The sequence below is a fragment of the Streptomyces sp. NPDC101194 genome, from assembly GCF_044767885.1.
GTDB lineage: Bacteria > Actinomycetota > Actinomycetes > Streptomycetales > Streptomycetaceae > Streptomyces.
This window is the reverse complement of the sequence record NZ_JBIWOS010000010.1, coordinates 252,470-308,660: the sequence shown is the minus strand read 5'-3', so window position 1 is coordinate 308,660 and position 56,191 is coordinate 252,470. Positions and strand designations below refer to the sequence as shown.

Annotated in this window: 50 protein-coding genes and 1 pseudogene (1 of these 51 only partly in view); 22 read left to right on the top strand and 29 right to left on the bottom strand. The window is 70.5% G+C overall.

Features of this window, described 5'->3' with window-relative positions:
• Positions 1-287, bottom strand: the start of a protein-coding gene (locus ACIRP2_RS31420) for a TMEM165/GDT1 family protein (RefSeq protein WP_404256211.1). The gene continues 298 nt to the left of window position 1, outside the view; only the first 287 of its 585 coding nucleotides appear in the window; the start codon lies at positions 285-287; its stop codon lies off the left edge, out of view.
• 335 nt (positions 288-622) lie between these two features.
• Between ACIRP2_RS31420 and ACIRP2_RS31415 the strand changes: the two genes are divergently transcribed.
• Positions 623-1,027 carry a (2Fe-2S) ferredoxin domain-containing protein gene (locus ACIRP2_RS31415; RefSeq protein WP_404256209.1) on the top strand — a complete coding sequence of 135 codons (405 nt, stop codon included), beginning with the start codon at positions 623-625 and terminating at the stop codon, positions 1,025-1,027.
• A 95-nt stretch (positions 1,028-1,122) separates the two neighbouring features.
• Here ACIRP2_RS31415 and ACIRP2_RS31410 read toward each other — a convergent pair whose 3' ends face one another.
• The 3 genes from ACIRP2_RS31410 to ACIRP2_RS31400 all read right to left on the bottom strand — a co-directional run bounded on the left by ACIRP2_RS31410 (position 1,123) and on the right by ACIRP2_RS31400 (position 3,843).
• Positions 1,123-1,887 carry an SIR2 family NAD-dependent protein deacylase gene (locus ACIRP2_RS31410; RefSeq protein ID WP_404256207.1) on the bottom strand — a complete coding sequence of 255 codons (765 nt, stop codon included), beginning with the start codon at positions 1,885-1,887 and terminating at the stop codon, positions 1,123-1,125.
• Between the two features lie 43 nt (positions 1,888-1,930).
• Positions 1,931-3,157, bottom strand: a complete 1,227-nt coding sequence (locus tag ACIRP2_RS31405) for a hypothetical protein (RefSeq protein ID WP_404256205.1) — start codon at positions 3,155-3,157, stop codon at positions 1,931-1,933.
• Between the two features lie 191 nt (positions 3,158-3,348).
• Positions 3,349-3,843: an NUDIX domain-containing protein gene (locus ACIRP2_RS31400; protein WP_404256203.1), complete on the bottom strand. Its 495-nt coding sequence runs from the start codon at positions 3,841-3,843 to the stop codon at positions 3,349-3,351.
• Between the two features lie 296 nt (positions 3,844-4,139).
• Between ACIRP2_RS31400 and ACIRP2_RS31395 the strand changes: the two genes are divergently transcribed.
• Positions 4,140-5,255 carry a glycerate kinase gene (locus ACIRP2_RS31395; protein ID WP_404256201.1) on the top strand — a complete coding sequence of 372 codons (1,116 nt, stop codon included), beginning with the start codon at positions 4,140-4,142 and terminating at the stop codon, positions 5,253-5,255.
• A 175-nt stretch (positions 5,256-5,430) separates the two neighbouring features.
• On the opposite strand, the gene ACIRP2_RS31390 is transcribed toward ACIRP2_RS31395, so the two are convergent.
• The 3 genes from ACIRP2_RS31390 to ACIRP2_RS31380 all read right to left on the bottom strand — a co-directional run bounded on the left by ACIRP2_RS31390 (position 5,431) and on the right by ACIRP2_RS31380 (position 8,058).
• On the bottom strand, positions 5,431-5,961 hold the full coding sequence (locus ACIRP2_RS31390; protein WP_404256199.1) for an SRPBCC family protein: 531 nt from the start codon (positions 5,959-5,961) through the stop codon (positions 5,431-5,433).
• A 129-nt stretch (positions 5,962-6,090) separates the two neighbouring features.
• Positions 6,091-7,044, bottom strand: a complete 954-nt coding sequence (locus ACIRP2_RS31385; RefSeq protein WP_404256197.1) for an MASE1 domain-containing protein — start codon at positions 7,042-7,044, stop codon at positions 6,091-6,093.
• A gap of 165 nt (positions 7,045-7,209) precedes the next feature.
• Positions 7,210-8,058 carry a PP2C family protein-serine/threonine phosphatase gene (locus ACIRP2_RS31380; protein ID WP_404256195.1) on the bottom strand — a complete coding sequence of 283 codons (849 nt, stop codon included), beginning with the start codon at positions 8,056-8,058 and terminating at the stop codon, positions 7,210-7,212.
• Between the two features lie 116 nt (positions 8,059-8,174).
• Here ACIRP2_RS31380 and ACIRP2_RS31375 point away from each other — a divergent pair, with 116 nt between their 5' ends.
• Positions 8,175-9,206, top strand: coding sequence for a zinc-binding alcohol dehydrogenase family protein (locus tag ACIRP2_RS31375; RefSeq protein WP_404256193.1), 1,032 nt, complete (start codon positions 8,175-8,177; stop codon positions 9,204-9,206).
• A gap of 232 nt (positions 9,207-9,438) precedes the next feature.
• Here ACIRP2_RS31375 and pssA read toward each other — a convergent pair whose 3' ends face one another.
• The 10 genes from pssA to ACIRP2_RS31325 form a co-directional block, all read right to left on the bottom strand.
• A complete protein-coding gene (gene pssA / locus ACIRP2_RS31370; RefSeq protein ID WP_351080570.1) occupies positions 9,439-10,296 on the bottom strand; it encodes a CDP-diacylglycerol--serine O-phosphatidyltransferase in 858 nt (285 codons plus the stop codon).
• Positions 10,283-10,930, bottom strand: a complete 648-nt coding sequence (locus ACIRP2_RS31365) for a phosphatidylserine decarboxylase (RefSeq protein ID WP_351080572.1) — start codon at positions 10,928-10,930, stop codon at positions 10,283-10,285. Before ACIRP2_RS31365 ends, pssA begins: the two co-directional genes overlap by 14 nt.
• 181 nt (positions 10,931-11,111) lie before the next feature.
• Complete coding sequence (locus ACIRP2_RS31360) at positions 11,112-12,317, bottom strand: acyl-CoA dehydrogenase family protein (protein WP_404256190.1); 1,206 nt, start codon at positions 12,315-12,317, stop codon at positions 11,112-11,114.
• Between the two features lie 2 nt (positions 12,318-12,319).
• Entirely contained in the window at positions 12,320-12,847 is a 528-nt protein-coding gene (locus tag ACIRP2_RS31355) for a MaoC family dehydratase (protein WP_404256188.1), read from the bottom strand.
• 2 nt (positions 12,848-12,849) lie between these two features.
• Positions 12,850-13,812: an HpcH/HpaI aldolase/citrate lyase family protein gene (locus ACIRP2_RS31350; protein ID WP_404256186.1), complete on the bottom strand. Its 963-nt coding sequence runs from the start codon at positions 13,810-13,812 to the stop codon at positions 12,850-12,852.
• Positions 13,809-15,821 carry a protein meaA gene (locus ACIRP2_RS31345; protein WP_404256184.1) on the bottom strand — a complete coding sequence of 671 codons (2,013 nt, stop codon included), beginning with the start codon at positions 15,819-15,821 and terminating at the stop codon, positions 13,809-13,811. Before ACIRP2_RS31345 ends, ACIRP2_RS31350 begins: the two co-directional genes overlap by 4 nt.
• 1 nt (position 15,822) lies before the next feature.
• Positions 15,823-17,196, bottom strand: coding sequence for a crotonyl-CoA carboxylase/reductase (gene ccrA, locus ACIRP2_RS31340; RefSeq protein ID WP_404256182.1), 1,374 nt, complete (start codon positions 17,194-17,196; stop codon positions 15,823-15,825).
• 370 nt (positions 17,197-17,566) lie between these two features.
• A complete protein-coding gene (locus ACIRP2_RS31335; RefSeq protein WP_404256180.1) occupies positions 17,567-18,364 on the bottom strand; it encodes a GNAT family N-acetyltransferase in 798 nt (265 codons plus the stop codon).
• A gap of 101 nt (positions 18,365-18,465) precedes the next feature.
• Complete coding sequence (locus tag ACIRP2_RS31330; RefSeq protein WP_404256178.1) at positions 18,466-19,281, bottom strand: TetR family transcriptional regulator; 816 nt, start codon at positions 19,279-19,281, stop codon at positions 18,466-18,468.
• A gap of 91 nt (positions 19,282-19,372) precedes the next feature.
• Entirely contained in the window at positions 19,373-21,154 is a 1,782-nt protein-coding gene (locus ACIRP2_RS31325) for a 3-hydroxyacyl-CoA dehydrogenase family protein (RefSeq protein ID WP_404256176.1), read from the bottom strand.
• Between the two features lie 359 nt (positions 21,155-21,513).
• Here ACIRP2_RS31325 and ACIRP2_RS31320 point away from each other — a divergent pair, with 359 nt between their 5' ends.
• The gene (locus ACIRP2_RS31320; protein ID WP_404256174.1) at positions 21,514-22,086 is read left to right on the top strand and encodes an adenylosuccinate lyase; all 573 of its coding nucleotides are present in this window, start codon (positions 21,514-21,516) and stop codon (positions 22,084-22,086) included.
• A 25-nt stretch (positions 22,087-22,111) separates the two neighbouring features.
• On the opposite strand, the gene ACIRP2_RS31315 is transcribed toward ACIRP2_RS31320, so the two are convergent.
• The 3 genes from ACIRP2_RS31315 to ACIRP2_RS31305 form a co-directional block, all read right to left on the bottom strand.
• Positions 22,112-22,246, bottom strand: coding sequence for a hypothetical protein (locus ACIRP2_RS31315; protein ID WP_404256172.1), 135 nt, complete (start codon positions 22,244-22,246; stop codon positions 22,112-22,114).
• Positions 22,247-22,291: 45 nt separating this feature from the next.
• Positions 22,292-23,896: an alpha/beta hydrolase gene (locus ACIRP2_RS31310; RefSeq protein WP_404256170.1), complete on the bottom strand. Its 1,605-nt coding sequence runs from the start codon at positions 23,894-23,896 to the stop codon at positions 22,292-22,294.
• A gap of 153 nt (positions 23,897-24,049) precedes the next feature.
• A complete protein-coding gene (locus ACIRP2_RS31305) occupies positions 24,050-25,090 on the bottom strand; it encodes an Rv2578c family radical SAM protein (RefSeq protein ID WP_404256167.1) in 1,041 nt (346 codons plus the stop codon).
• Positions 25,091-25,240: 150 nt separating this feature from the next.
• On the opposite strand from ACIRP2_RS31305, the gene ACIRP2_RS31300 reads away from it, so the two are divergent.
• From ACIRP2_RS31300 to ACIRP2_RS31290, 3 genes and pseudogenes are all read left to right on the top strand, one after another.
• The gene (locus tag ACIRP2_RS31300; protein WP_404256165.1) at positions 25,241-25,684 is read left to right on the top strand and encodes an SRPBCC family protein; all 444 of its coding nucleotides are present in this window, start codon (positions 25,241-25,243) and stop codon (positions 25,682-25,684) included.
• 187 nt (positions 25,685-25,871) lie between these two features.
• Positions 25,872-28,334, top strand: a complete 2,463-nt coding sequence (locus tag ACIRP2_RS31295) for an MFS transporter (RefSeq protein WP_404256163.1) — start codon at positions 25,872-25,874, stop codon at positions 28,332-28,334.
• A 234-nt stretch (positions 28,335-28,568) separates the two neighbouring features.
• Positions 28,569-28,856 (top strand): annotated as a pseudogene (locus ACIRP2_RS31290) (class I SAM-dependent methyltransferase); the annotation flags it as partial.
• Between the two features lie 114 nt (positions 28,857-28,970).
• Here ACIRP2_RS31290 and ACIRP2_RS31285 read toward each other — a convergent pair.
• The 3 genes from ACIRP2_RS31285 to ACIRP2_RS31275 are packed head-to-tail and all read right to left on the bottom strand — an operon-like array spanning position 28,971 to position 32,790.
• Positions 28,971-30,113, bottom strand: coding sequence for an acyltransferase (locus tag ACIRP2_RS31285; RefSeq protein WP_404256161.1), 1,143 nt, complete (start codon positions 30,111-30,113; stop codon positions 28,971-28,973).
• Positions 30,113-32,377 carry a bifunctional polysaccharide deacetylase/glycosyltransferase family 2 protein gene (locus tag ACIRP2_RS31280; protein ID WP_404256159.1) on the bottom strand — a complete coding sequence of 755 codons (2,265 nt, stop codon included), beginning with the start codon at positions 32,375-32,377 and terminating at the stop codon, positions 30,113-30,115. The genes ACIRP2_RS31285 and ACIRP2_RS31280 overlap by 1 nt, the downstream gene beginning before the upstream one ends.
• Positions 32,374-32,790, bottom strand: coding sequence for a hypothetical protein (locus ACIRP2_RS31275; RefSeq protein ID WP_404256157.1), 417 nt, complete (start codon positions 32,788-32,790; stop codon positions 32,374-32,376). Before ACIRP2_RS31275 ends, ACIRP2_RS31280 begins: the two co-directional genes overlap by 4 nt.
• Positions 32,791-33,098: 308 nt before the next feature.
• Between ACIRP2_RS31275 and ACIRP2_RS31270 the strand changes: the two genes are divergently transcribed.
• Positions 33,099-34,145 (top strand): chitinase, encoded by a 1,047-nt coding sequence (locus ACIRP2_RS31270; RefSeq protein WP_404256155.1) that lies wholly within the window; start codon positions 33,099-33,101, stop codon positions 34,143-34,145.
• 29 nt (positions 34,146-34,174) lie between these two features.
• Here ACIRP2_RS31270 and ACIRP2_RS31265 read toward each other — a convergent pair whose 3' ends face one another.
• Positions 34,175-35,065 (bottom strand): LysR family transcriptional regulator, encoded by an 891-nt coding sequence (locus tag ACIRP2_RS31265; RefSeq protein WP_404256153.1) that lies wholly within the window; start codon positions 35,063-35,065, stop codon positions 34,175-34,177.
• 109 nt (positions 35,066-35,174) lie between these two features.
• Between ACIRP2_RS31265 and ACIRP2_RS31260 the strand changes: the two genes are divergently transcribed.
• Entirely contained in the window at positions 35,175-36,176 is a 1,002-nt protein-coding gene (locus tag ACIRP2_RS31260; protein WP_404256151.1) for an aldo/keto reductase, read from the top strand.
• Here the strand turns inward: ACIRP2_RS31260 and ACIRP2_RS31255 are convergent.
• A complete protein-coding gene (locus ACIRP2_RS31255; protein WP_404256149.1) occupies positions 36,154-36,708 on the bottom strand; it encodes a hypothetical protein in 555 nt (184 codons plus the stop codon). The genes ACIRP2_RS31260 and ACIRP2_RS31255 overlap by 23 nt on opposite strands.
• A gap of 43 nt (positions 36,709-36,751) precedes the next feature.
• The gene (locus ACIRP2_RS31250) at positions 36,752-38,248 is read right to left on the bottom strand and encodes an amidase (protein ID WP_404256147.1); all 1,497 of its coding nucleotides are present in this window, start codon (positions 38,246-38,248) and stop codon (positions 36,752-36,754) included.
• Between the two features lie 47 nt (positions 38,249-38,295).
• On the opposite strand from ACIRP2_RS31250, the gene ACIRP2_RS31245 reads away from it, so the two are divergent.
• Genes ACIRP2_RS31245 through ACIRP2_RS31235 form a run of 3 tightly spaced genes read left to right on the top strand, consistent with a single transcriptional unit; the run spans position 38,296 to position 40,426 of the window.
• Positions 38,296-38,946: a TetR/AcrR family transcriptional regulator gene (locus ACIRP2_RS31245; protein ID WP_404256145.1), complete on the top strand. Its 651-nt coding sequence runs from the start codon at positions 38,296-38,298 to the stop codon at positions 38,944-38,946.
• Positions 38,943-39,836, top strand: coding sequence for an alpha/beta fold hydrolase (locus tag ACIRP2_RS31240; RefSeq protein ID WP_404256143.1), 894 nt, complete (start codon positions 38,943-38,945; stop codon positions 39,834-39,836). Before ACIRP2_RS31245 ends, ACIRP2_RS31240 begins: the two co-directional genes overlap by 4 nt.
• A 32-nt stretch (positions 39,837-39,868) precedes the next feature.
• Positions 39,869-40,426 carry a DinB family protein gene (locus ACIRP2_RS31235; protein ID WP_404256141.1) on the top strand — a complete coding sequence of 186 codons (558 nt, stop codon included), beginning with the start codon at positions 39,869-39,871 and terminating at the stop codon, positions 40,424-40,426.
• A 63-nt stretch (positions 40,427-40,489) separates the two neighbouring features.
• On the opposite strand, the gene ACIRP2_RS31230 is transcribed toward ACIRP2_RS31235, so the two are convergent.
• The 3 genes from ACIRP2_RS31230 to ACIRP2_RS31220 are packed head-to-tail and all read right to left on the bottom strand — an operon-like array spanning position 40,490 to position 42,858.
• Positions 40,490-40,897: a GntR family transcriptional regulator gene (locus ACIRP2_RS31230; RefSeq protein WP_404256139.1), complete on the bottom strand. Its 408-nt coding sequence runs from the start codon at positions 40,895-40,897 to the stop codon at positions 40,490-40,492.
• A 45-nt stretch (positions 40,898-40,942) separates the two neighbouring features.
• Positions 40,943-41,917 (bottom strand): ABC transporter permease subunit, encoded by a 975-nt coding sequence (locus ACIRP2_RS31225; protein WP_404256137.1) that lies wholly within the window; start codon positions 41,915-41,917, stop codon positions 40,943-40,945.
• On the bottom strand, positions 41,914-42,858 hold the full coding sequence (locus ACIRP2_RS31220; RefSeq protein WP_404256135.1) for an ABC transporter ATP-binding protein: 945 nt from the start codon (positions 42,856-42,858) through the stop codon (positions 41,914-41,916). The genes ACIRP2_RS31225 and ACIRP2_RS31220 overlap by 4 nt, the downstream gene beginning before the upstream one ends.
• Positions 42,859-43,075: 217 nt before the next feature.
• On the opposite strand from ACIRP2_RS31220, the gene ACIRP2_RS31215 reads away from it, so the two are divergent.
• From ACIRP2_RS31215 to asnB, 10 genes are all read left to right on the top strand, one after another.
• Positions 43,076-43,909, top strand: a complete 834-nt coding sequence (locus tag ACIRP2_RS31215) for a M55 family metallopeptidase (RefSeq protein ID WP_404256133.1) — start codon at positions 43,076-43,078, stop codon at positions 43,907-43,909.
• Positions 43,902-45,245 (top strand): M20/M25/M40 family metallo-hydrolase, encoded by a 1,344-nt coding sequence (locus ACIRP2_RS31210; protein WP_404256131.1) that lies wholly within the window; start codon positions 43,902-43,904, stop codon positions 45,243-45,245. The genes ACIRP2_RS31215 and ACIRP2_RS31210 overlap by 8 nt, the downstream gene beginning before the upstream one ends.
• 20 nt (positions 45,246-45,265) lie before the next feature.
• On the top strand, positions 45,266-47,245 hold the full coding sequence (locus tag ACIRP2_RS31205) for a prolyl oligopeptidase family serine peptidase (protein ID WP_404256129.1): 1,980 nt from the start codon (positions 45,266-45,268) through the stop codon (positions 47,243-47,245).
• Positions 47,242-48,186, top strand: coding sequence for an LD-carboxypeptidase (locus ACIRP2_RS31200; protein ID WP_404256126.1), 945 nt, complete (start codon positions 47,242-47,244; stop codon positions 48,184-48,186). The genes ACIRP2_RS31205 and ACIRP2_RS31200 overlap by 4 nt, the downstream gene beginning before the upstream one ends.
• Positions 48,187-48,313: 127 nt before the next feature.
• Positions 48,314-50,143, top strand: a complete 1,830-nt coding sequence (locus ACIRP2_RS31195; RefSeq protein WP_404256124.1) for a CocE/NonD family hydrolase — start codon at positions 48,314-48,316, stop codon at positions 50,141-50,143.
• A 287-nt stretch (positions 50,144-50,430) separates the two neighbouring features.
• The gene (locus ACIRP2_RS31190) at positions 50,431-51,015 is read left to right on the top strand and encodes a GNAT family N-acetyltransferase (protein ID WP_404256122.1); all 585 of its coding nucleotides are present in this window, start codon (positions 50,431-50,433) and stop codon (positions 51,013-51,015) included.
• A 129-nt stretch (positions 51,016-51,144) separates the two neighbouring features.
• Entirely contained in the window at positions 51,145-51,879 is a 735-nt protein-coding gene (locus tag ACIRP2_RS31185; RefSeq protein WP_404256120.1) for a hypothetical protein, read from the top strand.
• A gap of 23 nt (positions 51,880-51,902) precedes the next feature.
• Entirely contained in the window at positions 51,903-53,141 is a 1,239-nt protein-coding gene (locus ACIRP2_RS31180) for a sensor histidine kinase (RefSeq protein WP_404256118.1), read from the top strand.
• A complete protein-coding gene (locus ACIRP2_RS31175) occupies positions 53,138-53,824 on the top strand; it encodes a response regulator (RefSeq protein ID WP_404256116.1) in 687 nt (228 codons plus the stop codon). Before ACIRP2_RS31180 ends, ACIRP2_RS31175 begins: the two co-directional genes overlap by 4 nt.
• 399 nt (positions 53,825-54,223) lie before the next feature.
• Positions 54,224-56,071 carry an asparagine synthase (glutamine-hydrolyzing) gene (asnB, locus tag ACIRP2_RS31170; RefSeq protein WP_404256114.1) on the top strand — a complete coding sequence of 616 codons (1,848 nt, stop codon included), beginning with the start codon at positions 54,224-54,226 and terminating at the stop codon, positions 56,069-56,071.
• The last annotated feature ends 120 nt before the right edge of the window (positions 56,072-56,191 follow it).

Here is a 56,191-nt window from a genome sequence, read left to right as displayed (position 1 = left end):
TCCTCCTCGTCCTCGCCGCCGCCGTTGCGCAGCAGCATGAACGCCCCGAACGCGAAGAGGGAAGCCGAGACGAGCTTGACGATCCAGTCGGGCAGCAGCCCGATCAGGCTGCCCGCCCCGACGGCGATGGCGACGTGCACGATGAACGCGGACGACGTACCGAACCAGACGTACAGCGGACGCATGCGGGTGCCCATGGCAAGCGACGCGAACATCGTCTTGTCGGGGAGTTCCGCGAGGAAGATCAGCCCGAAGGCGGTGAGGATCGCCAGGGGGTCGAGGTGCATTCCGGGTGGCTTTCTGTGAGAGCCGGGCCCCGGGCCTTCGCGAAGCGCCACTCGGGCTTTCGGAGGACCACTCGGCCCGGCATGACGTCAGCGCCCACGGGGCGCGGGCGTGTCATACCTGACCGAAGGTCTCGCCCACCCGTACCGTTCTACGAGCCCGGCCACCGGGAACCCGAAGGTTCCAGTGTGTCGACGACCGGTTTGCGGGGCTACTCCCCTTCGCAGCCATCAACACTACCGCACCGGCCGACGGGGCAGTGCAGGTGTTCGATCCGGGGCGGGGATCGATACAGTCCCACTGTGATCATCCGCGCCGACACCGGAAGTGCCCCCGCATGAGCCGCCGCGCCCGAAAGGCCGTCCCCGCCCAGGGCACGCCCCGGCCCACCGTCAGTGTCTGCCGCGGCTGCTGCTGCGGGACACCGAAGATCCCGGAAGTGGACCACGCCGCTCAGCTGGCCGAGCTGCGCCGCGCGGTCGGCGAAACGGCCACGGTCCGAGTCGTGGAGTGCCTGGACGCCTGTGAGCAGGCCGACGTCGTCGTCGTGCAGCCCTCGGCGCAGGGGCGCAGAGCCGGCGGCCGCCCCGTCTGGCTGGGGCTGGTCAATGACCAGGACGCCGTACGGGACATCGCCGCCTGGGTCGAGGCGGGCGGCCCCGGGCTGGTGGACCCGCCCGAGATCCTCGACCTGTACACCTTCCGTCCCTCGCGCCGCGTACAGCAGGAACTCGATCACTGAGGGCTGTCCGACGGGCGACGAGACGGTGCCCACCACGTCGTCGGTGCTGCTGATGCTGTGACCGGACGGGCTTCGTCCCTCGGCCGTACCGAGCCTCAGCCGGGAGAGTCCGTTCCGCTGGGGCCCGTGTTCGTGTCCGCGGCGGCGGTCAGCCGCTTCAGCAGTGCCGGCAGCGCCGTGCCGATGGGCTCGCGGATCGTCTCGTCGGCCAGTTCGTCGTACGGCGTGGGTTCCGCGTTCACCACGATCAGCCGCGCACCGTTGTCCACCGCGATCCCGGCCAGCGAGGCGGCGGGCTGCACCTGCAGCGTCGTACCGACCGCGATGAACACCTCGCACGCCCTGGCGATCGACATCGCCTCGCCGAGCACCACCGGATCGAGCCGCTCACCGAACATGACCGTCGCCGACTTCAGGATGCCTCCGCAGGCCGCGCACGGCGGGTCGGCCTCGCCCGCCTCGACCCGGGCCAGTGCCTCGGCCATCGGGGAGCGGGCACGGCAGCGGGTGCAGACCGTCTCGCGCGCGGTTCCGTGCAGTTCGAGGACCTTGCGGGCGGGGAGACCGGCGAGCTGATGCAGACCGTCGACGTTCTGGGTGATGACCCGTACCGGGGCGCCGGACCGCTCCAGCTCCGCGACCGCACGGTGGGCCGCGTTCGGCTCCGCGCCCCAGGTCGCGCTGGTACGGCGCATCTGCCAGGAGCGGCGGCGGATCTCCGGATCGGCCATGTAGAAGTCGTACGTGACGAGCTTCTCCGCCTCCGGGTCCTTGCGCCAGAGCCCGTTGGGCCCACGGTAGTCGGGGATGCCGGAGTCCGTGGAGATGCCGGCGCCGCTCAGGATCGCGACGAGAGTCATGGAACGAGCCTATGCAGCACCGGCCATCGCCTGCGAGGTCATTTCACCCGGTGCCCGATCCCGTGGGCCCGGCAGGATCCGGGACCGGGCTGAACGGCGAAGGGGTCTGGCCGGTCCAGGTGTTCAGCACGGCGCGGGCGGTCTGCTTGGTGACGCCGCCGTCCTGGACCGTGCCGCTGCGCGCGACGTAGAACCGGCCGTCGTCGAGCGAGACGAGCCCGTACTGCCCGTACTGCCCCGGCGCCGGCCACCCGTAGGTGTCCGTCGCGGCGTCGTGCGCCCCCGCACGCAGCAGGGGGAGCAGCAGACCGCGTTCCGGCTTCTGCTGCCCGCGGACGGTGCCGCGCACCGGCTTCCTCGCACCGTCCAGCGCGAAGACGGAGTAGTTCGGGAAGCCGGGCTTGGTGCCCTTGTAGACGGCCATCAGCCAGTTGCCGCTGTACCCGTCGTACTCCAGGTTCTGCACGCCGTACGTGGTGTTCCCGGTGTAGGCGAAGAACTTGCCGTCGACGTGGGCGGGTCCGCTGGTGTGCGGGGCGGACTCGGTCAGCGGGCGTTCGTACTTCTTCCACCGTGTGACGTCGTACTGGAGCAGCACCTGATGGTCGTTGTCCGTACGGCCGGCGTTGGCGTACACGCCGTACGCGACCGTCAGCCTGCGCTCGCCGCGAGCTCCGCGCCGGTCGCCGAACGCCGGTCCGAACGCGACGCCGTCGATGCCGCTGCAGCCGTACCGGTGGTCGGGTGTGCTGCCCGTGTCGCCGTCGAAGACGCCGTCGCCGTTCATGTCGGCGGTGAAGTCCTTCACGACCTCCTCGAGGTAGACGGTGGAGACGACCCCCGTGGACTGGGCGTCCATGTCCATCCGGGTGATGCGGTCGACGTCGAGGATCGCGATGTAGAAGGACTTCGCCTCCTTGTACTCCAGCGAGCCGTAGACCCTGCCGTCCTTCTCGTTGAAGTCCAGATCGCCGAGGTGGCCGGTGAAGCCGGTGACCGAGCCGACCGGATTGCCCTTGAGGTCGGTCTTGACCAGCAGGTTGGTCATCGAGAAGTACATGAAGCCCTTGCGGCGGTCGACGGCCATGCCCTGGACATGGCCCGACTGCCAGGCGCCCCCGTCGACCGACGGTGGCATCTCGCGGTGTGCGGCCGGAGCAGGGGTCGGCTCCGCGGTGGCGGTCGACGCCGTGGCGACCAACGCCGTGCAGGCGAACGCTGCGACGATCGTGGCCGACAGTCCGCCGAGGTGTCCCGTGTGCGTGCGCATGATCCCTCCGCTGTCGTGGAGTTCGGATGATGCCGGTCGAGCGTGCACTGCGGACCAATGACACATGAACGAAGGTGTCCGGCAGCAGATGACCGGAATATCAGCAGACGGCCCGTCAGGACAACGGGACACAAAGGGAATACCGGCTGAAAACGTCGATCGGTGTGCCGGGGCTCGGGCGCGCAGGCAGCTCAGTCGGCGACCGGGCGGCCGTCCTCCAGTTCCACCGCGCCGCCGCCGGAGTCGAGCACGTCCAGTGCCGCCCTCAGACGCGTCGCGAGACCGTCGCGCAGATATCGGCCGAGGTCGTCGCGCCCGACCAGCTTCCAGGACAGGAGTTCCTCCTCCTGCAGCCGGATCGCCTTCAGGGCGGTCTCGTCCAGCACTCCGCCGTCGTACAGATAGGCGGCGATGGGGGGCCGTTCCGGGCCGCGCGCCCAGTCGATCGCCAGCAGCCGTCCCGGCTTCAGGTCGAGACCGATCTCCTCGACCGTCTCGCGGTGCGCGGCCTGCCGGGGGCTCTCGCCGGTGTCGGACTCGACGGTCCCGCCGGGCAGCGCCCAGCCCTCCCGGTAGTTCGGCTCGACGAGCAGCACGTGCCCCCGGGCGTCCCGGAACACGGTGGCGGCGGCGGCCAGCACCCGGGGGAGTCCCGCGATGTAGGTGGCGTAGTCAGTGGTGGTCACGCGGGCAGCGTAGTGCTGCGCCCGGAACGGGTTGCCGGGAGGCTCGCGGCATCCGGTGCGGTGCGTCGCGAGGCGGTGGATCGCCCCCGTGCCGGACGCACTCGGGTGATGCGACGACGCGGCGAGGCGCCGTGCCGGGCGTCGCGAGCCGTCGGGCCTCTCCGGTCACCGCAGCAGGTGGAGGGAGGCGCCGGGGTGAGACGGCTCTGGGCAGCGGGTATGCGCTGCGGATAGGGTCGGGGCGGCGCGACTGCCTGTTCGAAAGCAAGGGATTCAAGGTGGCGGACGGAGCAGTGATGGAGACCGCACGCGTGCTCGTCGCGGCGGACAAGTTCAAGGGCTCGCTCACGGCCGTGCAGGTCGCGGAGCGGGTGACGGCCGGGCTGCGGCGCGTCGTCCCCGATGTGGGGGTCGAGACCCTGCCCGTGGCGGACGGCGGTGACGGCACGGTGGCGGCGGCGGTGGCCGCGGGGTTCGAGCGCCGTGAGGCACGGGTCACCGGGCCGCTCGGAGATCCGGTGACCGCGGCGTACGCGCTGCGCGGCACCACCGCGGTGGTGGAGATGGCCGAGGCCTCCGGTCTCCAGCACCTCCCCGCAGGGACGTTCGCCCCGCTCACGGCCACGACGTACGGCTCCGGCGAACTGCTGGCCGCCGCGCTCGACGCGGGTGCACGGACGATCGTGTTCGGGGTCGGCGGCAGCGCGACCACGGACGGCGGTGCGGGCATGCTGGCCGCGCTCGGGGCCCGCTTCCTGGACGCGGACGGCAAGCCCGTCGGTCCCGGTGGCGGCGGGCTCGCCGACCTGGCCGAGGCGGATCTGTCCGGCCTCGATCCGCGCGTGGCCGACGTGGACCTCGTCCTCGCCAGCGACGTCGACAACCCGCTGACGGGCCCGAAGGGCGCCCCGGAGGTGTACGGCCGGCAGAAGGGCGCGACGGAGGAGGACATCGCGACCCTCGACGCCGCGCTCGCCCACTACGCGTCCGTCCTCGGCCCGGAGCAGGCCGCGCTGCCCGGCGCGGGTGCGGCGGGCGGCATCGGCTACGGGGCGTTGGTCGCTCTCGGTGCCCGGTTCCGCCCCGGTATCGAGGTCATGCTCGACGTCCTCGGCTTCGCCCCGGCACTGGCGCGGGCCACGCTGGTGATCACCGGGGAGGGATCGCTCGACGAGCAGACCCTCCACGGCAAGGCCCCGGCAGGCGTGGCCGCGGCCGCCCGCGCCGCGGGCATCGAGGTGGTGGCGGTCTGCGGCCGCCTCGCCCTGCCACCGGAAGCACTGACCGCCGCGGGAATCAGCCGTGCGTACGCGCTCACCGACCTGGAACCGGACCCCGCGGTCTCCATGGCCCAGGCGGGCCCCCTCCTGGAACGTGCGTCGGAGGCGCTCGCGCGCGACTTCCTGCTGTAGCTCCTCCGGATCACGGCGTCCGGCCCCGAACCCGTCCGGCGTTCGAGGCCGGAGGCGGCCGAGGACGACGCAGGAAAGGGCAGGACAAGGCGGGTCGGGGGAGCCTCGCGGCCCGCCCTCGGTCTCGGTGGGGGCGGGTGCGGCGGGCTCGGACAGCGGGACACCCCCCACCGCGTCAGCCCACGGAGGGCTCCGCACCGTGACCGTCGCCCAGCCCGGCGTCGGGGCCCGCCCCGCCTCCCCCGTCACGTCCTTCGCCGGTGAGGTCGCCCTCGGTGAGCAGCTCCGCCAGACACCCGAGCTCCGACGGCAGATCTCGGCGCCACGCCATCGTCACGAACGGGGCAAGGATGATCATGCCGCCGTCCAGATGGGGTTTGACCGACACGTCGACCATCGTTCCCCGGCGGCTCGGACTCAGCCGGAATTCCAGCTCCGGGGAGTGACGGCCCAGCGGGGTCCACATGCACGCTCCGCGGAAGGCCAGGTACTCGACGGGCGCGCTCGCGGTGCACGTGAGACGGTGCGCCCGGCGTCGGCCCGGAAACTTGCAGGTGTACTCGTCACCGAATTCCGTGCTGATCGGTCCCTCGATCACGTGATCTATGGTCGACGACCACACGGCCAGATTCCGCGGATCCCGGAGGAACGAGAAGATCTCGTCAGCGGGGCGGGACACGTGGACGTTCGCAGACACACGGGGCATGGCTCCACCTCTTACGGCGCCCGTCCGCCCGAGTGTCGGCGTCCGGTTGCCTTCGTCGCGGTGCCGTTCGACCATCAGCCTGCGTCGGATCGCGGGGGAGCGCACCCTTCGTACGGCCGATGGAGTGATTCACGTGTCCTGTCGTGCCACTTTCTCGGAGAGTTGCCTACAGAGTCGCTTGATTTCCTGGTATGTGCGGTTCCGCTCGGTGACGACCGCCGCGAGCAGCAGAGCCGTGAGGGAGACGGCTCCGTTGAAGGCCTGGAGCGTGATCATGTTCGTGAGAAGGCCGCGATGGGCGAAGGGGCCGGTCGACCGGCCGGCGGCGAGGATCGCGATGAGGGACACGCCCAGCGCGCAGCACGAGGCGCCGGCCCGCTCGAAGCGGAAGGCGGCCCAGATCAGGACGGGGAACACGAGGAAGAGCAGGGAGGCCTGGGTGTCGGTCGTCACGACGGCGACGGTCGCCGCGCACCCCACCAGAGCCGCCGCCTCGGCCCATCGGGGCAGGCCGGCGCCGCGCGGCCACCGGAACCTTCGCACGACAAGCAGGAACGGCGTGACGACCATGACGCCCATGGCGTCGCCCGTCCACCACACCGACCACGTCGGCCAGAAATCACCGGACCGGATCGCCCCGGACAGGACCAGGGTGGCGGTGCCCACGGTCGAGCTGATCAGCATGCCGCCCAGCGCACCGAGGAAGACCAGCGCAGTCGCGTCCCGCAGACGGTCGAGATCGTTGTGGAAGCCGACCCGGCGCAGCATCAGGTAGGAGCAGAGCGGGGCAAGGGTGTTTCCGACCGCGATGGCCAGTACGGGAAGTGCGGAAGGCCCGAGGAAGATGTTGACGGCGAGAGCGCCGATCGCGATTCCGGGCCAGACCCGCACACCGAACAGAAGCAGTGCCGCGACCGCGATCCCGGTCGGCGGCCACAGGGGCGTGACCTGCCCGCGCACCAGTTGCTGGAGCAGTCCCAGGCGGCCCGTCACGTAGTAGCAGACGGCCACCGCCGCGATCGTCAGGACCGTGGCCGTGTGCTGCCGGAGCCGTGCGTTGTCCACCACAGCAGCATCAGACACCAGGCCGAGGCGTCCTGAGCGGTCAGGCGCGCCGACGCCACGCCGATGGAGCGGACGAACACCCGACGTCCACGGGCACGCCCCTGGTCCGGCGTGCGCAGGGCGGCCGCCGAACCGACGAACGGGGCACCCGGGCGTGCTCGCCGCCGGGGCCCGTCCGGCGGATCACGGTCCGCCGGACAGGCCCGGGCCGGCGCCCCGTGTGCCGTCGCAGCGGATGACGAGGACGGCGGCGTCGTCCTCGTGACCGGTCAGGTCCGCCACCTGGATCACCCTCGAAGCCAGTTCCCCGGGATCGCTCCCGTCCGCCGAGGCGATCAGCCCGGACACGGCGGCCAGCCCCTCGTCCATCGGGTAGGCGGGTCCTTCCACGACACCGTCCGTGACCAGGACCAGATACCCGGGCTGGATCAGCCGCCGACGCGTCACGGGGTACTGCTGGCCGGGCAGTATCCCGAGGGGCACCCCGCCGGCGTCCAGGGAGACGCCCGAGTCACCCGAGTCGGTGCCCCAGATGATCGGCACGTGACCGGCACGGGCGATGGAGAGCTCGCCGCTCCCCGGGGTCAGGCTCAGCAGACAGCAGGTCGTGAACAGGTCACACCCCAGCGAGATCAGCAGGTCGTTGGCGCAGGCCAGCACCTCCCCGGGGTCGACCGTGACGCTGGCGAGGGCCCGGAGACTGGCGCGGGCCTCGCCCATGAAGGCGGCGGCCTCCACCCCGTGCCCCTGCACATCACCGATGGCGATCCCCGCCACCCCGTCCTTCATCGCGAACGCGTCGTAGAAGTCACCGCCGACGGCCAGACCGTCCTGCGAGGGCGAGTAGCGGGCCGCGATCCGGATGCCGGGGAACTCCGGCAGCTCGGCAGGGAGCATGTGCCGCTGCAGTGCCATGCCCAACTCCGCGCGGGCGCGCTGGATCCTGATGTTCTCCAGCGCCTGATCGACCAGACGCCCGAGGGTGACCAGGAGCTCCTGGGTGTTGTCCGGTGCGCTGCGGTGTCGGTGCATGACGTCCCCGGGCGTCTGGGTGTGCCCCTGATGAAACCTTAGCCCTCCTGACGTCGGGCGCAGGGGCCCGGCGGCAGGAGGTTGCCGCCTCGGCGCCGCCGCCGCAGGCTGGATGTGTGGCAGTCTCCGCGTCCGTCCCGGCCGAGCAGAGCGTCTGGGCCGTCCGTACACCCGGTCCGATCGGCACCGGGCCCCTGACGCACGTACGTCGCAGGGTGCCCGATCCCGGTCCGGGGGAGCTCCTGCTGAATGTCGAGGCGTGCGGTGTCTGCCGCACGGACCTGCATCTGGCGGAGGGCGACCTCCTCCCGCACCGCCCCTCCACGGTCCCCGGCCACGAGATCGTCGGCCGGGTGACGGCGGTCGGCAACGGGACCGGACTGTTCCGTGTCGGTGAGCGGGTGGGCGGAGCCTGGCTGCGCGGAACCTGCGGACGCTGCCGGTACTGCCGCGGCGGCCGGGAGAATCTCTGCCCGCGGTCCAGCTACACGGGGTGGGACGCGGACGGGGGCTTCGCCGAGACCACGCTGGTCCCGGAGGCGTTCGCCTACCGGCTTCCGGAGGATCAGGACGCCGCCCGGCTCGCACCGCTCCTCTGCGCGGGGATCATCGGGTATCGCTCGCTCCGGCGCAGCGCACTGCCGGAGGGCGGGCGGCTCGGCATCTACGGATTCGGTGCCTCGGCCCATCTGGCGGCCCAGGTGGCCCTTGCCGAGGGCGCCACCGTCCATGTGCTCACCCGCTCGCCCGCGGCGCGTGCGCTGGCTCTGGAACTCGGCGCCGCGTCGGCGGGCGGTGCCTACGACCGTCCGCCGGAACCGCTGGACTCGGCCATCCTGTTCGCACCCGTCGGCGACCTGGTGCCGGTGGCGATGGAGGCACTGGACAGGTCGGGCACCCTGGCCATCGCCGGGATCCATCTGTCGGACATTCCCGCGCTGAACTACCAGCGCCATCTGTTCCAGGAGCGCAACCTGCGCAGCGTCACCTCCAACACCCGCGAGGACGGCCGCGCATTCCTTGACCTGGCCCGACGCGTGGGCATCCGGTCCACGGTGAGCACCTACCCGCTGAACAGCGCGGACCGGGCACTGAGCGATCTGGCGGCCGACCGTGTGAACGGGGCGGCCGTGCTCGTACCCGGCTGATGACCGGGGTGGCGAACGACAGGGCCCTGTCCGCGGATCGCCGGCATCCGACCGCACACCGTCGCACACCGCCCCACCGGTGACGGCGGTGCGGTGGTGCCCGCCGACCGCCCGCAGCCCGGACCCGCGGCACGCGCCCCACGCCGTCTGCGGGACGGCCCCGGCAATGCGGAAGGGCCCCGGGTGCTGGGGAACACCCGGGGCCCTTCCGTATGCGTGTCTTTCCGTGCCGCTAGGGCAGCTGAGCCGTCCGCGCCTCACGCCGGTTGCCGCGGAAGGTGTTCACCCTCCGGGCCGTCGCGAAGAGCGGGATGACCGCTCCCAGGACCACCTGGAGCGCGCAGCCGGTCTGAAGGAGCAGCTGACCGCCGGGGGCGTCGAACGCCCAGGCGGCGAGGAGCCCCATCGCGGCCACGATCCAGCTGAGCATGGCCACCGCGAGGACGCCCCGCGGCTTCGGGTACTCGACCCGGCTGACCATCAGCCACGCCACTCCGACGATCGCGAGCAGTGTCGGCACGAAGGGCAGCTCCAGGAGCACGATCGAGACGACCGTGAGCGCTCCGAAGGGGCTCGGCATGCCCTGGAACATGCCGTCCTTCATGGTCACGCAGGAGAATCTGGCAAGCCTCAGCACCACCGCCAGTAGCACCACGATCGCCGCGAGCGCCGACACCCGCTGGTGTGCGTCGTCCGCGACCATGCCGTAGACGAGGACGAAGTACGCCGGGGCGAGCCCGAAGCTGATCAGGTCCGAGAGGTTGTCCAGTTCGGCGCCCATCGGCGAGGAGCGCAGCTTGCGTGCCACGAGCCCGTCGAAGAGGTCGAACACCGCGGCGAGGAGCATCAGTATCACCGCGGTGGCCGCGGAGTGCCGGGCCATGCCGCTCTCGTCGCTGCCCGTGAGGTGCGGGATGAGGATTCCGGTGGTGGTGAAGTACACCGCCATGAAACCGCAGGTGGCGTTGCCGAGGGTGAGGGTGTCCGCTATCGACAGCCGCAGAGAGAGCGGCATGTCCTCGCCGGCGTCCTCCTCGGACTCCGCCTCCGGCACCCAGCCGGCTTGTGTGTCGGGATCAATCACGGTCAATTCGAGTCACCCCCGCGGTAGTGGCCTGGCCGACCTCGACCGCGACATCGATACCTTCCGGAAGGTAGATGTCGACCCGGGAACCGAAACGGATCAGACCGATGCGCTCGCCCTGTTCCACCTTCGTGCCCTGCGGGACGTAGGGGACGATACGACGGGCGACCGCACCCGCGATCTGCACCATCTCGATGTCACCGAGTTCGGTGTCGAAGTGCCAGACAACGCGCTCGTTGTTCTCGCTCTCCTTGTTGAATGCCGGGACGAAACCACCGGGGACGTGCTCGACCGAGGTCACCGTGCCCGCCAGGGGCGCACGGTTGACGTGGACATTCAGCGGGCTCATGAAGATCGCGACGCGAGTGCGTCCGTCCTTCCAGGGCATGATGCTCTGCACCACGCCGTCGGCCGGCGAAATGACCCGGCCCTGGGTGATCTCACGCTCGGGGTCGCGGAAGAACCACAGCATGCCCGCCGCGAGCGCGGTGGTGGGCACGGCCACCGCGGCCCAGCGTCCGGACTTGCGGGCCCGGGTGAGGCTGAGTGCCGCGGTGGCGACAGTCGGGAGGAGCCACGGCGAAGCTCCGCGCGCAAGGCGGACTCCGCCGCGTGGTGCAGAGGTTTGGCTGTCGGGCATGGATGACCTTCGTAGCGGATGATGCCGCGCTGGCAACGGGGGACGGCGGCTTTTCCGGCGATGTTATCGGTTGCGAGCAGCAACTGGGCAAGCCAGCAGCCGAGTCGGACGGCTTGAAGGCACCGCCTGAGGGTGACAGGGTGTGATCTTCTTCGCTGCTAAATCGCCTCGAAAGGGACAATCAACCCTGGAACCGGTACTCCTCGAGGAGTCGGCGCCCGATGATCATTTTCTGGATCTCGGCGGTACCTTCACCGATCAGCAGCATCGGGGCCTCCCGGTAGAGGCGCTCGATCTCGTACTCCTTGGAGAAGCCGTAGCCGCCATGGATTCGGAAGGCGTCCTCGACGACTTCCTTGCAGTACTCGGAGGCGAGGTACTTCGCCATCCCTGCCTCCAGGTCGTTTCGCTCCCCGGAGTCCTTTTTGCGTGCTGCGTTGACCATCATCGCATGGGCGGCCTCGACCTTGGTGGCCATTTCGGCCAGCTTGAACTGGATCGCCTGGTGCTGGGCGATCGGCTTTCCAAAGGTCTGGCGTTGCTGGGCGTAGGAAACGCCCAGCTCGAACGCACGCTGAGCGACACCGCAGCCACGCGCGGCCACATTCACCCGGCCGACCTCGACACCGTCCATCATTTGGTAAAACCCTCGACCGGTGGTGCCGCCCAGTACTCGATTGGCCGGAATACGTAGCCCGTCCATGATGAGTTCGGTCGTGTCGACACCCTTGTAACCCATTTTGTCGATTTTGCCGGGAATGGTGAGGCCGGGGCGGACCTCGCCGAACCCGGGCTCCTTCTCCACCAGGAACGTCGTCATCGACTTGTGCGGGGCGGTGCCCTCGGGGTGGCCTTCGTCACTCCGGCACAGGACGGCGACGAGCGAGGACGTGCCACCGTTCGTCAGCCACATCTTCTGGCCGTTCAGGACGTACTCCTCGCCGTCCCTGACGCCCTTGGAGGTGATCGCCGAGACGTCCGAGCCCAGTGCCGGCTCGGACATCGAGAACGCGCCCCGGACCTCACCCAGCGCCATCCGCGGCAGGAACGTGTCCTTCTGTTCCTGGGTGCCGTGCTGCTTGAGCATGTACGCCACGATGAAGTGCGTGTTGATGATTCCCGACACGCTCATCCAGCCACGGGCGATTTCCTCCACGCACAGCGCGTAGGTGAGAAGCGACTCGCCCAGACCTCCGTACTCCTCGGGGATCATCAGCCCGAAGAGGCCGAGCTCCTTGAGTCCCTCGACGATCTCGGTCGGGTACTCGTCACGGTGTTCCAGCCGGGTCGCGACCGGAATGATCTCCTTGTCGACGAAATCCCGGACCGTGGAGAGGATTTCCTGCTGGACATCGTCGAGGCCGGCAGTCTGGGCGAGTCGTGTCATGGCTACTTCTCCACGTTCTTCTGCGAAGGCTGGGTCGGCTCGGGGCGGCCGGGCTGTTCTCCGCCACGCTCCTTGATGTACGTCTCGGTGGGGACCATCACCTTGCGGCGGAACACGCAGACGAGCGTGCCGTCCTGTTTGTATCCCCTCGTCTCCACATGGACGATTCCGCGGTCGCTCCTGGATTTCGACGGGGTCTTGTCCAGGACGGTGGTCTCGCCGTAGATCGTGTCGCCGTGAAAGGTCGGTGCGACATGCTTCAGCGATTCGACCTCAAGATTGGCGATCGCCTTTCCGGAGACATCCGGAACCGACATGCCGAGCAGCAGAGAATAAATGTAGTTGCCGACCACGACGTTCTTTCCGAAGTCGGTCGTCGTCTCCGCGTAGTTGCTGTCCATGTGCAGCGGGTGATGATTCATGGTCAGCAGACAGAAAAGGTGGTCGTCGTACTCGGTGACCGTCTTTCCGGGCCAGTGCTTGTAGAGGGCACCGACCTCGAACTCCTCAAAGGTGCGTCCGAACTGCATGATCAGGCCTCCGGCGCTTCGAACTTGGAGGTGCGCTGCATACCGGCCGCGCGGCCCTTGCCCGCGACGACGAGCGCCATCTTGCGGCTCGCCTCGTCGATCATCTCGTCGCCCAGCATCGCCGAGCCCTTCTTGCCGCCCTTCTCGGAAGTGCACCACTCGTACGCGTCGAGAATCAGCTCCGCGTGGTCGTAGTCGTCCTGCGAGGGCGAGAACACCTCGTTGGCCGCGTCGACCTGACCGGGGTGCAGCACCCACTTCCCGTCGAAGCCCAGCGCCGCCGCACGGCCCGCGACCTCGCGGTACGCGTCCACGTCGCGGATCTGCAGGAAGGGGCCGTCGATCGCCTGGAGGTCGTGCGTACGGGCCGCCATCAGAATGCGCATCAGGATGTAGTGGTACGCGTCCGCGCCGTAGCCGGGCGGCTGCTGGCCGACGACCAGGGTCTTCATGTTGATCGACGCCATGAAGTCGGCCGGGCCGAAGATCAGGGTCTCCAGGCGGGGCGAGGCTGCCGCGATGTCGTCGATGTTCACCAGACCCTTGGCGTTCTCGATCTGCGCCTCGATGCCGATCCTGCCGACCTCGAAGCCCATCGTCTTCTCGATCTGGGTGAGCAGCAGATCGAGGGCGACGACCTGCTGGGCGTCCTGGACCTTGGGCAGCATGATGCAGTCGAGGTTCTGTCCGGCGCCCTCGACGACCGTGATGACGTCCCGGTACGTCCAGTGGGTCGTCCAGTCGTTGACCCGCACGACCCGGGTCTTGCCCGTCCAGTCGCCGTCGTTCAGCGCGTCGACGATGGTGTGCCGGGCGCCCTCCTTGGCGAGCGGCGCGCAGGCGTCCTCCAGGTCGAGGAAGACCTGGTCGGCCGGGAGGCCCTGGGCCTTCTCCAGGAACCGCGGGTTCGAGCCGGGCACGGCCAGGCACGAGCGGCGCGGACGCAGGCGGTTGACGGCAGTCATGCGGGGACCTCCAGAGGGTCGAGCTTGTTCGCTTTCCGGATCTCGTCGACGATACGGCCGATGATCTCCGTGATACCGAAATCCTTCGGGGTGAATACGGCGGCGACACCGGCCCCGACCAGGGCGGCGGCATCGGCGGGCGGAATGATCCCGCCGGCGATCACCGGGATGTCGGCCGCGCCCGCCTCGCGCAGCCGGGAGAGCACGTCCGGCACGAGCTCGGCGTGCGAGCCGGACAGGATCGACAGACCGACGCAGTGCACGTCCTCGGCCAGGGCGGCCGAGACGATCTGCTCGGGGGTCAGCCTGATCCCCTGGTAGACGACCTCGAATCCGGCGTCACGGGCCCGTACGGCGATCTGCTCGGCGCCGTTGGAGTGTCCGTCCAGGCCCGGCTTGCCGACCAGCAGCCGCAGCCGTCCGGCACCCAGGTCGGCCGCCGTGCGGGCGACCTTCTCGCGGACCAGGGCGAGCGGTGTGCCGGGTTCCGCGGTCACCGCGACCGGGGCGGACGAGACGCCCGTCGGGGCCCGGAACTCGCCGAAGACGTCGCGCAGCGCCCAGGACCACTCGCCGGTGGTGACGCCCGCGCGGGCGCACTCCACGGTCGCTTCCATCATGTTCTCGGTGCCCGCGGCGGCCTTCTTCAGCGCGGCCAGCGCATCGGTGGCGCGGGCCTCGTCGCGGTTGTCGCGCCACTCGTGGAGGGCCGTGACGACCCTGGCCTCGTTGGCGGGGTCGACCGTCATGATGGCCCCGTCGAGGTCCGCGGTGAGCGGGTTCGGTTCCGTCGTCCCGTAGATGTTGACGCCGACGATCTTCTCCTCGCCACCCTCGATCCGGGCCCGGCGCGCGGCATGCGAGGAGACCAGCTCCGACTTCAGATAGCCGGACTCGACGGCCGCCATGGCGCCGCCCATCTCCTGGATCCGGTCGATCTCGGCGAGCGACTCCGTCACCAGCTCGTCGACCTTGGCCTCGATGACGTGCGATCCGGCGAAGATGTCCTCGTACTCCAGCAGATCGCTCTCGTGCGCGAGCACCTGCTGGATGCGGAGCGACCACTGCTGGTCCCAGGGCCGGGGGAGCCCCAGCGCCTCGTTCCAGGCCGGCAGCTGGACGGCGCGGGCGCGGGCGTCCTTGGACAGGGTGACGGCCAGCATCTCCAGGACGATGCGCTGGACGTTGTTCTCCGGCTGCGCCTCGGTCAGACCGAGGGAGTTGACCTGGACGCCGTAGCGGAAGCGACGCTGCTTGGCATCGGTGATGCCGTACCGCTCGCGGGTGATCCGGTCCCAGATGCGGCCGAAGGCGCGCATCTTGCACATCTCCTCGATGAAGCGGACGCCCGCGTTCACGAAGAAGGAGATCCGCGCGACCACGTCGCCGAACTTCTCCTCGGGCACCTGACCGGAGTCGCGCACGGCGTCCAGGACCGCGATGGCCGTCGACAGGGCGTACGCGATCTCCTGGACCGGAGTGGCTCCCGCCTCCTGCAGGTGGTAGCTGCAGATGTTGATCGGGTTCCACTTCGGGATGTGGTTGACCGTGTACGTGATCATGTCGGTGGTCAGCCGCAGCGAAGGACCGGGCGGGAAGACGTGCGTCCCGCGCGAGAGGTACTCCTTGACGATGTCGTTCTGCGTGGTGCCCTGGAGCGTGGTGATGTCGGCGCCCTGTTCCTCCGCGACCACCTGGTAGAGCGCCAGCAGCCACATCGCGGTGGCGTTGATCGTCATCGAGGTGTTCATCCGCTCCAGGGGGATGTCCCGGAACAGCAGGCGCATGTCACCGAGGTGCGACACCGGCACACCGACCCGGCCGACCTCGCCGCGGGCGAGGACGTGGTCGGGGTCGTAGCCGGTCTGCGTCGGCAGGTCGAAGGCGACCGACAGGCCCGTCTGGCCCTTGGCGAGGTTGCGCCGGTAGAGCTCGTTGGACGCCTCGGCGGTCGAATGGCCGGCGTACGTCCGCATGAGCCACGGGCGGTCCTTCTGGCGGCCCGTCATGTCAGGCGTTCCCGCTGTGCTCGTCGGTACGTCCCGCCGGCGCGTCACGGAACAGGTTGATGGCGTCGAGGTGCTTCTCGCGCAGCTCGTGGTCGCGCACGCCCAGGCCCTCGCGGGGGGCGAGCGCCAGCACGCCGACCTTGCCCTGGTGGAGGTTGCGGTGGACGTCGTACGCCGCCTGGCCGGTCTCCTCCAGGGAGTAGACCTTCGACAGCGTCGGGTGGATCTTTCCCTTGGCCACGAGCCGGTTGGCCTCCCACGCCTCGCGGTAGTTGGCGAAGTGCGAGCCCACGATCCTCTTCAGCGACATCCACAGGTAGCGGTTGTCGTACTCGTGGTTGTAGCCGGATGTCGAGGCGCAGGTGACGATCGTGCCGCCCTTGCGGGTCACGTACACCGAGGCGCCGAACGTCTCGCGGCCCGGGTGCTCGAAGACGATGTCGACGTCCTCGCCGCCGGTGAGCTCGCGGATGCGCTTGCCGAACCGCTTCCATTCGCGCGGGTCCTGGTTGTGCTCGTCCTTCCAGAACGCGTAGCCCTCGGCGTTGCGGTCGATGATCGCCTCGGCGCCCATCCTCCGGCAGATGTCCGCCTTCTGCTCGCTGGAGACGACACAGATCGGGTTGGCGCCACCCGCCAGGGCGAACTGCGTGGCGTATGAACCGAGTCCGCCGCTGGCGCCCCAGATCAGGACGTTGTCGCCCTGCTTCATGCCCGCACCGTTGTGCGAGACGAGCTGGCGGTACGCGGTGGAGTTGACCAGCCCCGGGGCCGCGGCCTCCTCCCAGCTGAGGTGCTGAGGCTTCGGCATCAGCTGGTTGGACTTGACGAGCGCGATCTCCGCGAGGCCGCCGAAGTTGGTCTCGAAGCCCCAGATCCGCTGTTCGGGGTCGAGCATCGTGTCGTTGTGGCCGTCCGAGGACTCCAGCTCGACCGAGAGGCAGTGTGCGACGACCTCGTCGCCGGGGTGCCACGCGTTGACGCCGGGGCCGGTGCGCAGGACGACGCCCGCGAGGTCCGAGCCGATGACGTGGTACGGCAGGTCGTGGCGCCGGGTGAGCTCGCTGAGCTTCCCGTAGCGCTCCAGGAAGCCGAAGGTGGCCATGGGCTCGAAGATCGAGGTCCACACGGAGTTGTAGTTGACCGAGCTCGCCATGACGGCGACGAGTGCCTCTCCGGGCCCGAGTTCGGGCACCGGGACCTGGTCGAGATGCAGTGACTTGCGGGGGTCCTTGTCGCGGGTCTCGAGCCCGGCGAACATCTCCGTCTCGTCCTTGTGCACGGTCACCGCGCGGTACGACTCGGGGATGGACAGGGCCGCGAAGTCCGCGGCCGTGCTGTCCTGCGATTGGATCGCGTCCAGGATTTCCTTCACGGTGTGCCTCCGGCGGATGGGGGGCGCTGAGGGAACGCTTGAGAGTCCCTGCAAGCAGACGGGGAGCTGTGTGGTGTGGAGGTGCTGCCGTCGGTTCGGCTGGTAAGGCTGCGGCTTGCTCTGTGGAGCAGAAGGGTTTGCCTGTGACGCAGGCGTCCGGGCGCGCAGGGATCCTGCTTGCGGGGACAGCCGGCGTACGTGAGGTCTCAGTACGCCGGCCGCCCGGACAACTTCAACGTATGGCACTCCGTGACACCTGGCAAGGCACTCGGTGCCAACAATTTCTCTCACTTGTCACCCGCCGGGCACGCATGAGCAAGATGAGAGCTGTTCTGGATGGTTACGTCCGGTTACGTCCCGCTGGGCAGGATCAGTGCGAGGGCCGGTACACGTACGGGGTCGTGGTGCCGAGGGCCTGGAATCCGAGTCGCCGGAGGATCGGGCTGCTCTGGTCGGAGGCGTCGACCTGAAGGTAGTCGTAGCCGCGCTCCGCCGCGATCCGGGCGCGGAAGGCGACCAGGGCGCGATAGATGCCCCTGCCGCGCCACGGCCGGACCGTTCCACCGCCCCAGAGCCCCGCGAAGCCCGTGCCCGGGTACAGCTCCATCCGGGCCGAGCTCACCGGCTCGTCGCCCGCCATCGCGAGGACGCCCACGAAACCGTCCGGATTCTCCGACAGCCTGGCCGACACCTGATGCCGCAGCTGCGGCCGGTCCGAGCCGAAGGCCCGCTCGTGGGCGCGCGCCATCAGCTCCACGTCCTCCGCGTCGCTCACGGTGCGCAGCCGGATGCCCTCGGGGAGCTCCACCGTCGTCGAGAGCTCCGCCACCGGGGCGACCAGCAGGGTCTCCGGCTCCTCCGCCTCGAAACCGGCGGCGAGCAGCCGCTCCGGCAGGTCGGCCGGCCGGTCGTGGGCGTACAGCTTCCACTCGAACTCGTCATGCCCGAGAGCCGTGTAGTACGCCACCTGCGCCGCGATCGCCGCGTCCGCGCGTGCGGGATCCAGGTCCGGGGCCGACCAGACCACACCGTTCCAGTCGTGGGCCGCGCCGACCTGCCGTACGACATCACCGGTGCGTTCGACCCGAACGCCGGGGTCGTCGGCGCGGGCGTGTTCGCGCATTTCGCGGTCGAAGAGGGCCAGAAGTGTGTCGCGATTTTGATTCATCCGCACACCACAGCACCGGGGGGTGGACGCGGCAACCGGGTTTCGGCACCCCCGGCCGTCGGGCGCGTCGGCCGGGTGGGACCGGCCGGCACGCCCTGGGCTCAGCGGTCCTCGAGCGCCTGCTGGATCGTCCGCATCACTTCGTCGAGCGGCGCGTCCGTGCGCGCCACCGCGACCAGTACCTCGCCCCGGGACGCCACCGAGGCCGCCGGCTGCCTCGCCGGCTCGGCGCCGGAGATCCGGCCCGCGCCGATACCGCTCCCGAACGTGTCGCGGACGATCGAGAAGGCGTGGTCGAGCTGGGCCTCCACATCGCCCTCGCCGCCCGCCCGCAGCCACCGGCGCAGCACATGGTTGTGCGCGGTGACGACAGCGGAAGCCGCGACCTCGGCCAGCAAGGGGTCGTCATTGCCGACATGGTGGTCGCGCTCGTCGAAATGGCCCAGCAGATACCGCGTGAACAGCCGCTCGTAGCGGGCCACCGAGGCGATTTCGGCCTCGCGCAGCGTGGGAACCTCACGCGTCAGCTTGTAACGCGCCACGGAGACCGCGGGCTTCGCCGCGTACATCTTCATGACTTCCTTGATGCCGCGGCAGACGGTGTCGAGCGGATGCTCGTGCGCGGGGGCCGCGTTGAGGACCGCCTCGGCCCTGACGAGGGTGTCGTCGTGGTCCGGGAAGATCGCCTCTTCCTTGGAGCGGAAATGCCGGAAGAAGGTTCGCCGGGCGACGCCCGCGGCGCCCGCGATCTCGTCGACCGTCGTCGCCTCGTACCCCTTCGTGGCGAACAGCTCCATTGCCGCGGCGGCCAGTTCGCGGCGCATTTTGAGCCGTTGGGCGGCGGCGCGGGTGCCTGCGGCACTCTCCGGGGTGTCGGGCGCGGCGGAGACACGGGGGGACCTGGCGGGCTGGGACATGGTGTGAACGTACTGCATCGGTGCGGGCGACCGCGCCTGCGGGGGCGGGCCGCCCGACGGGTCGAGCAGCCCTCCCCAGCCGGCCCCCGGCTCAGCGCCGGGCATATTCGCGGAAGCCGCGCCCCGTCTTTCGACCGAGGCAGCCGGCCGCCACCAGATGTTCGAGCAGCGGCGCCGGGGCCAGACCCGGGTCGCGGAATTCGTTGTGCAGCACTTTCTCGATGGCGAGCGAGACATCGAGCCCGACCACGTCGAGGAGCTCGAACGGGCCCATCGGGTAGCCGCCGCCCAGCTTCATCGCGGCGTCGATGTCGTCGAGGCTCGCGTAGTGCTCCTCGACCATCTTGATCGCGTTGTTGAGGTAGGGGAACAGCAGCGCGTTCACGATGAACCCGGCCCGGTCCCCGCAGTCCACCGGGTGCTTGCGGACCTCGACGCACACCTCGCGGGCGGTGGCGTGGACATCGTCCGCGGTGAGCACCGTACGGACGACCTCGACCAGCTTCATCGCGGGGGCCGGGTTGAAGAAGTGCATCCCGACGACGTCCTGCGGACGCGAGGTGGCCCGCGCGATCGCCACGACCGGCAGTGACGAGGTGGTGGTGGCGAGTACGGCACCGGGCTTGCAGACCTTGTCCAGCGTTCCGAACAGCTGCTGCTTGACCGACAGGTCCTCGGCGACCGCCTCGACCGCGAGATCGACATCGGCGAAGGCGTCGAGCGAACCGGCCGCGGTGATCCGGGCCAGTGTCTCGTCCCGGGCCTCGGCCGTCAGCCGCCCCTTGGAGACGGAACGCTCCAGCGACTTGCCGATCCGGGCCTTCGCCGTGTCCGCCTTCTCCTGACCGCGGGCGGCGAGCACCACGTCGTAGCCGGCCTTCGCGAAGACCTCGGCGATCCCCGAAGCCATGGTGCCGGAGCCCGCCACCCCCACCGAGCGCACCGTGCGCCCGGTGGTCGTCGCCGCGCTCTCCCGCGGGGTCAGCGCGTCCGGCACCACGGTCTGGCTGCCGGGTCCGGTGTACGTGTAGAAGCCGCGGCCCGACTTGCGGCCGGTCAGCCCCGCCTCGCTGAGCTGTCCGAGCACGGGGGCAGGGGCGTGCAGCCGGTCGTGCGACGCGGAGTACATCGCCTCCAGGACCGTGCGGGCGGTGTCGATCCCGATCAGGTCGAGAAGGGCGAGCGGGCCCATGGGCAGGCCGCAGCCCAGCTTCATCGCCGCGTCGATGTCCTCACGGGAGGCGTAGTTCGCCTCGTACATCGCGGCGGCCTGGTTGAGGTATCCGAACAGCAGCCCGTCGGCCACGAAGCCGGGCCGGTCGCCGACCGCGACCGGCTCCTTGCCCAGGCTGCGGGCCAGCTCGGTCACGGCCTCGACGGCCGGCGGCGCGGTCAGCACCGAGGAGACCACCTCGACCAGCTTCATCGCGGGCGCCGGATTGAAGAAATGCAGGCCGAGCACGCGCTCGGGGCGCAGCGACTCGGCGGCCAGCCGGGTCACCGACAGGGCGTTGGTGCCGGTCGCCAGGATCGCGGTGGGGGAGACGACCGCGTCGAGCTCCCGGAAGACCTGCTGCTTGATCTCGTACGACTCGGGCACGACCTCGATGACGAGCTCCGCCCCCGCGGCGGCCCGGAGGTCACCGGAGGTACGGAACCGGGCGAGGACGTCGCTCCGCTCCTGCTCCGTGATCCGCTCGCGCCGCACGGCGCGGGCGGTCGCGGCTTCCAGGGAGGCGACGGCCTGACGGGCGGCCGCCTCGCTGATGTCGATACCGATGACCTCGTGGCCGGCGCGGGCGAGGACCTCGGCGATGCCGGTGCCCATGGTGCCGAGGCCGACGACGGCGATGGTGCTGAGCGGGGTGTCCATCACGGGACTCCAGAGAATGAGTGACGACTGTGAGGAAACACGGCGCGCGTCGGAGGACGAAAGGGCGCCAGGTGTGCGGGAATTGCGTGTCGTGGTGTTCAGTGCCGGAGCGTGCTGGGCACGCCTGGACCGGGAAGGGGCGACGGACTCTGTCCCGGAGTCACGTCTCGCGAAGCTGCCGAACCGACAAGCACTCCGAGTGGCTGCGTCACCAGGCCACCGGAGCAAGCGGGGAGTGTGTCCCGCTCACATGAGCTTAACCGGTCGGTAACGAGCGCACCAGTCCTGAGGTGTTGTGCACCATGTCACATTCGCCCCGGCTCTCGATACGGAGAGTTCCCGTCGATACGCTGAGCGTCATGGATGAGGAGTTCCGCTCGCTGACGGACCGACTGGCCGACGAGGCGGGTGAGTCCGCGGCGTTCCGCAGGCTGCTCGCCACCGACGACGGCGAGGAACTGGCCGGCGTCCTCGTGGAGGCCGAACGCCCGCTCTGGGCAAGGGAGATCGCCGCGTTCCGGCTCGGCTGTGCCGGTGACCGACGGGCCTTCGAGGCGCTGGTCCTGCTGCTCAACCACCGTGACCCGGAGCGCTGCGTCTGTGCCGCACACGCCCTGGAGCGCCTCGGCGACCCCCGCACCCCCCGGGCCGCCGCCGCCCTCGCGACCAACACCCTGCGCACCGCGTACGCCCTGCACCCGGTGCGGCTGCTCACCGCGCTCGGGGCCCCGGAGTCCGTACCGGCATTGATGGCCACCCTGGAGCGGCTCCTGGCCCCGGAGGAGCCGCACTGGCGGGTGGCGCTGGCCTGCGTGGAGGGGCTCGGACAACTGGGGGACGAGCGGGCCCGTCCCCTCCTGGAGGCGGCGCTGCCGCACCCGCGACTGGGGGGCGCGGCAAGCGACGCGCTCGACCGGCTGCGGAGGGCCTGACGGGGGCGGATGTCCCGTCCCCGGTTCAGGCGGTGCGGGGGAGCCCGAGGGCGCGTACGTACCGCAACTCGGGCACGAGCACGCCGTCCACCTCGAAGGACTCCTCGGCGCGAGCACATCGGGCCCGGTCCGTATCCTCATGCGGGTCATCCTGACGCATGCGCCAGGATGACCCGTACCGGATATCGGCCCGTTCCCCGGACCGTCAGCCGCGGAAGCCGAGCAGACCGTGCAGGGTGTTGCCCCTGCTGCCGGAACCCGTTCCCGGGGCGCCCTCCTCCGCGGCCCTGCCGGTCAGTGGCTGCGGGTCGGGGGACTTGGCGCAGAACGCGTCCGCCTCGTCCCGGCCGCCCTTGCCGCGCGGGACGGTGCCCTTGGCGAGATAGTCGGCCAGATAGGTGTCCAGACAGTCGTTGCCGCTGAGCGTGATGCCGTGATTTCCGCCGCCCTGCTCGACGACCAGGCTGGAACCGCGCAGCCTGCGGTGCAGGGTGACCCCGCCCTCGTACGGCGTGGCCGCGTCCTCGGTGGCCTGGAAGAGCAGCACCGGCGGCAGGTCGCTGTTGGAGACCCGTACCGGGTTCAGCGGTGCCACCGGCCAGTCGGCGCACGGCGCGTTGTACCAGGTGTTGTTCCAGGTGAAGAAGGGTGCCTTCGCGTGCACCCTCCAGCTGTCGTTGCGCCAGGTGTTCCACTCGCGGGGCCACGGGGTGTCGCGGCACTGCACGGCCGAGTACACGGAGTACCCGTTGTCGCCCTTCGCGTCGACCGCGCCGAACCGCTCGTACGCCTCCGTGAGCGCTTCGTCGTCGTGGTCGTGCACATACGCGGCGAACGCGTCGGCCAGGTAGGGCCAGTAGCCGTTGTAGTAGCCGCCCGGCAGGAAGGTGTCCTCCAGTTCGCTCGTTCCGACCCTCCCGCCCGCGGGGTGGGCCCGGACGGCTTCGCGCATCGCGTACCAGGCGGCCTCGACCTTCGCCGGATCGCTGCCGAGCCCGTACGCGGTGTCGTGCTTCGCCACCCAGGCGGTGAACGCCTTCTGGCGGGCGTCGAAGGCGTAGTTCTGGCCGATGTTGTCCTCGTACCAGACGCCCTCGGGGTCCACGTTCGAGTCGAGCGCCAGGCGCCGCACCCGCTCCGGGAACAGCTTGGCGTACACCGCGCCGAGATAGGTCCCGTACGAGTAGCCGAAGTAGTTGAGCTGCCGGGAGCCGGTCGCCTGCCGGATCACATCGAGGTCCTTGGCGGCGCTGACCGTGTCCATGTGGGGCAGCAGATCCGGGTACTTCTCCCCGCACGCCTTCGCGAACGAGGCGGTCCGGTTCCGGTTGGCCTGCTCGACCTCGGGCGAGTCCGGGGTCGAGTCGGGGCGCAGCGGATCGAAGTACTTCGGCACGCAGTCCAGCGCGGGCCGGCTCTTCCCGACGCCGCGCGGGTCGAATCCGATCACGTCGTACTGTGCGGCGACCGACTTCGGCAGCGAGGAGGCGATGAAGCCGGCCATCGACAGGCCGCTTCCCCCCGGGCCGCCCGGGTTGACCAGCAAAGGCCCCTGGAAGGTCTTCGCGGTGTGCGGGATCCGGGACAGGGCGAGGGTGATCCGCCGGCCCGACGGATCGTCATGGTCGAGCGGTGTGCTGACCGATGAGCACTGCAGCCGTGGATACGACGCGGTGCCGCAGTCGGTCCACCGGAGCTGGGCGGCGGCGTGCCGCGCGCCGGTGTCGGCGGTTGCAGGGGACGGGGCGGCGGTCACCAGACCGGCGACCGTCGCCCCGACGGCGAACAGAATTCCTGGACGTTTCGTCATATGGCCTCCCGTGGTGGGGAAAAGACGGCCGCGCGTGGCGCAGCCCCCGCCGCATGCTCCCCGTATTCGCGCCCGGGAGGACATGTTCCGTTGAGAGTTGACCCATTTGCCTGTCTCCGATGTTCCGGGGCCACCCGTGTCGGAGGCGCCGGCTCACAGGAGGGTCAGCTGAGTGGACTCGGGGCCGTCGAGGGGCGGCAGCTGGTCCCGGCGTACGGGGAGCCGGCGGGCCGAGCCCCGATGAGAGGGGCCGATGCCGAACTCGGTCGCCAGTTCGTGGACGTACCGCGTGATGCGCCGCTGGTACCACTTGGGCGCGTAGGCGCCCTCGGCGTACAGCCGCTCGTACCGCCGCACCAGCCCGGGGTGGTGCTGCCCGAGCCACCGCATGTACCACTCCCGGGCTCCGGGCCGCAGGTGGAGCACGAGCGGGGTCACCGAGGTCGCACCCGCCGCGGCGATCGCCCGGACCGTGGCGCGCAACTGGTCCGGATGGTCGCCGAGGAACGGGACGACGGGCGCCATCAGCACGCCGCAGTCGATGCCGTTCTCGCTCAGGGTGCGGACGGCGTCGAGGCGGCGCCCGGGGGAGGGGGTGCCGGGCTCCACGGTGCGCCACAACCCCTCGTCGACGAAGCCCACGGAGACGGAGATACCGACTTCGGTGACCTCGGCAGCCTGCCGCAGCAGCTCCAGGTCGCGCAGGATCAGCGTTCCCTTGGTCAGGATGGAGAACGGGTTCGCGTGATCGCGCAGCGCCGAGATGATGCCGGGCATCAATCGGTAACGGCCCTCCGCGCGCTGATAACAGTCGACATTGGTCCCCATCGCGATGTGCGCGCCGTGCCAGCGGCCGGACGTGAGCCGGTCGCGCAGCAGTTCCGGGGCGTTGATCTTGACGACGATCTGGGAGTCGAAGCCGATCCCGGTGTCGAGGTCCAGATAGCTGTGGGTCTTGCGGGCGAAGCAGTAGACGCAGGCGTGCGTGCAGCCCCGGTAGGGATTGACCGTCCATTCGAACGGCATCCGCGATGCGCCGGGAACCCGGTTCACGATCGAGCGTGCCCGGATCTCGTGGAAGGTGATTCCTCTGAACTCAGGGGTGTCGAAGGTGCGCGTGGTCACCGCGTTCGCGGCGAAGAGCGCGCCGGTCCCGGCCTCCCCGGTGTTCTCGATCAGATTGTCCCAGCGCATGGACGCCTCCTCGGTAGCACTGGTGAGAGAATAGAACACTTGTTCCCTTGATCGTTTTCTCCCCTTCGTCCCGGCCCGGATTTTGAAGGAGGTTCCCCGAGGTGGTTGGCTCAGCACACCCCCGAACAACCGAGTGCTGGAGGAACAGCCATGGCGCAGGTCGAGGCAACGACGGAGCGAGTCATCGCGGCGGACGCGGAGACGGTGTTCGACGCGCTGGCCGACTACCAGGAGGCCCGGCGCACGGTGCTGCCCGGACAGTTCAGCGAGTACGAGGTGCGCGAGGGCGGCGACGGCGAGGGCACGCTCGTCCACTGGAAGCTCCAGGCCACCAGCAAGCGGGTGCGCGACTGCCTGCTGGAGGTCACCGAGCCCACCGACGGGCAGCTCGTGGAGAAGGACCGCAACTCCTCGATGGTCACCACTTGGACCGTCACCCCGGCCGGTGAGGGCAAGTCGAAGGCGGTCGTGTCGACCGTCTGGAACGGCGCCGGAGGCATCGGCGGATTCTTCGAGAAGACCTTTGCGCCCAAGGGACTTGGGCGGATCTACGACGAGCTGCTGCGCAACCTCGCCGCCGAGGTCGAGAAGTAGCTCCATGCGCGCTTGACCGGCCTCACCGGTTCGGGTGGTCTTCCCGGCCCGCCTGTTGTGCGCCGTAGTGGCTCCGACCGGGGGCGAAGCCCCCTGAGTGCGCCGCCGGCGCCCCCCGTCGCGTTTGCCCTCCCTTGTCGTGCGATGCGAGAAATGGGCGGCGCAGACGCGACGAGGGGAGCGGCACGTGGTGGGTGGGATCACTCTGTTGGAGGACGAGCCGAACGGTGATGGGGCCACCGAGGCGGCGACCACGCTGCCGATTCCGCCGCCCTCGTCGCCGCCCGCGGGGGAGGAGGGCGTCCCCGCCCCGTCCGCCGAGCCGGAGACCAGCCCCCGCCACATCCGGCTGGTCTTCCTCGGACTGATGCTGACGCTGCTGCTCGCGGCGCTCGACCAGATGATCGTCGCCACGGCACTGCCGAAGATCGTCGGTGAGCTGCACGGCCTGGAGAAGATGTCCTGGGCCGTCACCGCCTACCTCCTCGCCTCCACCATCGGCCTGCCGATCTACGGAAAGCTCGGCGACCTCTTCGGGCGCAAGGGCGTCTTCCAGTTCGCCATCGTCGTCTTCGTCGTCGGTTCCGCGCTGGCCGGCTGGTCCCGCACCATGGACGAGCTGATCGCCTTCCGGGCGGTCCAGGGCATCGGCGGCGGCGGACTCATGATCGGTGTCCAGGCGATCATCGCGGATGTCGTACCGCCGCGGGAACGCGGCCGGTTCATGGGGCTCATCGGCGCCGCCTTCGGCCTCGCCTCGGTCGCGGGTCCGCTGCTGGGCGGGTTCTTCACCGACCACGCCTCCTGGCGCTGGTGCTTCTACATCAATGTCCCGTTCGGCCTGATCACCCTCGCCGTCATCACCGTCGTCCTCAAACTCCCCCGGCCCACCGTCCGGCCGCGCCTCGACATCCTGGGCGCCCTGTTGCTCGCGGCAGCCTCCACCTGCCTGGTGCTGCTGACCAGTTGGGGCGGGACGGAGTACGCCTGGGGGTCACGCACCATCCTGGGGCTCGCCGCCGGAGCCGCCGGAACGGTACTGCTGTTCCTCGTCGTCGAGCACCGGGCGGCCGAACCGATCATTCCGCTGCGGCTGTTCCGTGACTCCATCTTCAATGTCACCGCCCTCGTCGGTGCGGTGGTCGGAGTCGCGCTGTTCGGCGCGGCGAGCTATCTGCCGACCTTCCTGCAGATGGTCGACGGGGCCTCGGCCACCGAATCCGGCCTCCTGATGCTCCCGATGATGGGCGGGATCGTCGTGGCGTCCATCGTCTCCGGCCAGCTGATCTCGCGGACCGGCCGATACCGCGTCCACCCGATTCTCGGCGGTGCGTTCTCGGTCCTCGGGATGTGGCTGCTCTCCCGGCTCGAAACGGACACCCCGCGCCTCGAATACAGCTTCGCGCAGGCGGTGCTCGGCATCGGGATCGGCCTGATCATGCCGGTACTGGTGCTCGCGGTCCAGAACTCCGTTCAGCCCGCCGATCTCGGCGCCGCCACCAGTGCCAACAACTACTTCCGGCAGATCGGCGGCAGCGTCGGCGCCGCCGTCTTCGGGACGCTCTTCGCGGGCCGCCTCGCCGACGCGCTCGCCGCCCGCCTGCCGTCCGGCGCCGACCTGCCCGACCCCGAGTCGATCACCCCGCAGCTGGTCCATGCCATGGAGCCCGCGCTGCGGGACAGTTATATCCAGGCGTACGCCGACGCGATGCCGCGGATCTTCCTCTACCTCGTGCCGGTGCTCGTGCTCGGCCTGTTCCTCGCCTTCTTCCTCAAGGAGAAACCGCTGGTGTCCCACCACAGCCCCGAATCCGCCGCCGAGTCCACCACCGAGTCGGCACCGATCCCCGCAGCCCGCGTCACCGCCGCCCCGCCGCCGGCCGTGTACCTGTCGGGTGTGCCGGTGAGCGGCAGCGTCCAGCACCCCGACGGCACCAAGGTCCCGAGTGCCGCCCTCACCCTCATCGACGTCCAGGGGCAGCAGGTGGGGCGGGGCGCGAGCGGTGAGGACGGGAGATACGCGCTGAGCGTGCCCGGCGCCGGCGCGTACGTCCTCATCGCCGCGGCGGGCGGGCACCAGCCGCAGGCCGTCAGCGTCACCGTGGGCGAACGGCCCGTCGAGCTGGATGTGGTGCTCGGTGGTGCCGGGCGCCTCGCCGGGATCGTCGTCACCGCCGACGGGATTCCGGTGCGCGACGCAGCCGTCACCCTCACCGACGTGCGCGGCGAAGTGGTCGCGTCCACCCGCAGCGGTCGCGAGGGGGGATATGTGATCTCGGAGCTGGTGGCCGGCGAGTACACCCTCGCCGCCAGCGCCCCCGCCTTCCGCCCCGCCGCGCTGCCGGTGAGCGTGCAGGCCGCCAGGGAGACCCGGCAGGACATCGAACTCGCCGGGGGCGCGGTGCTGCGCGGCATCGTGCGGGCAAGCGGTGGCCGGCCCGTCGAGGACGCCCGGGTCACGCTGCTGGACGCGGCGGGCAACGTGGTCGACACGCTCACCACCGGGCCCGACGGGGCGTTCCGGTTCGTGGACCTCTCCACCGGTGAGTACACGGTGATCGCGGCCGGGTATCCGCCCGTGGCCACCGTCCTCCAGGTGGCCGGCGGCGGACGCACCGAACGCGACCTCCAACTGGGGCACGAGGACTGACCGCGTATCAGCCGGCCGGCCGGGCACCGAACCGGCCGGACCGGCACCCAGGGCGGACGGCAAGACCGTCTGTTCGAAAGGACACTCGGCCGGGTTCCGAGCCCCGGGCCGCACACCCGGTGAAGGATGTCGTCACCGGTGTGGACGGTGTGCGTGGTCTTGCTGCCACGGCCCCTGGGAGGGTAGGCCGGACCTGAGCAACGCCCCTCAAGAACAACGGACTCGGGAGTGCCCATGGGCGTGTCGGAGCGGTACCGCGATGCGTGGGAGGGCTTCTGGTCCGCGACCTCGGACACGCCGGGCGACGCGATCTGGGACACCGACCCGGTCCTCAGCTCGGTCCCCCACAGCGAACTGCTCCTGTCGTACGCCGACACCGCGCTGCCCGTCGTCGACCTCGGCTGCGGAAACGGCACCCAGACCCGCTATCTGGCCACCCGCTTCGCGCGCGCGATAGGTGTGGACCTCTCGCACACGGCGATCGCGCACGCGCGCCGCGCGGGCAGCGGCGAAGTGGCCGAGTCGCCCAGCTCGGAACCCGTCTCGAACTGCCCGCGCGCTGGTTCGTGCCGGCCGCGACGACCGCCGTCGGCTGACGTCGTCGGCCGACGGCACAGGGAGCGGTGGGCGGGGAGGTCACGGCAGCAGCCGTGGCCCCCGTCTCGCCGCGAGGTCCTCGACCCAGCCGAACAGCACCACCGTCGCGGCGATCAGCACCCAGGCGACGGCGAACTGGAACCACATGCTGTCCAGCGGGAGATCCCGTTCGAGGGCCGGCACATTCCACATCAGGTCGATCAGCGGCACGCTCGCCATCAGCGCGACCTCGTGCCACAGATAGACGGTCACGGCACGGGCGTTGAGGATCTTCACGATCCGGTCCGCCACGGCATGGCGGGCCAGCCATCCGAAGTCCGGCCGGAAGCGCAGGAGGAGCAGGACGAATCCCGCGGACCACAGCGCCTGGGCTAGCGGGATGTCGTCGAGGTCGTAGGAGCCGTCGATCCGGTGGTGGAAGGCCCACCAGCCGCCCGCCGCCATGAGAGCCGGCGCCGAGGCCAGGACGACGGCGGGGCGCAGCCGGTCGAGGACACCCTCCCGGTGTGCGAAGCCCAGCAGCCAGCAGAACAGGAAGACCGACAGATCGCTGAGCGCACTGCCCAGACGTCCGTCCGGCACGCTCCACACCGTCGTCACCAGCAGGACGGGGACGAGCGACAGGGCGAGGACGGGGAGCGGGGCGATCCGGAAGCCACGCAGCAGGAGGGGCGACAGCAGGACGAACCACAGGTAGGTGCGCAGGTACCAGAGGACCGCCCACGCCTGTTCTCCCCATGCGTTGCCGGGTGGGTCGCCCACCGGCAGGACCCAGTACAGGACGTCGGCGCCGGGCAGCCAGCCGTGCAGCAGCATCGCCACGCCGAGCACCAGGGCGAAGGCCCACAGCGGGATGAGCAGCCTGCGCAGCCGGCTGCGGATCACCTGCCCGGCGGGGCGCTCCAGGGAACGCGCCATGAGCGATCCGGCGAGCGCGAACATCACACCCATCGAGGGGAAGACCAGTCCCAGCCACGGCCATTCGAAGGTGTGATATGTGACCACGCGCACCAGGGCGAAGGCCCGCAGCGCGTCGAAAGAGCGGTCACGGCCGCCACCTCGGGCAGCGGGGCCCGCGCGCCCGGACGGTGCGGGTTCCGGCGTGCCGATGACGACGGGCGTTCCCCGTTCGTCGGTACGCGGCGACGCCTGCGGTGCCCTCCTGCGGTGCGCGCCCGCCATCAGCGCAGCTCCGTGCCGGGCGTGGGCATACCGACCTCGCCGGTGCGCTTCAGCTTCTGCCAGCGCAGCCGGCCACCGGTCGCGGCGGTGACACACGAGTGGATCAGCACCAGATACATCAGCTGCCGGTAGGCCAGTTGCTGCAGCGGGAGCATCAGCAGGTAGCGGTACTTCTCCCCGTCCAGGCGGAACGCGTAGGCCGCACAGACGAGTTGGACCACCAGTACGGCCAGCCAGGCCAGCAGGGACGCCCTCAGGTCCACAAAGATCATCGCGTAGACCGTGAACACGTCGATCAGCGGTGCGAAGACGGGTGTGACGATCTGGAAGAGGACGACCAGTGGCATGCCGATCCGGCCGAAGCGTCCCGATGGCCCCCGGTCCGTGACCGACCGGCGGTGTTTCCAGAGCGCCTGCATCGTGCCGTAGCTCCAGCGATAGCGCTGCCGCCACAGCTGGCCCAGCGACGCGGGCGCCTCGGTCCAGGCACGTGCGTGCTCGGCGTACACGACCCGCCATCCCGCCCGGTGCAGGGCGATCGTGATGTCGGTGTCCTCGGCCAGCGTGTCCTCGCTCATCCCGCCGACGGCCAGTACGGCCTCGCGGCGGAAGGCACCGATCGCGCCCGGGATGGTGGGCATGCAGCGCAGCAGGTCGTACATCCGACGGTCGAGGTTGAAGCCCATCACGTACTCGATGTGCTGCCAGGCGCCGATCACGGTGTCGCGGTTGCCGACCTTGGCGTTTCCGGCCACCGCGCCGACCTCCGGGTCGGCGAACGGCTGCACGAGCCGGTGTACGGTGTCGGGTTCGAACACGGTGTCGCCGTCCATCATGACGACGATGTCGCAGCGCGCCTGACGCACACCGTTGTTGAGCGCCGCCGACTTGCCCGCGTTCTCCTGGCGGACGACCCGGACATGGGGCAGCCCCAGCGACTCGGCGATCTCGGCGGTCTCGTCGGTCGAACCGTCGTCGACGACGATGATCTCGATCGGATGGGTGCTCGCCGCCAGCGAGTTGAGGGTGTTGGCGATGCACTCCTTCTCGTTGTACGCGGGGACGATCACACTCACCGGTGCGGTGACGGCGGGCCCCCAGGTGAACCGGCCCCTGTTGCGCTGCCTGTGATGACGCCGGGCGAGGAGGAGCATCATGCCGAACCTGCCCATCACGGCGATTCCGACCACCACCAGCGCGGCGGCCAGGCCGGGTACGGTCCACTCCGCGACGGCCACCGCGGCGAGGAGGGCGCGGCCCTCCCAGCGGGTGGTGGTGTCGGCGGTCCGGTGAGCGGCCTGGTCGGGGTTGCTCTGCGGGGCGTCGCCGGGGGTGGCGTGTGCGCCGGGTGTGCCTTGCGCGCTCGGTGTGCTCCGCTCGGTCTGTGCGGCCTGTGCGCCGCTGACCGTGGTGAAGGTGTAACCCTTCGCCTTCATCTTCTCGATGTACCGTGGCAGCGCCTTGAGTGTCTGCGCCCGGTTGCCGCCCGCGTCGTGGAAGAGCACCGAAGCGCCCTTTCCGGTCCTCGGGGTGGCCCACTTGATGATCTTGCTGACGCCGGGCTTCTGCCAGTCCTCGCTGTCGGTGTCGATGAAGACGCTGGTGTAGCCCATGGCGCCGAGCTTCTTGTAGACGGGCCAGCTGTAGTTGTCGATGGCGTCGTTGGTCGAGGAGTACGGGGCGCGGAACAGCGTCGTCGTGATGCCCGCAGCGCCCGCGAGGGCCAGCTGCGTCTGGGCGATCTCGCGGGTGATGCGGGAGGAGCTCTGGTACGAGAGGTCGACGTGCGTGAACGTGTGGACGCCCACCTCGTTGCCGTCGTCGACCATCCGGCGCACGACCTCCGGGTAGCGCGAGATCATCGAGCCGACCAGGAAGAATGTGCCCGGTACGTCGTTGTCGTCCAGGATGTCGAGCACCTGCTGGGTCCACTCGGGGTCGGGGCCGTCGTCGAAGGTGAGCACGATCGTCTTGTCCGGCACCGATCGAGTCTGCGCGACGCCGCCCTCGAAGCTGAGGAAGGGGCCGCCGTCGAGGACGCTCTGCGGAACCTCGCTCGCGCTCGCGTCGGACCGGACGCGCTGGTCATTGCCGACTTCGGCCCGCAGATAGCCGTCGAGCAGCAGCACGGAGACGAGGCCGAGCAGCAGCAGAAGCGCGATGGCCACCCGTGGCCCGGGGACCGCCTGACGGCCGACACGCCCGATCCTGCCCGGTGTGGCGTGCCTTCGCCTGGACGGGGAGCGGCCGCGGGTCCGGCTCATCGGGCCGCGCCCGTGGTGGCGGAGACAGAGGGGGAGGCGGCGGATGAGAACTGCCCGCCGGCCCCGGCGCCGGGCCGGTCGCCCGGTGGTGCCCCTTCGGTGCCCGGAGGGGTGTTCCCGGCCGGCCCACCCTGCGCCGCGGGTGCGCTGCCGAAGGGCAGCAGTCGCGAGGGCGACATGGAGATACCTCCCGCGAAGGCGAGTCCGAGCACGGCCACGTAACCGACACAGGCGATGCCCAGTGCGATGCCCGCGCGGCGCAGCAGCCTGGCCCGGCGCCCGGAGCTGTCCACGAATACGGGCCCTTCCTGGGATCCGGCCCCTGCCCCGGCACGGGACCCGGGCATGCCGGCGTGCCTGCGGCGGCGGCCGGGAGGGGTCGGATCGTTCTCGATGGCGATGTCGGATTGCATTTGCGCATGCTGACGGACGGCGATGTGCGAAGTCTGGGGCTTTGCTGGCCGAATGCTGTGGATGCAGGGTCAACCTGTTGACGAGCTGAGAGGGCGAGTGCCCCCACGGTCTGTCTCATCGCGCTCATCCCAACCTCAAATCGCCCCGTCTGATTGCTGTTTGGGGGTCTTGGGCGCTTCTCTCCGGCCCCGGGCCATGAGTTTCCTGTGTGGGGAGGAGGGGCAGGCGTGTGAGAGGTTCTCGGTGTGTTCCGGTCCCTCTTCGCTGTCGTTCCGGGACAACCCTCACGAGAGCAGATGCAAACACCATGCGCATTTCACCGAAGCGTTCCCCCGATGGCACGGCCGGCCGCGCGAAGCGCATCACTCCTGTCGTCGCCGGACTGCTCGCACTCGGGCTCGCCTGCTCCGCCTGCGCGACCGGCACGGCGGCGAACCAGGACCGGGACGCAGGCCCGGGGGCCCGCTCCGGTTCCACCGCGGCCTCGACGGCGTACACCCCGTACGTCAGCGCCACGACCGCCGCCGACACGGACTCGGCCGGTTCTCCCGGCACGTACAACCTCGCCTTCGTCGTCGCCGACGGCGACCGCTGCACCCCGCTGTGGGGCGGCACCGCCAAGGCCGGTGACACGTCGGTGACCTCGCGCATCGCCGCGCTCACCGCGACCGGCGCGGACGTCCGGGTCTCCTTCGGCGGGGCCGCGGGGAACGAGCTGGCACTCGCCTGCGGCAGCGCCCGGGAACTGGCCGACGCCTATGCGCAGGTGCTCGACGCGGTCGGCGCGGACAAGGCCGACTTCGACATCGAGGGCGACGCACTCACCGACCGGGTGTCGATCACCCGCCGCGACCAGGCGCTGCGCCTGCTCCAGAAGGAGCGGGACCTCGATGTGACGTTCACCCTGCCCGTGATGCCGGACGGTCTGGAGGCGACCGGGACCGAGTTGCTGAGCGACACCGCACGGCGGAACGTCGACGTCTCCGCGGTGAACATCATGGCGATGAACTACAGCTCCTCCCTCGACGGAGACATGGGCGACTACGCGCAGCAGGCCGCCGAGGCAACCCACGACCAGCTCACCGACGTACTGGGTCTGTCGGACACCGCGGCCTGGCGGGCGCTGCACATCACCGTGATGATCGGCGTCAACGACGTGAGTGGGGAGACGTTCACCCTCGCCGACGCGGCGTCCCTGCGCGCCTTCGCCGGGCGCAGGGGAATCGGCGCGCTCTCCCAGTGGGCCACCTTTCGCGATCGGGAGTGCACCGACGAGGACACCTCGAAGGCGGTCGACACCTGCAGCGGAGTCGCGCAGGAGGCGGGAGCGTTCGCGAGAGCGCTGGGCGGCTGACCGTTCGCGCCCCTCTCGCCCCCACTGCCCTACAGCCCGCCGTCGATCCGGAGCAGCGCCATCAGTTCCCGTGCGCCCGGGCTCATGGCGCGGGCCGTCGGCAGCACCACGACGCTCTCGTAGTAAGGCTGTCGGGGCCCTTCGAGCTCCACCGCCACCAGTCCCCGGGCCTCGGGCTTCCGGGAGAAGTGATGGGGCACCAGAGCGATCCCCAGTCCCTCGTGCACCAGCTCCAGCAAGCTGTGCACGTCATTGACCTCCAGGCCCACCGTGCGCCGCACCCGCGCCCCGGCGAACGCCCCGTCCGCCGCTCGCCGCGGCCCCCAGTCCGGATGGAAGTCGATGAAGGACTCACCGGTCAGTTCGTCCCACGCGACGCGGTCCGCCGCCGTGAACCGGTGGCCGGGGGCGCAGAGCACGACCATGGGCTCACGTGCCAGCGGGTGGAGTTCACCGCGCCACTCGGCGGAGTTGACGGTCGCGGCGAAGGCGGCGTCGAGTCGTCCGCCGGCCACCCCGTCCACCAGACTCGTGGTGCCCTCCTGACGGAGCCGGATCTCCATCAGTGGGTGCCTGCGGTGGAACGCCGCCAGCAGGCGCGGAAGATGCACCCCCGGCACACACTGCTCGACGCCCACCGACAGGGTGCCGCGCAGCAGTCCGCGCACCGCGTCGACGGCGTCCTTGGCCGCCCGTGCGCCCGACAGTGTGCGCTCGGCCTCCACCAGCAGCGCGCGTCCCGCCTCGGTCAGCCGCACGCTGCGCGTGGTGCGGTTGAAGAGCGGTGTCCTCAGCTCCTGCTCCAGGGCCCGGACGGAGGCGGAGAGGCCGGACTGCGACACGGCGAGGCGTTCGGCGGCACGGGTGAAGTGCTGCTCCTCGGCGACGGCGACGAAGTGTTCCAGCTGGCGCAATTCCATGATTGAGAAATGTAGTCGCTGAATCCCAGCAGAATCTCCTGTTGGACTGCTGGATCGGCATCGGTGAACCTGGACCCCTGTCCACCGCCGCCCCTTTTCTGGAGCCTGCATGTACCTGCCGTCCGCCGACCGCTACGACTCCATGCCCTACCGTCGCACCGGACGCAGCGGGCTGCTGCTTCCCGCGGTCTCCCTCGGCCTGTGGCACAACTTCGGCGGCGACAGGACGCCGGAGAGCCAGGGCCGAATCCTGCGCCGGGCCTTCGATCTCGGCATCACCCACTTCGATCTCGCCAACAACTACGGACCGCCGCCCGGCGCCGCCGAGACCGCGATGGGACGCGCGCTGGGAACGGACTTCGCCCGGCTCCGGGACGAGCTCGTCATCTCGACGAAGGCGGGCCATCGGATGTGGGACGGCCCGTACGGGGAGTGGGGGTCCAGGAAGAGCCTGCTCTCCTCGCTGGATCAGAGCCTCACCCGGCTCGGGCTCGACCACGTCGACATCTTCTACTCCCACCGCTTCGACCCGGACACCCCGCTCGAAGAGACGATGGGCGCACTCGACTCGGCGGTGCGGCAGGGCAAGGCGCTCTACGTCGGCGTCTCCAACTACTCCCCGGAGCAGACCCGGCAGGCCGTCCGGATCCTCCAGGGGCTGGGCACCCCGCTCCTGATCCACCAGCCGCGTTATTCGATGCTGGACCGCTGGGTCGAGGACGGTCTGCTCACGACGCTGGACGAACTGGGCACCGGCTCGATCGCCTACTCGCCGCTGGAGCAGGGCATCCTCTCGGACCGCTATCTGCGCGGCATCCCGGAAGGCTCCCGCGCGGCGGGCAACAGCCCCTTCCTGACGCCTGATTCGGTCACCCCGGAGCTGGTGGACCGGCTGCGGGCGCTGGACGAGGTGGCTTCCGCACGTGGGCAGTCCCTCGCGCAGATGGCCCTGGCGTGGGTGCTGCGGGGCGGCCGGATCACCTCCGCCGTGATCGGGGCGAGCAGCGTCTCCCAGCTGGAGAACAGTGTCGAGGCGGTACGCGATCTGGAGTTCGGTGACGAGGAACTGACCCGGATCGACGAGATCCTCAAGGGCATGGACAGCCGCTGAGCGTCTGGCCCACCCACTCCCGCAACAGCCCCTCCCGCTCGGCACTCCGGGGCGACCCGCCCTCCCACGCGCGGCCCCACTGCGACATCGCAGCCAGTGTCGTCGCCATCGTCGCGGCGCCCTCCGTGAGGCGGGCCAGGAGGGCGTGGGAGAGGTCGACCTCGGTCCGGGAGTAGCCGGCAGCGGCGGCGACGTAGGCCGCCATCTCGTGGTCGCCGTCGGACGATTCCACGCGCACCGCCATCATCGCCGGGGCCTTGCCCATCAGGCCGTGGCCCAGGGGCAGGGTCATCTCCCGCACTGTTCCCAGGGCCACGTCCTTGACCACGCCGACCTGCCGCATCAGGGACTTGACGGGGACGTCCGCCACCGTCAGGGCGTTCACGTCCTCCCACAGGTGGAGGCCGGACTGTCCGTCGCCGAGGGTCACCACGCCCTCGGGGGCCAGACGCACCCCGGGAGCCAGACCGGACGGCTTCGCGCCCACGTACACGTCGCCCTCGGCGATCCAGAACAGGCCCACCATGGCCATGGGTTGCTCACTTCTCCCGACGACGGCGCCGCCGTCGTGTCAATCATCGAACGATCAGGTCGTCGTCCGCAACGCGCGAAGGGTCCGGGAAGTTCCCGCTTTCCCGCCCCTGTTCTCGAGCGGCTGCCCGTGCCTCCGCCCGGCCGGCGTAGCGGTGGGCCCACGGCATGGCCTCCTCCAGGGCCGCCGATACTCCGAACAACAGGTCCTCGCGACCCCAGCCGGCCGTGAGGGAGACCCCGAGCGGCAGGCCCTCGCAACTCCAGCCCAGCGGAAGGCTGATGACGGGGAACCCGGTGGCGTTCCCGAGGACGGTGTTGCCGGTGAAGGCGGTCATCGCGGCCAGTTCGGCCGCCGGATCCGCGTCGTCGCGCAGCCGGCCGATGAGCGTCGGCGGGGTCGTCACGGTCGGGGTGATCACGATGTCGGCGTCCGTGTGGTGGAGTGCCCAGGCCCGCGCCCTGGCCTGGACGACACCGATCGAGGCGGCCAGCTCGCCCGAGGTCAACGCCTGTGAGCGGAGAAGGAGATGGCGGACGATCGGGCGCAACGCCGTCCTGTCGAACGCCATGGCCCTGGCCCCGACCAGCGCGGTGAACATCGTCCGGAAGCTCTCGGTGAACTCGGGGTCCGCCGCCTGATCCCGTGCGAAGACGTCATGGCCGAGACCGGCCAGCGTACGCGCGGTGAGTTCGGCTGCGGCGGCGACCTCGGCGTCCACGGGTCCTCCCGAGACCGAGCCCTGGGCGAGTGCCACCCGGAGCCGGGGCAGCGGCATCTCGCAGGCACGCTCGTAGCTGACGGCGCGGGGCGGATGCACCGTACCGGCCCCGGTACGGGTGGTCAGCGCGTCCAGGAACGCGGCGGTGTCGCGGACGGTGCGGGCCAGCGGGCCCCGCACGGAGAGCCCCATCCCGTCATGGCCGGCCGGGCCCGCGGTGACGAGCCCGCGGCTGGGTTTGAGCCCGACCACCCCGCAGGCGCTCGCGGGGGAGCGCACCGAGCCGGCGGTGTCGCTGCCCTGCGCGATCGGCACCAGCAGTGCGCCGACCGCCGCGGCCGCGCCACCACTGCTGCCGGCCGCGCTGCGGTTCAGGTCGAAGGGACTGCGCGCCGGGGCGGAGACCTCGGGCTCGGTGTAACAGGCCGCCCCGAACTCGGGAACGGTGGTCTTGCCGAGGCTGATCAGCCCGGCATCGGCCATGACGTCGACGATCTCGTCGTTGTGTCCGGGAATCCAGTCGCGGAACAGCGCGGAGCCCAGCGTGGTGCGCACCCCCGCGGTGGCCTCCAGGTCCTTGATCGCGGTGGGTACGCCGAACAGGCGCGGCAGTTCGGTGCGGTCCGCCGAGCGCAGGACACGTTCGGCTTCGGCCGCCGCGGTGCGGGCCAGGTCGGCCGACACGGTGGTGAACGCCCCCACCCGGTCGCCGTGCCCGATCCGGGCCAGCAGGTGGTCCATCACCTCGATCGGGCTCGTTTCACCGCGCCGGTAGGCGGCGGCCAGTTGAAGAGCGGTGAGTTCGTGCAACTCCGTCATAAGCGCTCCCATTGATGTTTCGTTACGCGTATCGATATGGTGTGGGCATGGTGGTCGAGAAGGCAAGCACTCCGAAGAACGGCCGTCCCCGGGCGGTGACGCTCGACGCGGTCCTGGACGCGGCGACCGAACTGGCCGACGACCAGGGGCTCGATGCGGTGAGCTTGCGAGCGCTGGCCGACCGGCTGGGCGTGTCACCGATGGCGATCCACCGCACGACGGGCGGCATCGACGCGCTCCAGCACGCGTTGGTGTCCCGGATCGTCGGCGGGGTGACCCGATCCGTGGACTGGCCGGACGAGTGGCGCGATGTCGTCCGGCTGTTCGCGGACACGCTGCACGACCTGCTCATGCGGCACCCGGTCATCCTGGAGGCGCACCGCCGCGCCTCACTCGTCGGACCCGGCGCGGACGATGTCGCATACCGGGTCGTGGCGGCGCTGCGCAGCGCGGGCCTCGACGAGGAGGCCGCCGCATACGCGTACGGCACCCTGCACGACTTCGTCACCGGCCATGTGGCGATCCGCCTCGGCCGTGGCGATCTGGAACTGCACCATCTCCCGCCGGAACGCCGGGTCGCGTCGGTGTTCGCGGACCACCACGACTACGACCGCCGGTTCTCGTTCGGCCTCGACTTCGTCATCGGCGGGATCGCCGCCGCTGCCGCCACCCCCGTATCGCACGAGGAGCAGAGATGACCCCCTCCCCCCGCGACCTGCCGAACGCGCCGGAGACGGAACTGCCGAAGACGCACCGCCTGACGGCCCCGAGCGGACGTCGCATCGCGTACTGCTCGTACGGCGACCCCGCCGCCCCGCCCGTGATCGTGCTCCACGGCACCCCCGGCAGCCGCTACGAGGGCCTCGCGCTGCGGCAGGCGGCGACGGACGCGGGCCTGCATCTGGTCTTCCCGGACCGCCCGGGCTACGGCGAGACCGATCCCGTACCCGGTCGCGGATTCCATCGCTGGAACGACGACTTCGTGGCCCTGCTCGATCACCTCGGCCACGAGCGGGCCACCGTCGTGGCGATCTCGGGCGGCGGCGGGTACGCGCTCTCGGCGGCCCAGAAGCACCCAGGGCGGGTCACGCGACTGATCCTCGCGTGCGCCGCCGTCCCCGGAGCCCCCCGCGAGGCGTACGCACGCCGGATTCCGCTGGTCAAGTGGATGAACCGGATCGTCGTCTGGGCCCCGGCGATCGCCCGGCCGATGCTCGCCGGGAAGGGGATCTTCAAGAAGACGAGGCGCGAGCCGAACCTCGACGCCTGGCCCCGCTCCGATCGGCTGATCATGAGCACTCCCGCCTTTCGGGCGCTGTCCGACGTGGACACCACCGAGGGCGGGCGCCAGGGAGCGGACGCGGTTGTCACCGACCTCGCCGGCTACGCCCGCCCGCTGCCGGACCCGCTGGGCTCGGTCTCCGTGCCGACCCTGTTCCTCCACGGCGAGGCGGACGGCAACGTCCCGGTCGAGGTGGCGCGCTGGGCGCATGCGCAGATCCCGGGCGCCGAGCTGCGCACCGTCCCCGACGGCGGTCACCTCTTCCTGCTCGCGGACCCGGAGCCGCTCCTGCGGGAACTGGTCTGAGCGGTGAGCCCGGTGGTGTGAGGATGACCGGCATGACATGGACGGCACCTCACATCGAACGTACGACGGTCGACGGGGACCAGCTGAACGTCGCGAGCACCGCGGACGAGCGGGTCATGCTGGAAGGCTGGCTCCGGTGGCACCGCGAGACGCTGCTCACCAAGTGCGCCGGGCTGACTCCGGCACAGCTCGCCCGTACCGCCGCCGAGCCCTCCGGCCTCACCCTCCTCGGCCTGGTGCGGCACATGGCGGAGATCGAACGCTGGTGGTTCCGCCGGAGCTTCGCGGGCGAGCCGATCGGCGATGTCTTCACCGGTCCGGGCGACGGCGACGAGGGCATCGAAGGCGTCGACGCCGCTCACGCCGAGCGCGACTTCGCCGCCTTCCGCGCCGAGATCGAGGCGTGCGAGGCCGCCGTGGCGGGGCGCGGCCTCGACGAGGCATTCCTCTCGACGACCCGTGGTCGGGACGTCAGCCTGCGCTGGGTGTACCTGGTGATGATCCAGGAGTACGCCCGCCACAACGGTCACGCGGACCTGTTGCGCGAGCGGACCGACGGTGCCACGGGTGACTACCCCGCACCGGCATGACGGTGACCGGCACCCACCGGGGGACCGGCCACTCCTCGTCGACGAGGCGTACGGCGCCGTGCCTCAGCCGACGTCCGCCTCGGGCGGATAGACGGCCGCGTGGACCGACCGGAACAGGGCGTCGGCCTCCGGGCCGCTGAGCCCCTGCGCCCGTGCCTGGTCCAGCCACTCGGCGAGCGATGTGCGCAAGGGGGAGTCGGCGCCCGCCTGGGGCGGGACGAGGGAGCGGGTGATGAAGGTGCCCGCTCCCTGCCGGACCTCGGCGAGGCCCGCGCGCTCCAGCTCGCGGTACGCCTTGAGGGTGGTGTTCGGGTTGACCTTGGTCTCGGCCGCGACCTGAGCGGCTGTGGGCAACCGGTCACCCTCCTCCAGGGCGCCCATGCGCAGCGCCTGTTCGACCTGCCGCACGATCTGGAGGTACGTCGCCACTCCGCTGCGCCGGTCGATACGGAACACGACCACTGCCTTCACCTCCCGTTCGACTGCCGAAACCCTACGTACCTGCGGCGGCAGGTCCTAGAGGGGGCGACGGGACACCCGCCACAGGACGAACGCGGTGAGTACGGCGGTACCCGCGAGCAGGATGGCCGCCCCGGTCCACTGCATGGCCGGCATCTGGTCGAAGCCGAGGTACTCGTAGACATTGTTGACGATGCCGTGCTCCTTGACGCACGCGTCCGAGGCCGCTTCGGTCGGCTTGGCGCACAGGCCCCAGCCGTAGAGACGCCCGTCGGCGGAACCGATCCAGCGGTCCACCTCGAACGACCCGTTGACCCGCGAGGGCATGTCCGCGTCGAGCGGGTAGACGATCGTGCGGGTCGGGGCGAGGTGGGCGAGCATCTCGTCCCAGAAGACCCCGACCGCCGCGGCGAAGACGAACGTGATCGCCATGGAGGCGAGGACGCGGCGGACCAGCACACCGATGGTGATTCCGGCGGCGGTCATGAAGAGACAGAGCGCGGGGAGCATCGGGCCGGTGCTGTCGAAGATCGATCCCTCCCACCACTCGCCGGGGAACACCGAACGGTAGGGCTTCCACCACCAGGTGAACACCGCCGAGAGCACCGCAGCGGTCACGGTCACCGCCGCGTAGCACCAGACGAACTTCGTCGCCACCCAGCGGCGGCGTGACACCGACTGGGTGGTGACCAGCTGTGCGGTGCCCTGCTCCTGATCTCCCGCGATCAGCGGGGCGCCGACGAAGACGGCGAGGATCATCGGCAGCCCGCCCAGTGCGGTGATGACGAGAGCCACACCGCCCGAGTCGAACGTCGGCTGCGCCAGTTCCTTCCCCGGCCAGCCCGCGGCGTCCAGGAGGTCCTTCATGTGGCTGTACTCGTAGAGGATCCAGATCGAGCCGAGGACCGCCACGGCGAGCAGGCTGAGCAGCGCGGCCCGGTGCTGGCGCACCACGAGCCAGCTCAGTCCGCGCAGTATGCGGGGCCCCGGGGTGCGCCCGGTCCGGGGGGCGTCGGTCGAGGTGGTGCTCATGCGGTGTGGCTCCCTTCGGCCTCGGTACGGGCACCGGGTGTGAACAGCGGGGGCGTGTCCGGCGAGCGGAGATGCGCCAGCAGCACCTCCTCCAGGCTGGGTTCGGAGACGACCCAGTCGCCCGACAGGGGGCCGTTCGTCCGCACCAGCGCGTGGAACTGCCGGCCCTGGACACGGCACTCGATCACGGTGTGCGGGGCCAGCGCGGCGGCCGGGTCCCCTTCTGTCGCGAGCCCGGTCACCAGCGTGTGGGCCGGGACGAGCGCGTCCGCGTCGCCCGCCATCCGGATCCTGCCGCCCGCGAGGACGAGCAGGTAGTCGCACATGTCCTCCAGCTCGGTGAGCATGTGGGAGGACATCACCACCGTGGTGCCGCGCTCGACGGCCTCCGACATCAGCAGGGTGCTCATGTCGTGGCGGGCCAGAGGGTCGAGGTCGGACATCGGCTCGTCGAGCAGCAGCAGGTCGGGCCGCTTGCCGAAGGCCAGCGCGAACGCGACGCGGGTGCGCTGCCCACCGGAGAGAGTGCCCACGCGGGCGTCCATCGGCACCTGGCCCGACCGCACGATCCGCTCCGCCGCGGCCATGTCCCAGCCGGGGTTGAGCTCGGCGCCCATGCGCAGCGTCTCGGCCACGGTGAACCGCTTGAACAGCGACTTGTCCTGCCCGAGGAACGCGAACCTGGGCATCACCTCGGGGTCGTCCACGGGCACGCCGAAGACTCTGAGATCGCCTTCCGTCGGCTGCACCTGACGGGTCGCGATCTTCAGCAGGGTGCTCTTCCCGGCTCCGTTGGGGCCGACGAGACCGCAGATCCGACCGGCCGGCAGCCGGAACGAGATGTCCTGCAGCGCCCAGCCGCGCCGGTAGCGCTTACCCAGGCCGCGGGCCTCCAGGGCCCAGGCGCCGGACGCGCCGTCCGGAGTGAATGCGTCTGCCATGCACTTCGCCTCAATTCCATTAGTCAATTAATGGAATCATGGTCTGGGTGTCGGAAGGCTGTCAAGGCGACGAGGGCCGGCCCGGCCGCCGGCCGGGCGCGATGTGTCCGGAATGCTCCTGATGGGGGTGTGGGTCGCGCTCTCTTCGGAGGACTGGACCATTGAACGTCTCCGTGGCTCTGGCCTGGAGGTTCTTCGGCGCGTAGCGTGACCCCGCATGAAGATCCTGATCAGCGCGGACATGGAAGGCGCCACCGGTGTGACCTGGCCTGCCGATGTGCTGCCGGGCACCCCGCAGTGGGAGCGATGCCGCGCCATGTTCACCTCCGACGTGAACGCGGCGGCGCTCGGCTTCTACGACGGCGGCGCCGACGAGGTACTCGTCAACGAGGCCCACTGGTCCATGCGCAACCTTCTGCTGGAGCGGCTCGACGACCGGGTCCAGATGCTCACCGGCAGGCACAAGTCCCTCTCCATGGTGGAAGGCGTCCAGCACGGCGACGTCGACGCCATCGCCTTCATCGGCTACCACACGGGCGCCGGCGCCGAGGGGGTGCTCGCCCACACCTATCTCGCGAACTCCCTCACCGGGGTCTGGCTCAACGGCGTCCGGGCGAGCGAGGGGCTGCTCAACGCGCATGTCGTGGCCGAGTACGGCGTCCCCGTCGTCCTCGTCACCGGCGACGACCTCACCTGCGCGGACGCGCAGGCGTACGCCCCGGAGGCCCGCAAGGTCGCCGTGAAGGACTATGTGTCGCGGTACGCGGCGGTGTGCCGCACCCCGGCCCGAACCGCCGCCGACATCCGTGCGGCGGCCAAGGACGCGACCGCGCTGGCGGTGCGTCACACCCCGGTGGAGGGCGGCCCGTTCACCGTCGAGCTGGAGTTCGACGCCGAGCACCTGGCCGGCGCGGCCACCGTCGTCCCCGGCGTGACACCCGGCGGCGAACGGCGCGTCGCCTACACCAGCGGAACGATGTACGAAGCCATTCGCACGTTCAAGGCCGTGACGACCATCGTGTCGTCCGCCGTGGAGGAACAGTATGGCTGAGGCGACCGATCCCCAACAGGGCGTCGACGAACGGGCGCTCGACGAATCGGTGACGTTCACCTCCGAGCTGATCCGGATCGACACCACCAACCGCGGTGGCGGCGACTGCCGGGAACGCCCGGCCGCCGAGTACGTCGCCGAGCGGCTGGCCGACGCCGGACTCGAACCCACCCTCCTGGAGCGCACCCGGGGACGCACCAACGTGGTGGCCCGGATCGAGGGCACCGATCCGTCCGCAGACGCCCTGCTCGTGCACGGCCATCTCGACGTCGTCCCGGCCGAGGCCGACGACTGGACCGTGCACCCCTTCTCCGGAGAGGTACGCGATGGTGTCGTGTGGGGGCGAGGCGCCATCGACATGAAGAACATGGACGCGATGGTCCTGGCCGTCGTCCGGGCCTGGGCGCGGGCCGGTGTCCGGCCCCGTCGCGACATCGTGATCGCGTACACCGCCGACGAGGAGGCCAGCGCCGAGGACGGCTCCGGCTTCCTCGCCGACCGGCACGCCGGACTCTTCGACGGGTGCACGGAAGGCATCAGCGAGTCCGGTGCCTTCACCTTCCACGCCGGCCCCTCCATGCCGCTCTACCCGATCGCCGCGGGCGAGCGCGGCACCGCCTGGCTGAAGCTCACCGCACACGGCAAGGCGGGGCACGGCTCCAAGGTCAACAAGGCCAACGCGGTCAGCACGCTCGCCTCGGTCGTCGCCCGGATCGGTCAGCACTCATGGCCGGTCAGGCTCACCCCGACGGTCCGCGCCGCACTCACCGAGATCGCCGCGCTGTACGGCATCCACCCCGACCTCGACGCCCCCGGCTTCGACGTGGACGAGCTGCTCGGCAAGCTCGGCCCGGCCGCCGCACTGGTCGAGCCGACCGTACGCAACAGCTCCAACCCGACCATGCTGGAGGCCGGGTACAAGGTCAACGTGATCCCGGGTCACGCCACCGCGCACATCGACGGCCGGATGGTGCCCGGCGGCGAGGACGAGTTCCACGCCACTCTGGACCGGCTGACCGGACCCGATGTCGACTGGGAGTTCCACCATCGCGAGGTCCCGCTGCAGGCGCCGGTCGACTCGCCGACCTTCGCGAAGCTGCGTGCCGCGATCGAGCGCTTCGACCCGGACGGCCATGTCGTGCCGTACTGCATGTCGGGCGGCACGGACGCCAAGCAGTTCTCCCGGCTCGGCATCGCCGGCTACGGCTTCTCGCCACTGAAGCTGCCCGTCGGCTTCGACTACCAGGCGCTGTTCCACGGCGTCGACGAACGCGTCCCCGTCGAAGCGCTGCACTTCGGCGTCCGCGTCCTCGATCACTATCTGCGCACGGCCTGACCCGCCAGGGGGGAATCATCATGGTGTCCACAGGGGCCTACGGAACATGGCCGTCACCGATCGACGCACGGCTCGCGGCGTCGCACGACGGCCGCCCGGAGTATGTCGGAGTGGTCGGTGAGGAGGTGTGGTGGACGGAGCCGCGCCCTGCCGAGGCGGGTCGCCGCGCCCTGATCCGCCGCCGGGCGGACGGGACCACCGGCACCGCCCTGCCCGCTCCGTGGAACGTGCGGAGCCGCGTCATCGAGTACGGCGGACAGCCCTGGGCCGGGGCCGAACGCGCCGAGGGGGGCCCGCTGATCGTCTTCGTCGACTTCGCCGACCAACGGCTGTACGCCTACGCGCCCGACGGAGCCGGCGAACCCCGGCCGCTGACCCCGGTCTCACCCGTCGGCGGCGGGCTGCGCTGGGTCGACCCGCAGCTCCACCTCGAACGCGGCGAGGTCTGGTGCGTCCTGGAGGAGTTCACCGGCGAGGCGCCCACCGAACTGCGCCGGGTGCTCGCCGCCGTGCCCCTGGACGGTTCCGCGGCCGAAGACCGTTCGGCGGTACGTGAACTCTCCGACGACAGCCACCGGTTCGTCACCGGACCGAAGCTCTCGCCCGACGGACGGCGGGCGGCCTGGGTCGCCTGGGACCACCCGCGCATGCCGTGGGACGGCACCGAGGTGATGCTCGCGGACGTCGCCGAGGACGGTACGTTCGAGCACGCGTGGAGCTTCGGCGGCGGCCCCGAGGAGTCGGTGCCGCAGATCGAGTGGGGTGCCGACGGACAGCTGCTCTTCGCCAGTGACCGCAGTGGCTGGTGGAACCTGTACCGCGCCGACCCGCACCGGGGCGCGGTGGCGCTCTGCCCCCGGGAACAGGAGTTCGCCGGACCGCTCTGGAAGATCGGGCTCAGTTGGTTCCGGCCCCTGGAGAACGGCCTGATCGCCACTGTCCACGGCCGGGGCACCACCACGCTCGGCATCCTCGATCCGGAGACCGGCGAACTCGTCGACGTGGCCGGGCCGTGGACCGAATGGGCCGAGTCGCTCGCCGTGCACGGCAGCCGGGTCATCGGCATCGCCGCGAGCCCGTACAGCGCCTACGAGGTCGTCGAACTGGACACCGCGACCGGCCGCACCCGGATCATCGGCACACCGCACGAGGACGCCGTCGACCCCGCGTACTACCCGCAGCCCGAGGACCGCACCTTCACCGGGCCCGACGGACGGGAGATCCACGCCCACATCTACCCGCCCCGGAACCCCGGCCGGACCGGTCCCGAAGGTGAACTGCCGCCCTATGTGGTCTGGGCGCACGGCGGTCCCACCGGCCATGCCGCGCTCGTACTCGACCTGGAGATCGCCTACTTCACCTCCCGCGGCATCGGTGTCGCGGAGGTCGACTACGGCGGCTCCACGGGCTACGGCAGGGACTATCGCAACCGGCTGCGCGAACAGTGGGGCGTCGTCGACGTCGAGGACTGCGCGGCCGTCGCCGAGGCGCTGGCCGCCGAGGGCACGGCCGACCGGCGACGGCTCGCCATCCGGGGCGGCAGCGCCGGCGGCTGGACCACCGCGGCCTCACTGACCGGAACCGATGTCTACGCCTGCGGCACGATCATCTACCCCATCCTCGATCTGACCGGCTGGGGCACCGACGAGACCCATGACTTCGAGTCGCAGTACCTGGAATCCCTGGTCGGCCCGCTCGCCGAAGTCCCGGCCCGCTACCGCGAACGGTCGCCGGTCAGCCGCACCGACCGGCTGACCACCCCCTTCGTCCTGCTCCAGGGGCTGGACGACCCGATCTGCCCGCCCGTCCAGTGCGAGCGGTTCCTGGAGCGGGTCGAGGGGCGCGGTATCCCGCACGCGTATCTCACCTTCGAGGGGGAGGGGCACGGGTTCCGGCGTGCCGACACCATGATCCGCGCCCTGGAGGCCGAACTCTCGTTGTACGGGCAGACCTTCGGCATCGACTGCCCGGACGTACCGCGACTGGAGCTGAAGAAGTGACCCTCGCCCCCCTGACCCGACCCGCCCGGCTGCGTCCGGGTGCCAGGATCGCCGTCGTGTCCCCGAGCGGACCGGTGCCGGCCGAGCGTCTCGACGCGGGCCTGGACGTACTGCGCGGCTGGGGCCTCGTCCCCGTCGAGGCACCCCATGCGCGCGACGTGCATCCGGAGTTGGACTACCTTGCGGGAACCGACGAGGCGCGGGCCCGGGATCTCCAGGAGGCCTGGTGCGATCCCTCCGTCGACGCGGTGATCTGTGCCCGGGGCGGATACGGCGTGCAGCGCATGGTCGACCTGGTGGACTGGGCGGCGATGCGCGCGGCCGGGCCCAAGGTGTTCATCGGCTACAGCGACATCACCGTGCTCCACGAGGCGTTCGCCCGGCGCATGGGCCTCGCCACCCTGCACGGGCCGATGGTCGGAACCGAGACCTTCCTCAAGGACCCGGACACCCAGGAGTCCTTGCGGGCCACCCTGTTCGAGCCCGATTCGGTGCGTACTCTCGGTCTTCCCTCGGCGCGGGTGCTGGTTCCCGGCAGGGCCCGCGGCATCACCTACGGCGGCTGCGTGAGCCTGCTCGCCGCCGACATCGGCACCCCGTACGCCCGGACGTCGGCCGACGGCGGTCTGCTGTTGATCGAGGACACCACCGAGGACCCGTACAACATCGACCGCATCCTCACCCAACTGCTGAGGGCGGGGGCGCTCGACGGGGTGTCCGGGGTGGCCTGCGGTTCCTGGGCGGGCTGCGGTCCGTACGAGGAGGTGCGGGCGGTCCTCGTCGACCGGCTCGGCCCACTGGGTGTGCCCGTCGTCGAGGAACTGGGCTTCGGGCACGGGCCGACCGCGCTGACGATTCCGCTCGGGGTGCCCGCCGTGCTGGACGCACCGGCCGACGGCGGCCCCGCCGCGCTCACCGTCGAGGTACCCGCGCTGGTCTGAACGGCGGGAAATCGCGAAGAAGTTGAGCATCCTTCAGGAAACGGGGTCCTGGGCGTTGACATCACTATGACACGCGTCACAGCATGAGCGCGGTCCAGTACTTACTGGCCGGTAAGATGCTCTCGGTGTGGAGGCCTTCGTGTCACGTGCTGTTTCCCGCTCCCGGTCCGGGCACCGGACGCCGTCCCGGAAGGCGGTCGCGTACGCGGCCGCAGCCGCGCTCGCCGCACCGCTGTTCCTTGCCGGTGCGGCGCACGCGAGCGCCGCTGAGACCTCCTCGTACACCGTCACCCCGCTGAGGTTCACCCTTCCGGCGGGCGGCCGGACCTGCACCGTGGACGCCGATCTGTACCGTCCTGCCGGGGTCGACGCCCAGCACCCCGCCCCCGCCGTGCTCGCCACCAACGGCTTCGGCGGCAGCAAGTCCGACGGTTCGACCGACGCCATCGGCAAGGCCTTCGCCTCCCGCGGCTACGTCGGTCTCGTCTACTCCGGCCTCGGCTTCGGCAGGTCCGGCTGTCTCATCACGCTCGACGACCCGGCCATCGACGGGAAGGCCGCCGCCGGACTCATCGACTTCCTCGCCGGAACGCGCGCCGCCGACGACGGCACCAGGGCCGACTACGTCACCAAGGACGGCACGGGCGACCCCCGGGTCGGCATGATCGGCGGTTCGTACGGCGGTGCCATCCAGATGGCGACCGCGGCCGTCGACCGGCGCGTCGACGCCCTCGTGCCGCTGATCACCTGGAACGACCTCGCCTATTCGCTCGCGCCCAACAACGCCGGTACGCGCGAGGGGGTTTCGTCCGACACCGCCGGTGTCTTCAAGTGGCAGTGGACCAACGGCTTCTATCTGATGGGGGAGGGGCAGATGCTCCTCAACGCGAGTGTGGACCCGTCCCGGTTCGGCAGTCTCTCCTGCCTGCACTTCGCGGCGCAGGCCTGCGACACCATCCGGCTGCTCAACTCCGGCCGCTACCCTGCGGACAGGACCGCCGCGATGCTCGACTACGCGCGCGGCGTGTCACCCGTCGACCACCTCGACAAGGTCAAGGCGCCCACCCTGCTCGTCCAGGGCCAGACCGACAGCCTGTTCAACCTGAACGAGGCCACCGCCACCTACCGGACCCTCAAGGCGCAGGGCACCACGACCAAGATGATCTGGCAGGCCTGGGGACACAGCGGCGGGCAGGCCCCCGGTGAACTCGACCTGGGCAAGGGCAACCTGGAGACCAGCTACGTCGGACAGCGCGTCCTCGCCTGGTTCGACCGCTACCTCCGGCACAGGAAGAACACGGACACGGGGCCCGAGTTCGCCTACTACCGGGACTGGAAGAGCGGTTACGGCACCGCCGCCGGCGTACCGGCCCCGAGCCGGAAGATGTACCTCTCCGGTGACGGCAAGCTCGTCGACAACCGGTCCGAGGTCACCCGGGGCAGCCGCCAGTACGCCAACTGGCTCGTGCCGACCAGTCACTCGGAGAGCTCGCTCGCCGGAATCATCGGGCTGCCCGACCCCGCGCCGTACGACATCAAGGGCACCTACCTGGGCTGGAGCAGCGCCCCGTTGACCGCCGCCGTGGATGTCGTCGGTGCGCCGAAGGCCACGCTCAAGGTCGTCTCGCCCAGGACGGAGCGCGTACAGAACAGCGGGGACGCCGCCGACAAGCTCGTCCTGTTCGCAAAGGTGTACGACGTGGCGCCGGACGGCTCCAGGACACTGGTGAACCGGCTCGTCTCCCCGGTGCGCGTGCCGGACGTCACCCGCTCGTTCACCGTGCAACTGCCGGGCATCGTCCACCGGTACGAGGCGGGCCACCGGCTCGAATTCGTGATCGCGGCCAGCGACAGCGCCTACTCGGGCAACCGCGGCATCAAGCCGGTCACGGTGGTCAGCGCCCCCGAGGACACAGGTGTGCTGGAGCTTCCGGTGGTCGGCGACCGGGTGGAGTGACCCGTCGCGTCGCCGTCGGTCGTCATGGCGCCGCCAGGCCCCCCTCCTCGGCCTCGCGATCCACGGGCGCCGGGCCACGCCCGCCGACACGGCCTGATCCGGACGAGAGACCCGGAGGGCGGTCCCGCAACGCCTGGCGGGCGCGACGACGCCCACGGCACCTTGCCGCGTCGTCGGGACGTCCACTTGCATCCAGTAGGCGGACGTCCCTCCGCCTTGCGATGCACCGCATCCGACGCCGCGCGCTGCTCCACCAGGGGTTACGGGACAGCCCTTAGGCTGGCCGGATGACCGGAACCGACTACCTGGCCCGGGGACGCCGCACGGCGATCCGCCCCTACACGCAGGCGGACGCCGAGGAGTTCACCACCCGCGCGCGGGAGAGCCGGGGCCTGCACAGTCCCTGGCTCTTCCCGCCCGTCGACGCCCGCTCGTACGCCGCCTACGCGGGCCGGGTGATCGATGACCCCACGAAGGCCGGGTTCCTCGTCTGCGAACGCGACGGCGGCGCAGTCGAAGGCGGGGGCGGCGGGGCCGGCGGCGGGATCGCGGGCTTCATCAACATCAACAACATCGTCCGCGGAGGGTTCCTCTGCGGCGCGCTCGGATACGGGGCCTTCGCCCATGCGGCGGGGCGCGGACTGATGAGCGAAGGGCTGGAGCTGGTCCTGCGGTACGCCTTCGGGCCGCTCGGCCTGCACCGGCTCGAAGCCAACATCCAGCCGGGAAACGCAGGTTCGCTCGCCCTCGTGCGACGGGCCGGATTCCGCCTCGAAGGATTCTCGCCGGACTTCCTCTTCATCGACGGGGCCTGGCGCGACCACGAGCGGTGGGCGATCACGACCGAGATGCTGAGCCGGGACGGCGCTTAGGGGCTCTCGTTCGGGTCCGGGGACCGGACCGGAAGCGAGAACGAGGCAAGCGGTACGACCACGGTCCGACCCGAAAGTGTGGTCCACGCTCCGACGACGTGGTGCGTGCGGCGGCGGCATCGTTGCCCCATGACCGTCACCACTTCGTCGATCACCGTTGCCGACCCTGTCTTTCCGGGACGTTGGGTGGGTGGCGCCTCCCTCGTCCTCGGCCCCCTGCTGCTGCTCACCGGCATACTGCTGCGTCTGCGCTTCGACTTCTTCTTCCCTGCGCAGCTGAGCGCGTACGGGCGCCATCCGGACCTCATGACGGCCTCCTACAGCTTTGTGTCCGCCGGGTGGGTGCTGCTCTGGCCGGGAGTCGTGCTTCTCGCCGCCGGGATCGGCGTGAGATTCCGGGAACTCGCCCTGTGGGGCGGCGCGCTCACGGTGCTCGGCCTCTTCGCCCGCGCGTTCCACGCCGGTGTGGACCACCTGGCCTTCCAGCTGGTGGCCGTGCAGGGAGCGGCATCGGCGACGCGAACGGTGAGCGAGACCTACGGCGCGTTCCACATCTTCAGCACACTCAACGCAGCCATCATGGGCGGCTGGCTCCTGCTGGCCATCGGCGCCTACCGCTCCCAAGTGCTGGGACCGCTGCGTGCGGCGGCCCTGGCCTCGGCATCGGCGATGCCGCTGGGGGTGCTGAAGGGAACGACCCCTCTGTCGGTCGCGGCCGCTGCGGGACTGTGCCTCGCGCTCGTTCCCCTGGGCGTGGCCGCGTTGCGCGACGGACCGACCCCCCGGGCGGCCACGGTCGCCGGAAGGCTTCTCCTGCTGGTCGCCGCGGGTACCGCGATGTTTCTCCTCGGGCAGGCCGGATGAGCGGCCATCGGTATCGTCGAGCGATGCACGGAATGGGGCGGCGCCTGCGGACCGGCGCGCATCTGCTGACGATCGACGCCTGCATGGCGGCCGTCGTGACCGCGGGGTACGTGGCACTGGCCGACCAGAGCGCCTCGGACGGTCTGCCTCGGTTCTCCGGTCCGTGGTGGCTGGGGCGTCTGGTGGCCGTCTGCGTGGGAGCGCCGCTGGCCGTTCGGCGCCTGTGGCCGCTGCCTGCCCTGGCCCTGGTTCTGGGTGCTTCGGCGACGGCGACACTGCTCGACATCACCCGTGACCCTTACATCTCCGCGGCCCTGGCCGTCTACGCGGTGGCGCTCATCGAGCCGACACGCCGGGCCGTGGCGGCGCTCGCCCTGAGCCTGGTGGTCTCGGCAGCCGCGGTCATCACCGGTGAGGGGGTTGTGACGCCCTCCGGCCCGTGGACGCACGCCGTCGGAACCGCCGTCCTCGTCTGGCTGGTCATCGGGGCAGCGTGGGTCGCAGGCCGTGTCGTGCGCGAGCGGAGATCCCGAGCGGCCCGAAGGGACCGTCGCCTCGCGGAGGAGGCACTGGCCGAAGAACGCCTGCGCATCGCCAGGGAGCTGCACGACATCGTCTCGCACAGCCTGAGCGTGATCGTCGTCAAAGCGGCGGTTGCCGACCACGTGGCCGAGGCCCGCCCTCAAGAGACGCGCGATGCCATCCAGGCGATCGAGCAGACCGGACGGGAGGCGCTCACCGAGATGCGGCGTGCCCTGGGAGTGTTGCGCGGCGACAGCGCTGGACCGCGCGCGAGGGAGCCCGGACCGGCACAGACGGCTCCCCCTCCCGGACTGGACGACCTGCCGGCCCTCGTCCGGCGTGCCGAGCGGGCGGGAGTCCGTACCGAGCTCCGCACCCGGCTGGCGGTCGGCCTCCCCGCGGGGGCGGCGCTGGCCGTCTACCGGATCGTGCAGGAGGCGCTGACGAACGTGGTCAAGCACGCCGGCGACGGAGCACACTGCCAGGTGACGATCACGGTCGACTCGCAAGGCGATGCGCACATAGAAGTGGTGGATGACGGCGCAGGGAACGCGGCCGCGTCCGACCGGGTGGAACTCAGGGGTGGTCACGGACTCGTGGGGATGCGTGAGCGCGTGATGATGTACGCGGGAACGTTGGCCGCCGGGTCGCGGCCCGGCGGCGGGTTCGCCGTGTCGGCTCGTCTCCCGTCCGAACCCGCCCACGGCATGGCTCCGAGCCGGAAGGAGAGGACCGCGTGACCGAACCGGTCCAGGTACTCGTCGCCGACGACCAGTCGCTGCTCCGAGGCAGCTTCCGGGTGCTCATCGACACCACCCCGGGGCTGACAGCGGTGGGCGAGGCAGGCGACGGTGCCGAAGCTGTCGAGAGCGCACAGCGGCTCCGCCCGGACGTGGTGCTGATGGACATCAGGATGCCCGTCATGGACGGCATCGAGGCGACACGGCGCATAGCCGGATCTCCCGGGACGGCCGGGACGCGCGTTCTCATCCTCACCACCTTCGACCTCGACGAGTACGTGTATGGCGCGCTGCGCGCAGGGGCCTCCGGGTTTCTCCTCAAGGACACCTCTCCCGAGGTCCTGCTGGCAGGCATCCGCACGGTTGCCGCCGGAGAGTCCCTGCTCGCACCCTCGGTGACCCGACGCCTGATCGCCGAGTTCGCTCGTCTTCCCCAGGCGCACCATGTGCCGGGCTCCTCGCTGGAGAACCTCACGGAGCGCGAGCGCGAGGTCCTGGTGCTCGTCGCACGTGGCCTCTCCAACGCCGACATCTGCGAGTACCTCCACCTCAGCGGCGGAACCGTCAAGACATACATCGGCCGGCTGCTGAGCAAGCTGCGGGCGCGGGACCGTGCGCAGCTGGTGATCAGCGCCTACGAGTCGGGGCTCGTCGGCGTCGCTCGGCGATCGACCCCTTCCTGAACGGTCCGCCGGACGGGTCACCCGGATCGGTCACCGTGATCGGCCGCACCGGACTGCCCGCGGATCCCTCGGGTGCACTCCACCGGCCCGTCGCGGATTGGGAAAGTCTTTGCCCGTGGCCGATTCGGGCCGCCTTCGGAGCTTGCGAGCCCTTTCCGTACGGGCTGCGAAGCATGGCGGTCCCGTATAGGAAGGGGAAAGCGACGGCCGAAAGTATGAGGAGCCGGCCTCCATCCACGTGACGACCGTGTTGACCGTACGCAATCGCAGGCACAGGCTCGACATATAGCTGCTAGATACAACTGGTTCTGCCGGGCCCCGCCTTCGGCATGCCGCCCATGGGACGGCACCGTGTGTACGGACCGCTCTCCCGGCCGGGACCGAATCGGGAGGACGCGTATGTGTGGCATCGCCGGCTGGGTCTCGTTCGACCGCGATCTGCGGGCAGCCGCGGACGTGGCGACGCTGGACGCGATGACGGAGACCATGGCCTGCCGGGGCCCCGACGACCGGGGGACCTGGACGGTGGAACACGCGGGGCTCGGGCACCGTCGGCTCGCGATCATCGACCTGCCCGGCGGACGCCAGCCCATGACGGTCGGCACACCGGAGGGCGAGGTCGCCCTGGTCTACTCCGGTGAGGCGTACAACTTCACCGAACTGCGCACGGAACTGACGGCCCGCGGGCATCGGTTCCTCACCGACTCGGACACCGAGGTCGTGCTGCACGGATACCTGGAGTGGGGCGAGTCCCTCGCCGAACGGCTCAACGGCATGTACGCCTTCGCCCTCTGGGACGGCCGCCACGACAAGCTCGTCATGATCCGCGACCGGATGGGCGTCAAGCCCTTCTACTACTGGCCGACGGCCGACGGAGTGCTCTTCGGCTCGGAACCCAAGGCCATCCTCGCCAACCCGCTCGCCCGGCCCCGCGTGACCCTCGACGGGCTCCGGGAGCTCTTCACCCTCGTCAAGACCCCCGGCCACGCCGTGTGGGACGGCATGCACGAGGTACAGCCCGGCACGGTCGTCACCGTCGACCGCGGCGGTCTGCGCCGACACGTCTACTGGCGGCTGGAGACCCGCCCGCACACCGACGACCAGGACACCTCGGTCGCCAGGGTGCGGACGCTGCTGGACGACATCGTGCGCCGACAACTGGTCTCCGACGTACCCCGCTGCGTCCTGCTCTCCGGCGGCCTCGACTCGTCGGCGGTCACCCTGCTCGCCGCCCGACAGCTCGCCAGGAGCGGTGAGAAGGTCCGCACCTTCGCCGTCGACTTCGTCGGGCGGACCGAGAACTTCGTCGCCGACGAGCTGCGTACCACTCCCGACACCCCGTTCGTCCACGACGTGGCGCGACAGGCCGGCACCGTCCACCGCGACATCGTGCTCGACCCGGACACCCTCGCCGACCCCGAGGTGCGCGCCCGGATGATCAGGGCCCGGGACATTCCGATGGGGCTCGGCGACATGGACGCCTCGCTCTACCTGCTCTTCCGGGCCATCCGCGAGCACTCGACCGTCGCACTGTCCGGGGAGTCGGCCGACGAGGTGTTCGGCGGCTACCTCCAGTTCTTCGACGAGGAGGCCAGGAATGCCGACACGTTCCCCTGGCTGGTGCGTTTCGCCGAGCACTTCGGTGAGGACGCGGGCATGCTCCGCGACGACGTGAACCAGGCACTCGGCCTGCGGGCGTACATCCGCGACAGCTACGACCAGGCCGTCGCCGGCATCGAGCGGCTCTCCGGCGAGAGCGACTTCGAGTACCGCATGCGCAAGATCTGCCACCTCCACCTGACCCGGTTCGTACGCATCCTGCTCGACCGCAAGGACCGCGCGAGCATGGCCGTCGGCCTGGAGGTCCGTGTGCCGTTCTGCGACCACCGGCTCGTCGAGTACGTCTACAACACCCCCTGGGCCATGAAGTCCTTCGACGGCAGGGAGAAGAGCCTGCTGCGCGAGGCCACCGCGGACCTGCTGCCGCGGTCCGTGTACGAACGGACCAAGAGTCCCTATCCGTCGACGCAGGACCCGAAGTACGCCGTCGCGCTCCAGGAGCACGCGCACGACCTGCTCGCGCGCCCGGACCACCGGGTCTTCGACCTCATCGACCGCGACCGGTTGCGACGGGTGGCCGAGCACGACGCGCCGGGGATCACTTCGGCCTCCCGTCGCGGGCTGGAGCGCACGCTGGACCTCGCGATGTGGCTGGACATGTACGAGCCGGAGGTGGATCTCGGCTGAGCGGGCCGGCGCCGGGGGGGGGGGCGGGGCGGGGGGGCCCCCGCCGCGCAGGGCGGCCCCCGGGCGGGGGCCGGCGACCCCCCGGGGGCCCCGGGGGCCGCCCCCCCCCCCCAGCCGGGG

Bases quoted from the DNA above. Each gene is read 5' to 3' on its own strand.
- ACIRP2_RS31305 (WP_404256167.1), bottom strand. From the start codon at position 25,090: ATGCGCTGGGACAATCTGATCGAGAACACCGGGGAGGCCGGGACCGGC.
- ACIRP2_RS31410 (WP_404256207.1), bottom strand. From the start codon at position 1,887: ATGACTCTCGTCGCGATCCTGAGCGGCGCCGGCATCTCCACGGACTCC.
- ACIRP2_RS31240 (WP_404256143.1), top strand. From the start codon at position 38,943: ATGACCCCCTCCCCCCGCGACCTGCCGAACGCGCCGGAGACGGAACTG.
- ACIRP2_RS31325 (WP_404256176.1), bottom strand. From the start codon at position 21,154: ATGGACACCCCGCTCAGCACCATCGCCGTCGTCGGCCTCGGCACCATG.
- ACIRP2_RS31250 (WP_404256147.1), bottom strand. From the start codon at position 38,248: ATGACGGAGTTGCACGAACTCACCGCTCTTCAACTGGCCGCCGCCTAC.
- asnB (WP_404256114.1), top strand. From the start codon at position 54,224: ATGTGTGGCATCGCCGGCTGGGTCTCGTTCGACCGCGATCTGCGGGCA.
- ACIRP2_RS31360 (WP_404256190.1), bottom strand. From the start codon at position 12,317: ATGACACGACTCGCCCAGACTGCCGGCCTCGACGATGTCCAGCAGGAA.
- ACIRP2_RS31270 (WP_404256155.1), top strand. From the start codon at position 33,099: ATGCGCATTTCACCGAAGCGTTCCCCCGATGGCACGGCCGGCCGCGCG.
- ACIRP2_RS31390 (WP_404256199.1), bottom strand. From the start codon at position 5,961: ATGCCCCGTGTGTCTGCGAACGTCCACGTGTCCCGCCCCGCTGACGAG.
- ACIRP2_RS31210 (WP_404256131.1), top strand. From the start codon at position 43,902: ATGGCTGAGGCGACCGATCCCCAACAGGGCGTCGACGAACGGGCGCTC.
- ACIRP2_RS31355 (WP_404256188.1), bottom strand. From the start codon at position 12,847: ATGCAGTTCGGACGCACCTTTGAGGAGTTCGAGGTCGGTGCCCTCTAC.
- ACIRP2_RS31330 (WP_404256178.1), bottom strand. From the start codon at position 19,281: ATGTCCCAGCCCGCCAGGTCCCCCCGTGTCTCCGCCGCGCCCGACACC.
- ACIRP2_RS31225 (WP_404256137.1), bottom strand. From the start codon at position 41,917: ATGAGCACCACCTCGACCGACGCCCCCCGGACCGGGCGCACCCCGGGG.
- ACIRP2_RS31280 (WP_404256159.1), bottom strand. From the start codon at position 32,377: ATGAGCCGGACCCGCGGCCGCTCCCCGTCCAGGCGAAGGCACGCCACA.
- ACIRP2_RS31245 (WP_404256145.1), top strand. From the start codon at position 38,296: ATGGTGGTCGAGAAGGCAAGCACTCCGAAGAACGGCCGTCCCCGGGCG.
- ACIRP2_RS31190 (WP_404256122.1), top strand. From the start codon at position 50,431: ATGACCGGAACCGACTACCTGGCCCGGGGACGCCGCACGGCGATCCGC.
- ACIRP2_RS31180 (WP_404256118.1), top strand. From the start codon at position 51,903: ATGCACGGAATGGGGCGGCGCCTGCGGACCGGCGCGCATCTGCTGACG.
- ACIRP2_RS31205 (WP_404256129.1), top strand. From the start codon at position 45,266: ATGGTGTCCACAGGGGCCTACGGAACATGGCCGTCACCGATCGACGCA.
- ACIRP2_RS31265 (WP_404256153.1), bottom strand. From the start codon at position 35,065: ATGGAATTGCGCCAGCTGGAACACTTCGTCGCCGTCGCCGAGGAGCAG.
- ACIRP2_RS31415 (WP_404256209.1), top strand. From the start codon at position 623: ATGAGCCGCCGCGCCCGAAAGGCCGTCCCCGCCCAGGGCACGCCCCGG.
- ACIRP2_RS31320 (WP_404256174.1), top strand. From the start codon at position 21,514: ATGGATGAGGAGTTCCGCTCGCTGACGGACCGACTGGCCGACGAGGCG.
- ACIRP2_RS31215 (WP_404256133.1), top strand. From the start codon at position 43,076: ATGAAGATCCTGATCAGCGCGGACATGGAAGGCGCCACCGGTGTGACC.
- ACIRP2_RS31300 (WP_404256165.1), top strand. From the start codon at position 25,241: ATGGCGCAGGTCGAGGCAACGACGGAGCGAGTCATCGCGGCGGACGCG.
- ACIRP2_RS31405 (WP_404256205.1), bottom strand. From the start codon at position 3,157: ATGCGCACGCACACGGGACACCTCGGCGGACTGTCGGCCACGATCGTC.
- ACIRP2_RS31395 (WP_404256201.1), top strand. From the start codon at position 4,140: ATGGAGACCGCACGCGTGCTCGTCGCGGCGGACAAGTTCAAGGGCTCG.
- ACIRP2_RS31345 (WP_404256184.1), bottom strand. From the start codon at position 15,821: ATGACGGGCCGCCAGAAGGACCGCCCGTGGCTCATGCGGACGTACGCC.
- ACIRP2_RS31220 (WP_404256135.1), bottom strand. From the start codon at position 42,858: ATGGCAGACGCATTCACTCCGGACGGCGCGTCCGGCGCCTGGGCCCTG.
- ACIRP2_RS31185 (WP_404256120.1), top strand. From the start codon at position 51,145: ATGACCGTCACCACTTCGTCGATCACCGTTGCCGACCCTGTCTTTCCG.
- ACIRP2_RS31380 (WP_404256195.1), bottom strand. From the start codon at position 8,058: ATGCACCGACACCGCAGCGCACCGGACAACACCCAGGAGCTCCTGGTC.
- ACIRP2_RS31335 (WP_404256180.1), bottom strand. From the start codon at position 18,364: ATGAATCAAAATCGCGACACACTTCTGGCCCTCTTCGACCGCGAAATG.
- ACIRP2_RS31260 (WP_404256151.1), top strand. From the start codon at position 35,175: ATGTACCTGCCGTCCGCCGACCGCTACGACTCCATGCCCTACCGTCGC.
- ACIRP2_RS31315 (WP_404256172.1), bottom strand. From the start codon at position 22,246: ATGCGTCAGGATGACCCGCATGAGGATACGGACCGGGCCCGATGTGCT.
- ACIRP2_RS31275 (WP_404256157.1), bottom strand. From the start codon at position 32,790: ATGCAATCCGACATCGCCATCGAGAACGATCCGACCCCTCCCGGCCGC.
- ACIRP2_RS31350 (WP_404256186.1), bottom strand. From the start codon at position 13,812: ATGACTGCCGTCAACCGCCTGCGTCCGCGCCGCTCGTGCCTGGCCGTG.
- ACIRP2_RS31365 (WP_351080572.1), bottom strand. From the start codon at position 10,930: ATGCCCGACAGCCAAACCTCTGCACCACGCGGCGGAGTCCGCCTTGCG.
- ACIRP2_RS31310 (WP_404256170.1), bottom strand. From the start codon at position 23,896: ATGACGAAACGTCCAGGAATTCTGTTCGCCGTCGGGGCGACGGTCGCC.
- ACIRP2_RS31255 (WP_404256149.1), bottom strand. From the start codon at position 36,708: ATGGCCATGGTGGGCCTGTTCTGGATCGCCGAGGGCGACGTGTACGTG.
- ACIRP2_RS31285 (WP_404256161.1), bottom strand. From the start codon at position 30,113: ATGGCGGGCGCGCACCGCAGGAGGGCACCGCAGGCGTCGCCGCGTACC.
- ACIRP2_RS31235 (WP_404256141.1), top strand. From the start codon at position 39,869: ATGACATGGACGGCACCTCACATCGAACGTACGACGGTCGACGGGGAC.